The organism is Thermosipho japonicus, assembly GCF_014201655.1.
Classification (GTDB): Bacteria; Thermotogota; Thermotogae; order Thermotogales; family Fervidobacteriaceae; genus Thermosipho; species Thermosipho japonicus.
This window is the reverse complement of the sequence record NZ_JACHEX010000008.1, coordinates 1-45,512: the sequence shown is the minus strand read 5'-3', so window position 1 is coordinate 45,512 and position 45,512 is coordinate 1. Positions and strand designations below refer to the sequence as shown.

Sequence of the window (45,512 nt, the reverse complement as noted above, 5' to 3'; positions counted from 1 at the left end):
GTTAGGCTACACCTCCTTGTTGTTGATGTTTGGTACAAAAATAATTTTAGCAGGTGTAGCCCTTTTTTTATATCCTAATTTAACTTATTTTTTACTTTGGCCAGGGTCTTATCCTATTTGAAGTTGTCTGAAAAATAAAAAATTAACTAAAAGGAAATTTAAAATTAACAATAAAAAAGTGTTGATGTTATTCTAAGAAAGAAAATTTTTTTTAACACATTTTTAACAAAATTCAAAAAAGTGCATTTTTACTAAATCTATAATATGGTATATGTAACGTTTATGTTAATAGACTGAAAATAGACAAATTTTTAGGAGATGTTTTCGAAGATAAAGTTAAATAAGAGCTCATAAATTCTAGATTTAACTTATCGTTTACTTCCGCTCAAAGGTTTTGTTACTTTTTCTTGTTATATTTATTTATGAGGATATTTATAGGTTTAGAATCTACCTATGAGGAATGAAAACATAAAATAGGTCAAGTATGCTTGGTAAATCATATGGGTAGTTTAGAATCTACCTATGAGGAATGAAAACTTGTGCTACAACGCTTGAAGTTATAAAAAATGTTTTATCTTGTGTTTAGAATCTACCTATGAGGAATGAAAACTAGCCGTGCCGTGGGGTTACTTCTTTATAAAATGTGGGTTTAGAATCTACCTATGAGGAATGAAAACACTTAAATAACAATATTTTCCCCTCAAAAAGTATTTGCGTTTAGAATCTACCTATGAGGAATGAAAACAACACCTCAAAAAGAAAATCAATGATACAATTTTAAGTTTAGAATCTACCTATGAGGAATGAAAAAGGTATTATTTGTTGCAAAAAATAAAAATGTTTTATATATTTAAAAAGACTAATTAAAAAAATTATGAGAAATTTTGGATATATTGTATTTTTTTAATTGGAGCAATTAATTGCTCCAATTTTTTATGTCAGATTTTAATGATTTAAATCGTATTATAAGTGTAAAGCAAATTTTAAAGGAGGGATTTTTGTGAGGAAATTTTTCATAGTTCTTTTAATAAGCTTGTTTATTATAATCTCTTTTGGTGAGCAAAACTTTTTAAAAACACCCTCACAAGTTGAATCTTTAGCTAGAGTTCATGCAAATGAAGATGTTAATAAATTTTGGCCATTTTTAGGAGGTTTTGTATTTGGTATTATTGCTCCAATATACAATTACGTAGTTGAGCCTGAAGTACCTGCCGAAAGATTAGTGAAACTAAGAAGTATTATTAAAAACGTAGATGATTATTTGATAGATATTTATGTAAGGGCGTATAAAGATGAGATAAAAAAGATAAAAGTTGGTATATCTTTTGCCGGTTGGGGTTCTTTTATTGCACTTTTAGCAATTTCTATATCAAGTTAAAGCCTGGATCTTCCAGGCCTTTTTAAAGTTTTAAGAGGTGATATTTTTATGTATTTAATAATGATTTACGATGTAAATAAAAAGAGAGTTGGAAAAGTTTTAAAAGTAGCAAGAAAGTATTTAAAATGGGTTCAAAATTCAGTGTTAGAAGGTAAAATAACTGAGAGTAATTTTGAAAAGCTAAGGAATCAAATTTTAAGTATAATAGATGAAGATGAAGACACTATATATTGGTATATATTAGAACCAGAGTTTGTACCTTATAGAAAAATTTATGGAAATAAAAAAATTAATGTAACAAATATAATTTAATGGAGGTTTAAAATATGGAAACTTTATATATTTTTACTGATGGGGAACTAAAAAGAAAAAACCATGCTTTATACTTTGTTCCAAAAAGCAAAGATTCAAAGCCATTTTTTGTCCCTTTAAAAAATATTTCTTCTATTATGATTTTTTCAGAGGTAAGTTTTAATAAAAAATTTTTGGGATTGTTAGCGAAAGAAGGTATACCTACCTTTTTTTATGGTTATTATGGGGAATTTATTGGTTCTTTTTATCCACCAGAGAACAATAAAACTGGAGAGATGATAGTTTTGCAATTTCAATATTATTATGATTTAAGTAAAAGGCTTGAAATTGCAAAAGAAATATTAGAATCTGCAGTTTTGAATATGCTTTGGGTGCTGAATGGATATAAAGAAATTACTAGTGAAGAGTTAAATTATATAGTAAAGATTAAGGATAGTTTGAAAAAGCAAAATAATATACCGGCCTTAATGGCCATAGAAGGAAATATTAGAAAAGCTTATTATAAAGCTTTAGGAAAAATTGTAAAACGTAAAGGATTTGATTTTGACGAAAGACTAAAGAGACCTCCCAAAGATGAAATAAATGCACTTATAAGCTTTGGAAATATAATACTTTATAACACAGTTTTAGCTGAGATATATAAAACTTCTTTAGAACCGAGAATAAGTTTTTTGCATGAAACAAATAAGCGTAAATTTTCTTTACAGCTTGATATTGCAGAGATTTTTAAACCAATAATTGTGGATAAAGCAATTTTAAAATTGGTGAATAAAAAAGAAATTAAGAAAGAAGATTTTAATTTTAACAACAATGGGGTATTTTTATATGAAGACGCAAAGAAAAAATTTATAAATGAAATTGAAGAGAGATTAAATAAGAAAGTTACAATTTATGAAAATCAAAGTGTAACTTTTAAAACAGTAATAAGGCATGAATGTTATAAATTGATTAGACATTTAAAAGGAGTTGAAAAATTTAAGGGATTTGTGATGGGGGGATTTATTTGAAGTATCTTTTGGTTGTTTATGATGTAAATGAAAAAAGAGTGAACAAAATACATAAAATTTTAAAAAAATACCTTGTTTGGCAGCAAAATTCAACTTTTGAAGGATGTTTATCTCAATCAAATATTAAAAAGTTGTTCTATGAAGTTAAAAATAAAATTGATGAAGAGGAGGATAGTTTTGTAATCTATTTTTTTAATTCAAATAAGGTTTTTAGAAAAGTTATTGATGGAAAGGAAAAGTGTATATTTAACAATAAGTTCATCTAATAAAAAATATGTTATAATAAAAAGTGGAAGGGAAGAATTAATATATCCACTTAGATTAAATACTGATAGTATGTTTAGGTGGAAAACAGAAGAGAGGTTTTTTATCAGTAAAAAAATTTTTTACTAAAATATATTTTTTTAAACTAGTGAAAAGTTAAACATTATTATAATTGGGAGGGTTTAGATGAAGGAAAAGATAGTAGATTACAAGCATAATATTTCTAAATTAGTAGAAGATTTGAATTTATTTTTGGTAAATAATATTAAAAATTTCTCAGTTCACGGAATAATAGCAAATGAAGAATTTGAGAAAATTGTCGAGGAGGTAAAAAATAAAGTTTTAGAAGGTAATTTACGTATTGAAAAGGAGATTGAATTTTTAAAAAATGAATTGGAGTGGAATAATTTAAATATTTCCTTTTTTGGTGAAACGAATGCAGGGAAAAGTACAATTATTGAAGCTTTGACTAATGGTGATGGAAGTAGTATAGGAGAGGGATACAAAGATTTTACTAAATTTGTTAAAGAAAAATCATTTAGTGATATAAATTTAATTGATATGCCTGGAATTGAAGGTGATGAAGAAAAAGTAATAGATGAAATAAAAAAAGCCTTGAATAAATCACATATTGTTTTTTATGTCATTGGAACTAATAAAGAACCGGAGGAAAATATAGTTTCAAGAATAAAAAAATTTTTAAAAGACAACGCAAAAGTTTACTCTATTATTAATGTTAGGGGAAAGCCTTCAAGGTATAAGTATGAAAAAGAGTTAGTTAATAATGATGTGAAAACTATTGAAAAAAGAACTATATTAAAGTTGAAAAAAGTTTTAGGAAGAAGATACTTTGGTAATATTATAATTAATGCTCATCTTGCTTTATTAAAAAATGATTCATTAAATGATAGATTTGCCAAAGATAAAGAAAAAGCGTTGGAAATATTTGGTAGTAAATCAAATATTGAATATTTTTCAAATATTAAAGAGATAGAAAAAATAATTGCTGGTTTAAGAAAGGAAATTTTTAATGAGATAGTAATTTCAAATACTTATAAAATACTCTTTAATGTAAAAGAAATTTTATCAAGTGTTGTAAAACAGAAAAAATCATTTGATTTAAAATTGCGAGAATTTTCAAAATTAATAGAAGACTATATTAGTGAAGTAAATAAATTAGTTAAAAAGTATAAAGTTAGAACATCTAATGAACTGCAGGTTAAAATAGCATCTTTAAAAAATAAATTAGAAAAGTTTTTGATGGAAAGTATAGATGAATCTCATAGTCTAGAAATGATAAAAAAAGAAATTGAAAAAATATTAAAAGAAGAAGAGCAAGATATTAATCAAATGATCAAAGACAATTTAAATACAATGAAGGAAAAGGTAGAACAAAAATTTCAAGAACTGTTGGATAAATTTTTACTTGAATATGAGTTTGAGAATTTGTTTAAAGATTTTAACTTAAGACAGTATTTCGAAATTGATATTGAAGAAATATTTAATAAACCGTTTAGCTTTTTGAAATTTTTTTTAAATCTTGGAATTGGCTTAGTATTTTTTAATATTAACCCTTTATATGCTTTGGGTTTGGGGGCTTATGAATTATTTTATTTTAAAGTTATATCTTCGGAGAAAGATAGAATAGAATATAAAAATAATGCTGTTAAAGAAGTTGATTTAAAGATATCTAAAATAAAAAGTGAGATGGAAAAGAAAGTTAATGAAATATTTTCAAGAATAGAAAAGGACGTAGAAGAAAATATAAAAAATATAAGGCTCGCTGTAAATGGAATAAAAATTTTAGGTAAAAATATTGACAAGTTGATTTCTTACATTAAAAAGATTGAAGGTGAATTGAGTTTATTATTAGTCAAAAATATTCTGGGTGAAAAAGTTGAGTTTGCTTATATTGATTTGGAATTATCGAAAGCAATTTTTGTGGGGTTTAAAGTTAATTCTGATGTGAATAATTATATAGAAAATATGTTTAGGTTAGATAAGATTTACTTTTACACTTCAAAAGATGAATGGTTGAGTAGTGTAGTTAGTAAGAAAGTTGAAAAAGTTATATATGTAACAGATGAATTTGATTATAGAGCGTTGAACTTATTATTTTTAAATAATAAAGATGGAATAAGAATTAGAAAATTCAAAAAGCCAACAAATTAATTTTAGATATAGTTTTAAGAAAAGGGGGAATTATATGAATCTAAATATTTCTCATGAAAAGGAAAATATAATTTTAAAGTTAAAGAGTTTATTAAAAAAAGTAGATGTTTTAGAAGCTGAATTTTTTTCTAATGAGAAATATAAGAGTTTAAAAGAAAAAATAAAAAAAGCAATTAATAATATTGAAAATGATAAATTTTCGATTGCTTTTTTTGGAGCTTTTTCAGATGGAAAATCAACAATACTATCAGTGTTAATTGATGAATTGAGTATTGAAATATCACCAGCACCTACTACAGATAGAATTCAAACATATAAATATAAGGATTATTTTTTAATTGATACACCAGGCCTTTTTTCAGAAAATTTGTTTCATGATGAACTAACTAAAAAGTACATTTCTGAAGCAAATGTCATCATATATGTGGTTGATCCAGTTAACCCGTTGAAGAAATCACATTTTCCTACATTGAAATGGTTGCTTTCAGATTTGAATAAAATTGATTCGACTATATTTGTAATAAATAAAATGGATGAAGTAGCAGATTTAGAGGATGATGAGGATTTTGAAAAAGCAGCTAGAATAAAAAAGGAAGTAGTTTCTGATATTGTTCGTAAAATAACAGGATTTGAAGGAGAACTTAAAATAGTGTGTGTTTCTGCAGATCCATATGGTAAAGGTTTAAGTTATTGGAAAAACAATGAAAATTATAAAAAGCTATCTAGAATTGAAAATTTAGAGTTTTTGATTTCTGATTTTATTGAGAAGTATAAAAATGAGCTTATAGTGAAAGCTGGTATAAGTGTTATAAAAGATTCATATAATCAGATTATTTCTGATTTAAATAAATTAAAAGATAATTTAAAGAGATCAGTTGATGAAATTGATAATCAAATAAAGGAACAAGAATCTTATATTCAAAACTTGGAAGATGAAATAAACAAAAGTTATATTAATATTAAGAATGAAATTCATGAATTGAGAGAAGAGATATTATTAGGAATTTCAGCGGCAAAAAATAAAGAAGAAATAAACAATTTTATCCAGAGTAAGTTTGGAAAAGATGGAAAAATACTTGAGGATAGAATAAATCTAATAATAGAAAAACATACAAGTAGCTTAATTTCTGATGTAAAGAAAATAATAGATTTATCTGAAAAATCAATAAATTCTTTCCCTGAATTAAAATTAATCAATTCAATACCAAAAGAATATTTACCTATAGTGTTATCGATTATTAAAATCTCTAATAGAAATTTAGGAAATATTATTCTTAAAATAAGGAATTTTTTAAAAATTCCTTTTAAATTTAAACCATGGGGAGCTATTAAGCTTGCAAAATTTATGAAGGGAAGTATTTTTCTTTTAGGTTTTTTTGCTGACGCAGTAGAATATTTCAACTTAAAAAAATTAGAGAGCTATAAAGAAGAAATAAAAAATGAAATAGAAAAGATTTTTGAAAATTTAATGAAAGAATTGACAAGAGAAAATTATATTAAAAATTATTTTCCAATTGTTAATGATATAAGGAATATGGTTATTTTACTTGAAGATAAAAGAAATATTATAGTAAAAAAGATAAATAAAATAGTTGAAATTAGTTCTGACTTAATTATCTTTCAATAAAAATTAGTTTTAGGTATTAATTTGAATTGGAAATGAAATTAATTTTTAAGATTATGAAGATAAATCTGAAACTTTATACTTTATAGTTATTAAAAAGGAGAATTTTAATAATAAGTTTATTATCAAGCAAGTTTTCATGATGAATTGTGTCAAAAAATGTAAAATTATAATAATCAAATTTATAAAAAATAGGTTTGTTTTGAGTAATGCAAAAAATTTGATGTAATAAAAAATATGGAAATTTAACAATAAATTCAACTAATAAAAAATATGTTATAATAAATGTAAATGGAGGTGAAAGGAGGAGAATAATTGAAACAATTGATTGATGCAATTTTTCAGAAAGAACCGAGTGATTTTAAATCTTTAATAGGTTATATATATAGATTAAAGGAAATTTCAAAAATTTTGGGTTTTGATTCTTTGTATAAATCAAGGACTGTAGAAAGGGAAAGAAGACCGGCTATTGTTGAAGACAATGGAAAAAATAGTTTAAAACTTTTATTCTTATCAACTAAAAGTTATTCAAAAATAAAAGTAGATATAAATAAGTTTTGTGTAATTAGTGAAGATTTTGAATGTTCTAAGTTGGTATTAAAGTCATCATATGCATTCAATTACCATAAAAAATTAGTGTTTAAGCTTCCAAGAAAAGTTATTGAGGAAAATTTTGTAAAATGTGGTTTATGTAGAAAAAATATAAAAAATTTTATTGAGGTGATATAAAAGTGAAAGAGATTATATTAAAGTACTTGAATAATAAGGTTGAAGAAGAAGAGGAAAATAAATTATATCTTTTAATAAAAAAAATTGTAACTATAGTAATTGGTACTCATTCTAATTATAAAGATACATTGATTGATATATATGGAACTTATGATTCGGCTGTAAATGAAATTATAAACGAAATATTTATTAAAATAAAGAATAAAAAAAAGATTTTGATGTCAAAAATAAACAATATTGAAAACATTGAAAGTTACATTTCAAGGTTGATATTAAATCATATTATTGATATTGTGAAGAGCTATAAATCTAAACTTTCTTTGAACAAAGAAGATGATGAGGGGAACGAAAAGATAGATGTAATAAATGTTATCGAACTTGATGATGTAAAGTCTGAAGTTATTGCAGAATATTTTGTTGAAGAGTTAAAATCTTTAGATAATATGCAACTTTGTTATTATTTTTACAAGGTTCTATACAATGAAGAAATTTTCTATAGTGAAAAGTCAAAGGATGCAAAGTATAAAATGGTTCAAAGGTTAAAAGAAAAACTGAGGAATTTAGTAGAAGATTTTGGAATAGATCAAAAAGAATTTGCAATAGCTGTGAAAATCTATATGTCAGAAATTTGTGATAAGATTCGTCATAATAATAGAGAAGAAAAAAATAAAAAGTAGGAGGTTACTATGAGCTTTTTAAAGAAAGAATTTGAATTGTATAAAAACTTATTTGGAAAATATAAATTAAATATTGAATCACTAAAGAGAGTGCCTGATGGAAAAGCACTGGAAGCTGGAGATGTTTTTGTAATATATGGTGATACTTTAGTGTACGGAGTTGTTATTGAAAAGAATGGAGATTTAGCTGAATGCGTTTTGCTTTCACAAGATGTTTTTTTAAGTAGCTCAAAAGCTTTAAAAATAAAAGTAAATCATTTAGTTGATTATGTTTACGTAACACACGTAAATTTTTATATTGAAGATGATTTTGCAAAGAATTATTGTGAAGTTATTTTAAATGTAAAAGAAGATATAAACAAAATTGTTGAAAATGTTGAAGAATTAGAAGAACAGATTTATACAGGTCCAAGAAAAGAATATTTTGATCTACTGATTGACCAGATATCTTTATTGTACGATATTTTCTTTGAGAAGATTTTTGATGAGACCAAAGATGAAGGCAAAATAATAGAAATAAATATTCCATATATTAGCGAATTTGCATTAGTTGCAGGGACAAATAGTTTAAGAGGCGAAAATTTTGTTGGTATTGTTGAAGACAATACTCTAAAAGTTTATTTGCAAGATAACGCTATTGGTAAAAAAGGAAAGTTGATTTTTAAAAACCAGGTTATTTATGAAGGAGAACTGCCAAATGCCTTTGTGTCAAATAATATAAAAGTATCAGTTGAAGATTTAAAGAAATTTTTAGTTATTGAGGTGATTGATTGATGTTTTCAAGGCTATTGAGTTCAAATTCTTCTGATTTTTTAAAAATCTTGGAGCGTGACGACATAACAGTAAAGGAAGCAATTGAGTCTTTTATAAATGCGGAAGATTTTGATAATAAATTTCTTGTTTTTTATGAGATAGTAAAAAAAATTAAAGAAAAAAAGATTGTTGATTTAAACCAAGAATTATTGAAAAAATTCTTTAATGGAAATGAAGAAATAATATTTGATATTTACAAAAACGATTTTGTTGAAGTTTTTTTTCCTATAGTAAACAAACTTGGAAACGGAAAAATTGCCAGAGCAATTGTTTTTGAATCAAAAAAAAGTTTTACAAATAATTCAGACTTAAAAAGTTCAATTGAGAAAATTGAAAGTCTTCTTGGTAAAAAACTTATTGTAATATTTGACAGTGAGTTTAAGGGTAATTCTTTTGAGCTTGCTGTAGCTATTGGTTCATTATGTAAAAAAATTCCTAAAAATATAGCATTTACTGGAGAAATTGATGAAAAAGGGAATATCAAAAGAAATATTGAATATTTAGATTTAAAGTTGAAAATTTGTAGTGAAAATAATTTAAAACTAATAAGTGCTTTGGATGTGGATAATGTATTTGAGCTTAAAGAATTTTTTGAAGCTAAGAAAATACATATACCAATACTAATTTCTTTAATGGCTAAAGATAAAGAATATATTAGAACTTCATATGAAGAATTAAAAGAGGCAGTTAATGAAAAATTTGAAATAAAGTACGGTGATATTTTTGAAAAAATTTACGATGTAAATAAAGTTTTTGTAAAAGATAGCTTGAATGATGATTGGGGACAAGTTTTAAAAGAAGTAAATAGCTTGCTTTACAAAATTATATCAAATAGAGGTATTCCCCATATTGCAATAATGGGACCTGCATCATTTTCTATGGCTTTAGGTATAGCTTTAGGTGTTCAAAATCCATTAGTTGTTTATCACAAGGCAGGAATTGAATATAAACCTGTTATTGATCTGACTGACAATGTTAGAAAAGTAAAGAATATTGTAAGTGATTATAAATTTGTAAAGTATTCAGTGGAAAATGAAAATGGTAAAAATTGTGCATTTATATTGTATTTTGCTTCTCATAATCCATATGATGCAGTTAAAAACTTTTTAAGCAAAAATAATATTGATTCAAAGTTGGTATTAATTGAACCAATATTTGGAAAAGGGAATTTGCCGGCAGAAGATTGGAGTGAAATTGTTTCAGAAATAATGTCTGTTACTCAGAACATACAATTTAAACATTCTTGTGAAAACGTCTTTTTCTTTATGAGTTGTCCGGTTCCATTATCTTTTGGAGTAGGGCTTTCATTTGGAGATTTTGCAAAGGGTTCAATATTCCATTTTGATAAAAATACGGGTGATTATATTGAAGTATTCAAAATAGAAAAAATTAGGGGGGAAGTTTTATGAAATTATTTTTTTCAACCTTTGGGAAAATTAGTAATTATAAAGAAGTTGAATATTCTATTGATTATAACGAAAACACATTTGAAAGCTCATTTTTACCTTATTTAATGTACAAAGCTTTTGGGGTTGATACTACAGAACTTTTTTTACTAGATACTTTGGTAGAAAAAAATGATTTATTAATAGAAGATTTTAAGTACGAAGACATTATTACTAGTCTGGAAAATAAGTATTCTGATTATTTTAAAAGCAAAGATTATAAAGGAAATTTAAATTTACATATTATTCCTGGTGTTGGAAGTTATAAAGAATTTAGATTTGTTGGAAACATGAATGACACGTATTATATGACGTTAATTCAGCTTTTAAATATTTTTTCAAGACCAGAAATAATTAATTCTGAAGAAATTGAAGTAATATTGGATATTAGTTTTGGTATTAATTATCAATCTAATGTTTTATATAGAACGTTAATGGATGTTTTGCCAGTATTGGCGTATTTCAAAAAGGTACGATTTAAACTTACAAATGCAGAGCCGGTAATTAACACTTCAGCAGAAAGAAAAAATAAAATTAATGTTTATGTTGTTGAAGAAAAAGTATTTGAACAGTCTATATCTTATAAAAAAGATTTTGCTAAAAAAACTATTAGTGTTTTTAGAGTTTTGCCTGTTAATGAAAGAAAAGAAGTTGGGAAAAATTATATTGGAGAATTTGAAAAGAGATTAAGAAATGAAAAAAATATGGGGTTAAATGATGTTTTTTTAAATTTAGAATTATATTTAAAGTCTATTTATTACGGTCTTCCACTTTTATATTTATATGCAATGAATGGAGCTGATTTTAAATATGTAGTTGATAAATCATTAGAAATGTACAATTCAGCTATTGAAATTAGAGAGAGTGATGAAAAATTAAAAATGGTACTTAGGAAGCTAGAATTTTCAGAAGGCATAAAATATTTGGTGCTTGGCAGTATATTTAAGATTTACTTTGAAAATATTTATGGAACAAAATACTGTACAGAAATACCTTATGATGAACTAAAGAAATTGTCAAATTTTATATGGAAAATTGATGAGTTTAAAGATCAAATTTCATTGGTTCTTGAAAAAGAGATAAAAGAGATTGAAAGTTTGTTTGATTATATAGAAGAAGGAGAGGAAATACTTTTTGATTTAGAGGTACTCAAATCAAGGAAAAATGAAAGTATAGAAGGCGAAGAAAAGGTTGAAAATACAAAAAAAGAACTAGAACCTGAAAAAGATGAATTAAAAAAACAAAATAGTATAGAAAATTTTTCAAGAAAAGAAAGAAACTTTGTTGCTCATGGTAGTTTATCTAAAAAAACTTTTTATTTGAAGAAGCATAATTCAATGGTGTGCATAAGGTTAAATGAAGAGGAAATATGTGAATTAGGAAAAGCGATATAGGGGGAATTTAATGAGAATTTATTTAGATTTAGATTTTGAAAAGTTAGAGCTTCCAATTCATTACAATCATATATTACAGTCTATCATTATAAACATGATAGATTCTAGTGGATATAGAAAATTTATACACGATGAAGGATATGTTTTGGGAAAAAGAAAATTCAAATTATATACTTTTTCAAGATTGCTTGGAAATTTTCAAATATCTGGTAATAAAATAGCTTTTTTCAATGGTGCAAGACTTATTATATCGTCCTTAGATGATGCTATGATTGAATATATTATAAATTATATTTTGAAGAAAGGATATATAAATGTATTAGGTGAAAAAATATATGTTAAAGCTGCTGTTTTAAAGTCCCTCCCTTCTACAAATTATCTTAGAGTTTCAACAAAATCTCCCGTGGTAGTTTATTCAACTTTGTTTAATTATGAAAATAAAAAAGAAACAATTTTTTATGAACCAGATTCAAGTAAGTTTTTATCTCTTTTATATGAAAACATTTTAAAAAAATACACTGCTTTTTATGGAAACATATCTAAAAATAATATTGAAATAAAACATGTAGGTAAAAATCCAAAAAGAGTAAAGGTAATTTATAAGAATACGGTAATTTTTGGTTGGCTTACTGCATTTGATATATATGGAGATTTTGAGTTATTAAAGGTTGCTTATGACGCTGGAATAGGAATGAAAAATTCAATGGGATTTGGATGTGTGGAGTTAATTTAGGATTTTAAGAGGAGAGTGATTTTATGAAAAAATTGGAAACTTTGAAATTTAATATTGAATTTATTTCTCCCTTGATAAATCGTAGAGAAAAATGTAAAGATTCGGTTCTTTTGCCACAAACTGTACGTGGTGTAATGAGATATTACTTTAGAGCAACAGCTGCAAGAGTTTTTGGAAATAATTATAAAAAGATCAAAGGATTGGAGGATATTATATTTGGTTCTAATAATAACAAGTCTTTGTTTGATGTGACAATTAGTTTGCAAAGAGAAAATAAAATAAAATTATCTAAGTTAATGAATTTGAGATATTCATTATATGGTATTATTTTGAATAAAAAAAGTAATGACTGTAAGAATAAAGAGGAACAAAATAATGAAAATCCAAACGAAAAGATAAATTTATTGGATTCAGGTAGTGAATTTTCTATAAGGTTTATATTCTATAAATCATTTTTCAAAAGAAGAATAAAAGATTATAATAAAGTAGATGAACATTTTTATAAATTCAAGGAGTTTATTAAGGATTTATTTGTCTTAATTTCATTGGTTGGAGGATTTGGGGCAAAGGTAAAGAAGGGATTTGGACAATTTGTTATAAGAAATATAGAAAGAGATATTAAATTAGAAGACATAGGTACAATATTAAAGAGTTTAGAGGAAAAGATAAAATATTTGGATAAAATTTTTGTAAAAGAAAACGAGAAAAATAAGGAAAATAGTACAAATAATAGTAGCATAAGTGATGAGGCTTTTGATTTTCCAGCGTTTGTTGATGGATTTTTTCATGTATATAAATTAAAAAAAGAATTTTATTCAGACAAAGATGCTCTTAGGAATATATATTCTCCTGAAAAAAATAATTTTTCATATTTAGATTTGAAAAAGAAGTTAAGAGATTCTGCGTTTAAGGATGCTATACAAAATTTTAATGACGAAAAGAAAGTTGATTTTAATGATGCATTACTTGGATTGCCTGTTTTGTTCTATTATAGTAAAGCAAATTATAAATTAAATGCTTTAGATGATAAAGGAAATGAATATAGAAAATCATCATTATTAACAATAAAGTTGTGGAAAGAGAAGAATGGGAAATATAAGGTTTATTTAATTGTTTTATTAAGCAAAATACATTTAAAAAATTCAAAACTTGTATTAAAGAAAATAGTAAAAATAAAAAACAGGGAAGGTAAATCTAAGAAGAAAGAATTCAAATCCTCAATAAATATAGATTTTGATTACAATAAGTTAAAAAATACAATAGAAAAATATAAAGAATTAAACAAAATAATCTAATTTTTTGAGGTGATATATATGAATGAAATTAATTGGAAAAAAAAGGTTGAAGCTTTTTTACACGATCCAGTGAATAAAATGGCAAATATTAGAGGACATAAAAATTTAGCTAAAGCTTTATTAAATGTGGTTGGCTTGGAGCAGAATAATAATCCTAGGTATGATTATATTGCTTCTGCTGCAACTAGGATATTGTTTCCTCAAGAAGCAACAAAGATTAAAAGGAATTCTGAGCAAATAAGGATTGGATTTGATGAGTCGAAGTTTTTTCATCCGTTTTCTGGGAAGGGTTTGAGCGAATATGATAAGGTAAAGGAAAAAATTAAAAATATTGATGAAGAAAGTTTTATATCTAAATTAGCTAAAATAGAAGATTATAAAAAACTTGCATATAGACTTTGGTGGGAAATTCCTAAAATTTCAGATTATTCGTATCTAATATTGGAAGATACAAGACTTACAAATCAAAGTATTATAGATCACTTAGATATTTCTTCAGCTTTTGCAACAGCAGATGAAGAAAGCAATGGATATTTAATTTTGTCTGTAAGTATAGGTCCAGTACAGGAGTTTATTGCAGCTGGAAGAAAGATTAGAGATTTACGGTCAGGAAGTTATCTTCTTTCTTATCTTACATTTAAGGGAATTCAAGTAATAAGTGAAAAGTTTGGATTTGATTGTATTATATTTCCAGATTTAAGGAATAATTATTTAGTAAAAAAATATCTTGAAAATATTGATGACTTTTTTAAAAATAATTTGGAAAAATTTTTAATGCAACCAGAAGTTGCTTCTTTACCGAATGTTTTTACAGCTATTATTCCATATAAAGAAGAATACATAGATAAAAATAGTGAGGAAAATATAGAATTTTTAATTAAAAGTGCTATAAAAAAGGAAATAGATAATATTTCTAAGTTTATCTATGATTTAATAAAAAACAAAAAGTTAAAAGAATACACATTTGCAAAAGAGATTGAAAATGATCCAGAATTATACTGGAATAGACAAGTGAATATTTTTCCTGACATTATAGTTGAAAGTGTTATGTTTTATATATTTGGGAATGAGAAGCTTAATAAAGAAAATTGGATATTTAAAGAATGGGAAAAATTTATTGGTTCAAAGGAGTTAGAGAATTACTATGAACAGTTGTCAAAATTAGAAAATACATATAGTTTATCTGAAGCAAATATGTACAATTTTCATACAAAAATACTTCAAGCAAAAAGTTTTTTGAGAAAAAACACACGAAATTTTAAGTCGTTAATTGAAGATTTTGAAACTCCAGGAGATGATTTATCAGGAGGATTAAAATCTTTAGTTATTTATGAAAAGGGAGATAGAAAAGAAAATTTGTCGTCTTTAAGTGTAATAAAAAGGGAGTTTTATAGATATCTTAAAAATATAGGTTTAGATGAAGCAGGTGAAGGAATAAGAAATACAAGACCAATAAGCTATGAAGATTCTGAAGATGAGGAAGAAAACAACAAAGAAAGTATAGTAAAAGAATATAAGTTAGGTGTTTTATTAATGGATGGAGATCAAATGGGGAAATGGATAACTGGCGATAAAATAGAGGATAATTTAAAAAGTGTTCATCCAAAAGCAATAGAATTTCTTGAAAAACAATCAAGTGACTATTTAGATTTTTTAAAGAAATATAAGTTAATAAATCCAACTTATCAAAAATCTATAAGTAGGACTTTAAACAAATTTTCTTACTTTGTACCACATATTGTTAGAGAATTTGAAGGTGAACTAATTTATGCTGGTGGAGATGATGTGCTTGCGATATTTCCCGCTAATAGAGTTCTAGAAGCAGCAAACAAGATAAGAAAAGTTTATTCTGGAATAGGAAATGTAAGGGTGGAGGTTAATAAAAATGATGGAAAGAGTGAGGTATATGAGTTTAGGAATGGTTTTTGCTATAAAGATGATTTACCTTTATTTAATATGATGGGAGAAAAAGCTACAATGTCAGCTGGTATTGTTGTTTGTAATCCGAAGTTAAATTTGTCGCTTGTTCTTGACGAGGTAAGAAAAGCAGAAAAAGAAGCAAAAAATGAAGGAAGAAACAGATTTTCTCTAAGAACAATTAGAAGAAGTGGAAAAATAACTAATTTAGTGTTTGAGTGGGATTATTTAAACAAATCAAAAGAAGTTTTCGATATTTTAGATGAGGTAGAATTTGTATACTCATTGTTTGAAAAAAATGAAACAAAAAAAGATAAGTCATATAATTCATTCTTCCGTAGGTTAAAAGCTGAATATGAAAAGTTGGAAATTAGTAATAAAGAATTTATAGAACAATTAATCCCTTATGTGTTAAAACGAATAAAAAAGATAAAAGGAATAGAAAAAGTTATAGAAGTACTAGAAAAATATGTTCGGATCTTGGAAGAAAATAGTAAAAATTTTGAAAAGAACAACCTTGGTAAATTTATTGATCTATTATTAGAGTACGAATACATAAAAAGGAAGGTTGATAAATATGAGTAAAGTAAAGGTTCTTAAATTTATACCTATAGATTGGGTTTCTTTCAGAAAGTCAAAAAGTTTTTCAACTTTTGAAAATACAATTTTTCCAAATATTAAAACTTTTTACGGTGCAATATTTTCAGCTTACTTTAGAAAAAAGGGAACTAAAGATGCTATAAAAGAAATAGAAAAAATGATTGGAGAGAAATTAATAAATTTAATCGGACCATTTATTGTTTCGGAAAGAAATGAAATATATTTTAGAAAACCAGCTAATTTAAAACTCAGAAAAATTTGTAAAAATGAAAATTCATGTGAATATGAGTATTACAAAGGATTTCCAAGTCAAGACTCTTTTGTTGTTGATAATGTGAGTTTGAGATATATAAAATATAGTAATATAGATAATCTTTCAGAAGAAGGGATATCTTTTATTTCGCTAAACGATCTTGAAACTTTTAAAAAATCTTCAGACAAAAAATTATATTTAAATTTACACAAATATAACAAAAATTTACCTTTTAGTATAGAAAGAAAAGTTGGTATAGCACTAGATAATAAAAAAAGAATGGTGGATAAGGAGCATGGAGCATTTTATTTATTATCAACCTACCGTTTTAGAGATGGGGCAGGATTTGGGATTTTTATTGATGAAAAGACTGAGCAGTTTTTAAATCAAAATAAAATTAACACAGTAAATATTGGAAGTAAAGGTAGATTGGCGAAATTGGAAATTTTTGAAATTGAAACTGATTTGTTTTCTAAAGAAAGCAGAAGTAAGATTAAAGGATTGATGCTTTTAACCCCTGCCGTTTTTAGAAATGGATTTCTTCCAAGGAGCGAATATATCAGGCAGAAGATTGTTGCTGTTTGCAACTACAAACCTGAGATTTATTCTGGATGGGATTTAAAGAAGAACAAGCCAGGTAAAATGTTTAGAATTGTTCCTCCAGGCTCAGTTTTTTTTGCTGAAGAAAAGTATTTGGAAAATTTAGAATTAACTGAAGAATTTAATGAATATAATTATGGAAAGTTTATAGTATTAGAAAATTGTGAATAGGGGAGGTAATATTTATGAATAATGAAGTAGGAAGAATAGGATTTTTTTATGCTGTTACACAAATACATGCTGGGAAAGGTTTTGATGTTGGAATAGTTGATCAACCAATTCAAAGAGAGATTCATACAAGATTTCCTGTAATAAATGGTGTTAAAGGAGCAATTAGAAATGAGATAAGCAGGTTAATAAAAATAAATTATAATGACATTAAACAAATTTTTGGAACGGAATTTCAAGACAACGAAGCATCCGAAGCTGGTAAGGTAAGTTTTTCAGAAGCAAAAATAGCTTTTTATCCTGTTAGAAGTATAGATAGAGGAATTGTCTGGATAACTTGTCCATTAATTTTATCTAGGTTAAAAATAGCATTTGACGTTGTTGGGCTAGAAGAATTTAAAAAGCTAATTGAGAAAATGAATATAAGTTATAAAGAGGATTATAAAGCATTGTCAACAATCAAAGATTCTACTAAAATTTGCTTGGAAGAATTTGAGCAAGACATTGAGTATTCTGAAGATTTAATGGGTTTTGTAAATCATTTAAGAAATATCTTTCCTGATAAAAGACTTTTTGAGAGATTTTCTAGTAATTTAGTTATTTTAAGTGATGAAGATTTTTCATATTTTGTTACTAATAGTACAGAAGTTATTGCAAGAATAAGAATTAACCCTCAAAAACGAACAGTTGATAAAGGAGCATTATGGTATGAGGAATATATTCCACAAGATTCTGTGTTGTTTTTTATTTCAAAATTACTAGTTAATAACGCAGATTATTTATTAAAAAAAATTGATGAATTAAATTCAAAATTTTTGAATATAGGTGGTAATGCTTCGATAGGAAAGGGGATCGTTTATATTTCATTTTTACCTTTTAAGGGGGAAGATAAAAATGAGAAATAAAATTGAAATAAAGAATTTTTCTCAAAATAAAATAAAAGAAAATTTAAAGGAAATGGAAAGTAATAATGAATTAAAAAAAAGTTATAAAAGTTTAGTAAAAAGTTTAGGTGCGTTAGTTTTACAGAATGGGTTATACGCTTCAATAGTTTTTATTATTTCTAAAACAAAAGATAAAAATAATTACTATTATGTACTAAAAGATATTCAAAAATTTTTAAAAGAATATTTTAAGGATAGTTATTTAGAAAACGATAAAGGTATTAAACAAGAAGTATTAGAATTTTTAGAAAGTAAATCTTTCAAAAAAGCTTATAGACAATTTTCAGAACAATTTATAGAATTTATAAAATGGCATAGGAGATATGTTGATATCTATATTGATATTGATTAATTTGTGGGAGTGATAATATGAAGGTGGGTTATAAAGAAGATTTGGGTAATAAAAATATTAAATCATTAAGTTTGTTTTATGATAAGTATGTTTATTATAATTTACATAAAAATTCATCTAAAAAGAAAAATGAGGAGCAATCAAAAGATTTAAATAATCTATTTAAAGCATTTTTCGATAATGATAAGAGATATATTTATGAAAACTCAAAAATTTTAAATGATGTATTTTCAAAAGTTTTAAAGCAACTTGAAACTTCAGGATATCATATATATGAAAAAAGTTTTGAGTTGAGTTCTCCCTTGTTAATTGGTTCAGGTATTCCTTCAGCTTACGAAGTTGGGATTTATTTAAATAGAAATTATGGTTTGCCTGTTATTCCAGGACAATCTATTAAAGGTGCATTTAAAGCATTTTTAGATGAAATAGAAGAAAGTGACCTTATTTTTTTTGGAAATAATGAGAATTCTTCAGAAATTTTCTTTTTCGATGCTGTACCAGAAAAATACGAATTAGGTATTGATATTTTAAATCCACATTTTAAGGAGTACTATTTGAGCGAAAAGGTGCCAAACGATGTATATCAACCTGTGCCCATTAGTTTTATTAGTGTATTTGAAGGAAGATATGTATTTAGATATGTAATAATATCAGAAAAAATTGATGAGGATAAGAATAAAAGAATTTCAAAATATTTTGAAGATTTTCTATCTTTATACGGAATAGGTGCAAAAACTTCTATGGGGTATGGTAGATTTAAAAAGTGATTTATTGTTTTCAATATTGAAATCTTCGTTTTTCAATATGGTATAAAGTATAACATAGAATGTTGTAGGAAAGTAAAAAAAGGTTGTCAGATATAAGTAGTATAAGTAGAAAGTGAAAAAGCAAATTTCTAGGGCTATTTTTAAAAGAAAAAATATAACGAGGGAGTGGTAGTAAAAATAGGAAAATATTTTAAAAAATAATATTTAGTAAAGGCAGTATTAGCTTTTCTGCAGGAATCGATAAATTAAGAACTAAATTTAATTTATAACTTTAGGTAAAGCGAGTAGCTATAAAAAATTAAGTTATAAATAATAAGTAACAAAATAAAAGGAGGTTACCCCTCCTTTTTTTGTTTGTTAAATAATATTAAGCTATAAAATTTCATAAAGGGAAGAAAATAAATGTTTTATCTATAATAATCTCAACGGTAGAGTCTAAACGCTTATGTTGATGAAGATTATTATGGTAAACATCATTATGCATTTTCATTCCTCATAGGTAGATTCTAAACTTTAATTTGCCCGGGTGGCAGGTCCGGGCATATTTTTTTGTTTTCATTCCTCATAGGTAGATTCTAAACTAAATTTCCTGGTAAAAGCTTCGATGCAGTTTCTGTGTGTTTTCATTCCTCATAGGTAGATTCTAAACAAGAAGTAGAATTAATTAAAGACGCATGGGAAAGTGATTGTTTTCATTCCTCATAGGTAGATTCTAAACTTTTTGAAGAAAAGATAGTGTTGTTTAAATTTGAAAAAGGTTTTCATTCCTCATAGGTAGATTCTAAACTTACTAATAAGTTTTTTGGAGGTGATAAGAAGAAAGCATTAAGGTTTTCATTCCTCATAGGTAGATTCTAAACGTGTTAAGTATGGAAGAGGGGTTTGTAAAAGTAAAGAAGGTCGTTTTCATTCCTCATAGGTAGATTCTAAACATCAGTGGAACCAAAATAGCTTCTTATTCTGATGTAAAAGGTTTTCATTCCTCATAGGTAGATTCTAAACATTTTATAATGTGCAGAGGGAATATTATTTGAATGGTGGTTTTCATTCCTCATAGGTAGATTCTAAACTTCAAATAAACAGTGACGAAAAAAAAGAACTACAAAACGTTTTCATTCCTCATAGGTAGATTCTAAACTTTACTTAAAGCCTCTCTAAAGCGTGTAAGTTTTAAGTTTTCATTCCTCATAGGTAGATTCTAAACCTATAACTATCCTCATAAATAAATATAACAAGAAAAAGTAACAAAACCTTTGAGTGGAAGTAAACGAAAAGTTAAATATAGTATTTATGAGCTCTTATTTAACTTTATCTTCGGAAACATCTCCTAAAAATTTGTCCAATTTTAATCTGTTAACATAAAAGTTACAAATATAAAAACAGGAAACTAGTAAAAAAGAGTTTTTCCAAAATTGGTTACAAAGGTGTTAATAAGACGTTTTATCTTAAAATATTTTTTGTGATTTTTAATTGTTAATAATAAATTTTTATTTGGTTAATATAATTTTTCTAATATTATTTAGTGGTCCAGCCAAGATAGTTTGAGATCGGGTAAAAAATTGTTTTTATGATACAAGGATTGGCAGCGGGATAAATAAGATGATATATAGGTTTATGTAAATCAAAAGAAAACATGATAAAAGCAAGATTTATATATGATTTTTGTATATCAGTTAAAAATGGAAGGAATGCACTTTCGACATGTAAAAAATAATTAGTTGTTTTTCAAAAGTTTTAATATTTTTATGTATGCTTATACAATTCAATTGACATCTGCTGTAAATTTTTGTAAACTTGTATTGAGGTGATAATATGAAAGAAAGATTAAAAAAGATATTAAGTATTTTGGAAAATTCAAGTAAGCCAGTTAAAGGAAGAGATTTGGCCGAAATTTTAAAAGTAAGCAGACAAGTTATCGTTCAAGATATATCTGTGTTAAAGACGAAAGGATATAAGATCTATTCAACAAGAGAAGGATACATTTTAGAAAAAAAGAAAGATGTGGTAAGAAAGATGGTTGCGGTAAAGCATAGTGAAGATGAAATATATGATGAGCTGTTAAAAATTGTTAAAGCCGGCGGGAAGGTAATAGATGTTATTGTTGAGCATCCTCTATATGGTGAAATAAAAGGAAGGCTTGATATAGAAACTATGGATGATATTTCAAAATTTATGGCATTGATGGAGAGTTCTAATGCTACTCCTCTATTGAAATTGTCTGGAGGAGTTCATATACATACTATTGAAGCACCCAACAAAAAAATAATGAATGATGTTTTAGATGCAATAAGTAAATATTTATTGGGGGTGGAAAAATGAAGATAGATCAAGTTGTTGACTTAATTGTCTCAAAGAAAGAACAAAAAAATTTGTTGCTTTTAACTTCGATTCTTTGGATAATTGGTTCTGCAGGTGTAATGGTAATGCCATTTGTCGTTCCTGACCTTGTTTCTGAGTGGGATTTAACAACAGTACAAGCAAGTAGTTTAATTAGCTCAGTTTTTATTGGTATGTTATTAGGTGCATTATTTTCGGGGATTATACTTGACTATTTTGGAAGAAAAACTGGCGTAATATTTTATTTGCTTGTTACTGTAATATTTACTGTTTTATTTGGCTTTTCAAAATCTTTTGGTAGTGCATATGTTTTTAGACTTCTTTCTGGCTTTGGATATGGAGGTTTGCTACCTTCAGTTAATACTTATTTGTCAGAGTATACCTCTATTAGACTTAGGGGAAGATATTTAGTGATATTAGAGGCAAGTTGGGCTGTTGGTAGCATTTTAATAGCACTTTTTGCAGTCACATTGGGAGAAAAATTAGGTTGGAGATGGGATTTTTATATTTTTTCAATTGGAATTATTTCTTTAATCCCGTTTTTTAGAAAAAAAGATACACCAAAATATATATTTGAAAAAAGAGGAATTGAAGGTTTAAAAAAGATTTTTAACAAAGTACCTGAAAATATTGAAGAGATTGAAAAAGTAAAGGTAACTTTCAGTGGACTTTTTAGAAAAGAACATATAAAACAAACTATTTTAGTTATTGTATCTTGGTTTGTGGTTAGTTTCATATATTACGCATTATTTTCATGGGCACCAAAGATATTTATTGCAAGTTTAGGGATAACTATAACAAGGGCAAAATGGTATACATTCTTTGTCTATCTTGCACAGCTTCCAGGATATCTTTCAGTTGCTTATTTGATTGAAAAGTGGGGACGTAAAAAAACTCTTGCAACATATTTCATAGGTATGGGTCTATCTTCTTTCCTTTTATTACTTGCAACTGGCAATTTAAGCTTTCTATTTATAGTATTGGTTCTTTCATTTTTCACTTTGGGAGTTTGGGGACTTGTGTATGCATATACTCCTGAACTATTTCCAACTTCATTTAGAGGAACTGCAAATGGTGTTGCAGGTGCAACTGCAAGAATAGCAGGGATTATTGCTCCATACTTTACCGGTTATTTTGTTGACAAATCTATAGTTGCAGCCCTTTCATTTGTTTCTTTATTTGCAATATTTGCAGCGGTTATGACTCTTGTATTGGGAGTAGAAACAAAAGATAAAGCAGTAAATTAAATATGGGTAATATTTTTTTTGAAATTTGAGCTCCATATTTGGAGCCTTTATTTTATTTGACTGTAAAATCGTTTTATGATATACTATTATCAGACAAGAACATAGAGTGATAAGATGGCTGATAAGTGGGGTGAGAAAATGAAAGAATTGTCTACAAGACAAGAGCAGATTTTGTATTGTCTTGTAAGAGAATATGTAAAATCTGGAACCCCAGTAAGTTCTCAAAAGATATTAGAGTCTACAAATCTTGAGTGGAGTGGTGCAACTGTAAGAAATGACATGAGAAAGTTAGATTATCTTGGATACGTATTTCAGCCACACACTTCTGCTGGAAGAGTGCCGACAGATAAAGGTTTAAGATTTTACGTAAATGAAATATTGAAACTTAGAAAAGAAACAAAAAAATCAGGGAGTTCTATAGATGTTAGTATAGATTTTCCAATAGGTGACTTGGATAAGATTATTCAAGGTGCAGCAAAGCTACTTGCAACCACAGTTAAAGCTTTCGTTATAATTGAAAAACCTAATCCTATGTATTTAAGAATTCGAAGAGTTGTTTTAACACCGGTAACTAAAAACTTTTCCATTGTTAATATAATTACCGAGCTTGGACTTACATCAGTTCTTCCAATTCAGCATTCGGAAATTTACAATATCCAAGAAATTGAAGAATTTTTAAACAAAAGTCTTGATGGAATTTTGCTTAGTGAATTTAGGGCTAAACTGAAAGAGGTTGTTGAAAGATTTTCATGGGTTGGAGGAAGGTTGAAGGAATTTATTGAACTTTCAGAAAAGATAGCTTCTGAAAAGTATGAAGAATATATAACAGAGGGTGTTTTTAATCTTGTTAATGCAAAAAGATTCGATGAAGACAAATTAAAAGAGATTGTTAGATTTTCAACGAATGAAGAATATTATTCTAAGATTTTTGAACTTGGTGAAGGAATATTCATTGGAAAAGAGCATAATATTAAAAACTTTGAGCAGTATTCGATTTTAATAATGCCTTACTTTGTCTTTAACAGAGAAGTTGGAAAAATAGCTGTTATTTTTGATAAATTTAGTGATTACAACAGAGTGTTTGATAGCGTGGAATATGTTGTGAATAGATTAACTGAATACTTTACTGTTGTTGCAAGAAATGTTGAATAATGGAGGTGGAAAATATGGAAAAAAAGGAAATTAAAAAAGAAAAAATGATTGAAAATGTTAAAGAGGATGCTAATAAAGAAAAGAAAGAAAAGGAAAAACATTTAGAAAAAATAATTGATGAACAATCAAAAAAGATTGAAGAACTTGAAAATCAATTAAAGGAATTTGAAAATTATGCTAGAATTTTAAAATCTCAATTTGAAAATTATAAAAAAGATGTTGCAAGGGAAAAGGAACAAATTTCTATTTCAACAATTGGTAGAATTGTTGAAAAATTAGTTCCTATAATTGATGATTTTAAAAGGGCATTTAAAAATATTGATGATGAGACTAAAAAAACACAATTTTTCAAGGGAATGGAAATTATATACAAAAATTTATTTAAAATACTAGAAGGACTTGGCTTGCAGGAAATAAAAGTAGGGGATAAATTTGATCCGTTTGAACATGAAGCTGTAGAAAGAGTTGAGGATGAAGAAAAAGAAGAATATTCAATTGTTGAAATTGTAGAAGATGGCTACAAATTTAATGGACGAGTTCTAAAACCTGTGAAGGTGAAGGTCTCGATTAAGCCTAGGAGGTGAAATATATGGCCAAAAAAGACTATTATGAGATCCTTGGTGTTTCAAGAAATGCATCTCAAGAAGAAATAAGGCAGGCATATAAACAATTAATAAAAAAATGGCATCCAGATAGAAATCATCAAAATAGAAAAGAGGCGGAAGAAAAATTTAAAGAAATACAAGAAGCATACGAAGTTCTTTCTGATCCTGAAAAAAGAGCAATGTACGATAGGTTCGGATATGTAGGTGATGTCCCACCAAACGCTGGTAGTGGAGGCGGTTTTGGTGGCTTTGGAGGTTTCGGTGGTTTTGAAGATATATTCAAGGATTTTGGTGATTTTATTAATAACGATATATTTAACATATTCTTTGGTGATCAAAGAACTTCTTCAAGACAAAAACAAAGAAGAGCAAAACGTGGAGAAGATATAAATATAACTGTTGATGTGCCTTTTGAGCATGTATTTACAGGAACAACTATCCCAATTGAATACGATAGATATGAGGTATGTAGTCATTGTAATGGTGAAGGGGTAGAGCCAGGAAGTGGATGGGTAAGCTGTCCAAAATGTCATGGAACAGGGGTAGTTAGAGAGGAAAGGAGAACGTTTTTGGGGGTTATTGTAAACCAATACACATGTAATCAATGTGGTGGTACTGGAAAGATCCCAGGAGAGACATGTCATGTATGTGGTGGAAGTGGAAGAATAAGAAAAAGACATAGAGTGGAAGTAAAAATTCCAGCTGGAGTTGACAACGGAACCGTTATTAGAGTTCAAGGTGGAGGTAATGCAGGGTATAACGGTGGTGGATATGGCGATTTATATGTAAATGTAAGAATTACAGGATATATTGACTTTGAAAGGCATGGGAATGATTTAATTAAAGAGATAAAAATAGATTATGTCGAAGCTATACTTGGGACCAAAGTAAAAATTAAGATGCCTGACGGTAGAGTTAAAGAAGTTAAGATACCATCCGGTGTTCAAGATGGAGAAAACATTTATGTATACGGAGAAGGCGTACCAGATATGAGAACGGGAAGAAGAGGAGATTTGATTTTAAAGGTCAAAGTAGAAATTCCAAAAAGAGTATCTCGCTCTGAGAAAAAGTTATTAAAGGAAATTGCGAAATTGAGGGGAAAGGATGTTGATGAAGAAGAGTGAAAAGATTGTTAATTTTTTAAGAGAAACTGTTGCGCAATATCATTTTAGAGGAGTAGTTCTTGGAGTTAGTGGAGGACTTGATTCTGCTGTAGTTTTAGCACTTCTTGTAAAAGCATTTGATAGAAATAAGATAAAGTGTTTTATTTTACCTGAAAGAGATAGTCCTAAAGATTCAGTTAAAGATGCAGTTTTTGTTTGCAAACACTTTGGAGTTGAATATGAAATAAAGAATATTACAAATATTCTTCGAGCACTTGGGATTTACAAGTATTATCCACCAGCATTTTTTGTGCCATGGAAGGTAAAAGAAAATTTTGCAAAGAAAAGATGGCAAAAGTATAAAGAAAAAGGCAATCCTTTTGAATTTGATATAGAAGGAATTGAAGATGAAGAGTTTTTGAAAGGTATAAGCTACTATAGGGCAAAACATAGGGTGAGAATGGTTTATCTATACAAAGAGGCAGAAAGAAGAAATTACGCTGTTGTTGGAACTACTAATAAAACAGAATTTTTAACAGGGTTGTATGTAAAGTGGGGAGATGATTCAACAGATATTGAACCAATTTTGCATCTTTATAAAACTCAGGTATACGAGCTTGCAAAAGAATTGAATGTTCCTGAAAAAATAATTATAAAACCAGCTTCACCAGATTTAATTCCAGGACTTAGCGATGAGGAAATATTTGGGCTTGATTATTTTACTCTTGATAGGATATTAGATAAGCTAGTAAATAACAAAAGTTTGGATGATGAAGATCCTGAAAAGGTTAAACTAGTTAAGAAGCTCTATCAAATTGGAAAAAAGAGAAATTCATTAAGAAATATAAGTATGGTAGATGATTCATATGGAACTTAAAACTTTAGCCAAAAAGCTGATTTTCGATACTTTAGATGATATCCAACCTGAAAAACTAGTAAAAGAAAAGTTAAAAGAGCTAAGGGTTGATAAGAAAGTATATGTTCTTTCAATTGGAAAAGCAGCATGGAAGATGGCAAAGGCTGCAAATGATGTATTGGATATAGAGTATGGAATAGTTATAACAAAATATGGGTATAGTTTTGGAAATATTGAAAATTTTGATATATTTGAAGCAGGACACCCCCTACCGGATGAAAACTCACTTTCTGCTACAAAATTTGCCGTTGAAAAATTTTCAAAATTATCAAAAGATGATATCCTATTGGTTTTAATATCTGGCGGAGGTTCATCTACTTTTGAACTATTGCAAGATGGACTTTCATTGGATGATTTAAAAGATGTAACGACGCAGCTATTAAAAAGTGGTGCAGATATTAAGGAGATAAATACTATTCGCTCAAGACTTTCAAAAGTAAAAGGTGGAAGGTTTTTAAATTTTGTTAAATCAAAGGTAATTACATTGGTTTTATCAGATGTACTTGAAAATGATTTAAGTTACATTGCATCAGGTCCAACATATGAAACAAGTAGTACCTTTGAAGATGCTGACAAAATAATTAAAAAGTACAAATTAGATTTTAATGAAAATATAATTAATGCTTTAAAAAAAGATGTAAAAGTCAACAAGAAAGTTGATATAGAGCATTACATAATTGGAAGTATTGATATAGCATGTGATGTTCTAGAAAAAAAAGCAAGAAAGTATAATTTAAACACACTTGTTTTAACTACAAGACTTGATTGTGAGGCAAAAGAAGCTGGAAAGTTTATTGCAAGTATAGCAAAAAGTAGTAAATTAAAAACACCATATTGTATTATTTTTGGTGGTGAAACTGTTGTAAAGGTAAAAGGAAGCGGAAAAGGTGGAAGAAATCAAGAGCTGTGTTATTCAGCAGCACTTGAAATAGAAAATATGAAAGATGTAGTCATTGCAAGTGTTGGAACAGATGGAACAGATGGTCCCACGGATGCTGCAGGAGCAATTGTTGATGGGAAAACTATTTCAAAGGTCAGAAAATTTTCGAAGGATCCATATGAATTTCTTTTAAATAACGATACCTATAATGCCTTAAAACTTTCTGGAGATCTCTTAATAACAGGACCAACGGGAACTAATTTAAATGATATAGGTTTTATACTTAAGGGGTGATAATGTGAAAGCACTTGTTTTAACAAAAATAACTGATTATTTTAGAAAAAAGATTGAAGAATTTAATGAGATTGATTGGTATACTCCAAAAGATATAGATAATGTCCTAGAAGATGTAGAAATAATAATTACTGGACATTTAAGTGAAGAGCAAGTAGATAAAGCAAAAAATTTAAAAGCTATTTTTATTCCTTGGACCGGTGCAGATAAACTTCCGTGGAAAAAGATAAAAGAAAGAAATATAATTGTTTCAAATTCACACGGTAATGGAAAAATGGTAGCTGAACGTGCGCTATCTCTATCCCTTGCCCTTCTTGGAAGAATAGTAGAATTTCACAACGACCTTGAAAAGGGAATATGGCATGGCTTTGCTGTAGGCTTTAAAGAAGAGGATTATTGGTACTCACTTCAAGGAAAAAAAGTAGCGATACTTGGAACTGGAGTTATTGGAAGACATCTTTCAAAGCTTTTAAAAGGTTTTGATTGTTATATAACAGGTTTTAAGAGAAGCAAAGAACAAATAGCAGGATTTGATAGGATTGTAACTTCAATAGAAGAAGCAATATCAGATGCACAGGTAATATATCTTGCACTACCTTTGACTGAAAAGACTTACAAAATTATCGATGAAAAGATGCTTGAAAAAATGAGAGGAAAGTTTTTAATAAATGTTGGAAGAGGAGAATTGATAGATGAAAATGCACTTTTTAAAGCGCTTGAAAATGGTATATTAAAAGGTTTTGCATCTGATGTCTGGTATAAGTATCCTTCAAAAGATGAAAAAGTTATCTTACCTTTTAATTTTCCATTCCATAAGTTCAAAAATGTTGTTTTCTCTCCGCACGTAGGAGGATTCACAATAGAGGGTCAGCAAGGAAGAATAGATGATCTATTTGAAAATATAGAATCATTCTTGAAAAAAGGATTTCCAAAAACAGTTGTAGATCCTGAATTGATGTATTAATTGTTAAAGTGAATTTATATTTAGGGGGGATAAAAATGAACATCACAGTTATTGGAGCAGGAAACGGAGGACTTGCTCTAGCTGGGTTTTTAGCTATGAGGGGATTTGCTGTTACTTTATATAACAGAAGCTTAAAAAGAATTTCATCCTTTATCAAATCTAGAGTTATAAAATTGGAAGGTGAAATTACTGGTAGTGTAAAAATAAAGAATGTTACAAATAACTTGGAAGAAGCTTTAAAAGATGCTGAATTAGTAATGATCGTTGTTCCTGCTTTTGCACATGCAGATATTGCAGAAAAAGTTTCAAAATATGTTAAAGATGGTCAAATTTTTATCTTAAATCCAGGTAGAACGTTTGGTGCACTTGAGTTTTATAACATATTTAGAAAGAATCAGGTAGATAAAGATGTTATAATAGCAGAAACTCAGACCTTTCTTTTTGCCTCTAGAACTTCCAATCCTGGAGTTTCTCACATATTTAGGGTTAAAAATGCTGTTCCAATTTCTGCGATTCCATCGACAAAGAATGAAAAATTAAAGAAGGTTATTGAAGATATAGTCCCCGAGTTTCAAGTAGTGGATTCTATAATTTATACTAGTTTTAATAACATTGGTGCAGTTTTTCATCCAGCAACTCTTATTCTTAACTCCGGACGGGTTGAAAGCACGTTTGGAAAGTTTGAATTTTATCTTGAAGGAATTACTCCTTCGGTTGCAAGGGTTTTAGAAAAGATAGATGCAGAAAGATGTTCTGTTGCAAGAACGCTTGGAATTGAGCCAATGACGGCACAAGATTGGTTAAATTATGCATACGATGTTTTAGGTAATAACTTGTATGAAGCTATACATAACAACGCTGGCTATCAAGGAATTATAGCACCACCGAGTCTTCAAAATAGATATATATTTGAAGATGTTCCTATGAGCCTTGTTCCAATATCTGAAATGGCAAAAAAATTAGGTATAAATACTCCTGCGATAGATTCGATTATTTACCTATCTTCAATAATGATGGGGCGTGATTTTTATAGAGAAGGTAGAACCTTGGAACGTTTAGGAATAAGTAAATTAAGCCTTGATGAGATAAAGAATCTGATATACAAGGGGGTGTGAAATGGTGAAGAAAATTTTAGGTGGTTCAATAGGTAGCTGTGTACATGTTGCTGGGGTCTTGAATTTTTTAAAGCTTGCAGAAAAAGAAGGCTATAAATCAATTTACCTTGGTGGGGCAGTTCCTTTAGAAAAATTTGTTGGTGCAATTGTAGAAAGTGATCCTGATATAGTTGCTATTTCATATAGACTTGATCCCAAAGCACTTGAAAAGCTTTTAAATGAGTTTTATAAAATGATAAAAGAAAAGAATTTACTTGATAAGGCTTACATATTTGGTGGAACAGTTGAAACAGCAGCTGTTGCAAGAAAATTTGAGTTTATTTCCAAAGTTTTTGATGGCTCAGAAGATATAGACGAAGTTATTTTATGGCTCAGGAATGCAAAAAAGGCTAAAGACAAAAAAGAAATACCTCCACAATTTTTACCCGAGAGGATAATTTACAAAAGACCTTATCCTCTTATTAGGCATCATATAGGGCTTGCAAGCCTAGATGAAACGGAAAAGCATATAAGAATTCTTGCTGAATCTGGCCTGCTTGATATTATTTCGCTTGCACCTGACCAAAATTGTCAGCAGTATTTTTTTGAACCTGAAAAGATGGATAGAAAACAAGACGGTGCTGGTGGGGCACCAATTAGAACGAAAGAAGATTTCATTAGACTTTATAATGCCTCAAGAACAGGCAATTACCCACTAATGAGATGTTATTCTGGGACAAGAAATTTGGTTGAATTTTCTAAATTACTTAAAGAAACGATTAATAACGCGTGGGCAGCTATACCACTAACATGGTATTCCGATCTTGATAGGAGATCTGATAGACCTTTACTTGATGCCATAAGAGAAAATCAAGAAGCGATAAAATGGAATGCTAAAAATAATGTCTCAGTAGAAATAAATGAAGCTCACCAATGGTCATTGAGGTATGCACATGATGCAATGGAAGTTGCAACTTTTTATCTTGCAGCATACAATGCTAAAAAGTTAGGAGTAAGACATTATGTTGCACAATATATGTTGAGTACACCACCAGGTCTTTCACCAAAATTTGATCTTGCAAAGCAGATTGCAAAAAAGCAATTAATTGAAACTTTGGAGGATGAAACCTTTACTTCGTATACTATGATAAGAACTGGACTTTTATCATTTCCTGCTGATGAACATTCTGCAATGGGGCAGCTTGTAAGCACCATGTTTTATGGAATGTATTTAAAGCCTGACATAATTCATGTGGTTTCTTATTCAGAAGCAATAAGACGTGCTACCAGTAAAGAAATCATAGAAAGTGTAAAAATGGTAAAGCAGGCAATGAGAAATGCGATGAATGGCCTTCCCGATTTTCTGGAAGACAAATCGATTAGAAATAGAGTGGAAGTGTTAAAGAATGAAGCCATGATGATAATTGATGCAATTAAGCAAATTGGAAAAGGATTTGATGATCCTTTAATAGAACCTGAAGTAATATATAATGCAGTAAAACTTGGAATTTTGGATGCTCCAGGATTAAAAGGTATGTCTGTTGCAAGAGGAAGATTTGAAACACAAATTATAGATGGTGCATGTTATGCGGTGGATGAAAATGGTAAAATACTTACTGAAGAGAAGAGGTTGGATATTATAAGAAAGGAGGCGGGAATGTGAAGATAGCGATTGTTTGTGATAAGAATATCAACGATGAAGAAAGGAAAATGGTTGAGGCAGTAAAAAATGCAGTGTCTAAAAAATATGAATGTGAAGTAGTACAATTTGATGAGAATTTTATCAATAAAATAAAGAGTTTTGATTTTGTGTTTAATCTATCAAATAAGGGTGGAAAGGAAACAATACAAGTTCATGTTCCTGCTCTCCTAGATTTGTTAAATATACCATACACTTCTTCAAATGCATATTCACATTCATTATGTCTTGATAAGATAACTACTAAGATAATTATGCATCATTATAATATCCCAACACCAAGATTTTATGTATGTGATATAGGACAAATTCCAGAAAAAATAGATAATGGTACCTTTATAGTAAAGCCACCACGTGAAGGAAGCGCACGTGGTATTTCAAAAGATAGCGTGGTTAATAATTTAACAGATCTACAAAAAATGGTAAAGTATATACATGAAGAGTTTAAACAACCAGCACTTGTAGAAGAATTTATAGATGGCACAGAGTTAAGTGTTGGTATAATAGGAAATGGAGATAAATTGGAAGTTTTGCCAATTTTGGAGATAGATTTTTCGACTCTGCCAGAAGGACTTGAAAGATTTTATTCTTACAATGTAAAGCATAATTATGGTGAGATGACTAATTATATATGTCCTGCAAGAATTTCAAATGATGTAAAAGAAAAACTTGAATTTTATGCTAAAAAGCTATTTAGAGTATTAAATCTTAGGGATTATGCGAGAATGGATGTTAGAGTTAGGGGTGATGAGATATACTTCTTGGAAGTTAATTCAGCTCCTCAGCTTGTTCCAGTATATTCAGATATAACAAAAATGGCAAAAGCTGCAGGATATGAATATGATGATTTAATTTTGAAAATTTTAGAAATATCAATGGAAAGGTGGGGACTTAAATGAAGAGTTATACAGAATATCTCTGGTTTAATACTAAAAAAAGGAAAGAACTAATAAGGATTACAGATACTATTGAGGAGATTGTCGAAAAAAGCGGTATAAAAGAGGGCCTTTGTCTTGTATCGGCAATGCATATAACTGCTGGTATAATTGTAAATGATGATGAATCAGGTTTGCACAAAGATATATGGGAATGGCTTGAAAAACTTGCACCAGTTGGAGATTATAACCATCATTGGACTGGCGAGGATAATGGAGATGCGCATTTAAAAAGGATTTTGACACACCATCAGGTAGTATTACCTGTCACAAATGGGAAACTTGATCTTGGACCTTGGGAGCAGATCTTTTACGCCGAATATGATGGACAGAGAAGAAAAAGAGTAGTTGTGAAGGTTATTGGTGAATAATTATGGAACTAATGAAGTTTTATAGAACGGTTTTAGAGTCTATTATTGAAGGTGTAATAATAGTTGATAGTGACGCACGGATCTTGTATATAAACAAGATGGCCGTGCGTCTTTTAAATTTGAAAGATGGATTTTTAGGGAAACATGTGGTTGAAGTTATTCCAAATACAAGACTTCATATAGTGGTAAGAACCGGTATTCCAGAGGTTGATGAGGTACAAAATGTTGGAGATAACATAATTATTACTTCTAGAATGCCTTTAAAAGATGAAAATGATAATGTTGTTGGTGCGGTTGCTGTATTTAGAGATATAACTAGTATGAGAAAACTTGCAGAGGAAATTACTAACCTTCATCAAATTGAGGCAAGACTGAAGGCAATAATTGATTCTACATATGATGCAATATCAGTTGCTGATGAAAATGGGAATGTGGTTTTAGTAAATAAAGCTTATACCAAAATTACAGGATTAAAACCTGAAGATGTTATAGGAAAACCTGCAACAGTAGATATTGCTGAAGGGGAAAGTATTCATATGCTAATTTCTAAAACTAAAAAGCCAATTTATAACGCAAGATTAAAGGTTTACCCTTCCAAAAGAGAAGTTATAGTAAATGCTTTACCACTGTTTGTTAAAGGTGATTTTCGTGGAAGTGTTGCAGTTGTTCATGATGTTTCTGAGATTTTAAATTTGACCAAAGAGCTTGAAGCTGTAAAAAGGTATATAAGGCATATAAAAGCAAAATATACTTTTGATGATATTATTGGGCAAAGCGAAAAAATGTTAATAGCAAAGGAGCAAGCTAGAAAGGTTGCTAAGACCCCGGCAACGGTATTACTTAGGGGAGAAAGTGGTACGGGAAAAGAGTTATTTGCACATGCGATTCACAACGCAAGCAATAGATCTGATAAGCCATTTATTACAGTTAATTGTGCTGCAATTCCTGAAAATATGCTTGAAGTTGAATTATTTGGATATGTAGAAGGTACCTTTATAGGTACAAAAGGAGAAAAGGTTGGGCTTATTGAGGAAGCAGATGGTGGCACATTATTTTTAGATGAAATTGGTAAGATGCCACTTTCATTACAGGCAAAAATTGTTGGGTTTATTGAAAGTGGTGAATTTATTCCAGTTGGTTCAAATAGAATTAAAAAGGTAAATGTAAGAATAATTGCATCTACAAATATGGATTTAGAACAAATGCTTAAAAGGAGGGAATTTTTATCAGATCTTTACTATAGACTAAATGTCTTTCCAATATTTATTCCACCGCTTCGTGAGAGAAAAGAGGATATTGATGAACTTGCAAATCATTTTGTTAAGAAGATAAGCAATCAGTATAGAAGAAATATTACAAAAATTACTGATAATGCTATTTCGTATCTAAAATCATATGATTGGCCTGGGAATGTTAGAGAGCTAGAAAATGTTATTGGCAGAGCAATAATTAATATGTCAATTACTGAAAATGTTTTAGATAAAAGACATTTTCCGACGCTCTTTTTGGAAAATACTAATCAAACTAAGTATGAGGGATCTTTAAAATCACTTGTAGAAGATTTTGAAAGAAAGGTTATAGAAGCTGCATTAAGAGAAAATAAAGGTGATAGAAATTTGACAGCAAAAAAGTTAGGTATAAGCCTAAGGACTTTGTACTACAAGATGGAAAGATATGGTTTGATTTAGAAAAAGGAGGGGACATGCTATGAAAATGGATATGCTACTTGAGGGTGGAATAATTAGTGTTCCAAGCAGAGCAAAAGCAACATTTTCTACTATTGTATTGCTTGAAGATGGTGATAGAAAGATTCTTATAGAACCTGGAGATTATGTAACTCATTCAATTTTAGAGGAAGAATTGAAAAAAAGAAATTTAAAGACAGAAGATATTACAGATATTGTACTTACCCATTTTCACCTTGACCATGCTTATAACTCTATCTTTTTTAAAAATGCTACGGTTCATTTGCATGAAAACTTTTTAAAGAAGAATTATGAGAAATTTGGTATGATAGTTGGAAAGCAATACAAGATGATTATAGATTCTTGGAATGCGTTCCAAACATTTAAGGATGGTGATATATTATTTGATAAAATTAATGTGTATCATACGCCCTGGCATTCAAAGGAGCATTGTTCTTTTGTGGTAGATACAGAAAATATGGGAAAGGTTTTTTTTGCAGGAGATATTGTTATGACTAGAGTAGAGTTTTATGATATAATGAGAATGTTAAGAGATGATAATTGTGCGAGATTTGTTAGGGAAATGGTTAATAAATGTGATTATTTAGTTTTAACTCATGATAGTGGGGTGTTTTTGGAAAACTGGAGGTGAAAACCGTGAAGGTTGCACTTGTATCTTATGAAGTATATCCATTTGCTAAGGTAGGGGGACTTGCTGACGTTGTAGGGGCTTTACCAAAATACCTTAAAAAATTCTCAGTAGAACCAATTGTAATAATGCCAAAGCATAAGATCGTAGAAAAGAATGCGGAAAAGTTTTCATATAGTCTAAGAAAGATAAAAGAAGGTATTAGTCTTCCATATTTAAAAACGGATGAAAAATTTGATATTTATCAAACATTTATTCCTGGAACACAAATTCCTGTCTACCTTATTGGAAATGATTACTATTTTTCTGCAGAGCAAGTATATGAAGGACCAGATTTGGCAGAACAGGCAATATACTTTTCAGCAGCAGTTTTTGAAGCATTAAAAGTGCTTAGGGAAAAAGTTGATGTTTTACATATCAATGATTGGCAAACAGGATTGGTACCGGTGTATTTAAAGACATTGTATAAAGATGATGAGTTTTTCTCTAAGACTGTAGTACTATTAACAATACATAACCTTGGCTATCAAGGAATTTTTGATAGTTCATATATGAATTTTTCAGGTTTACCTGATTATCTATATAACATTGATGGTATTGAGTTTTATGGAAAAATTAATTTCTTAAAAGGTGGAATTTTGTTCTCAGATGTTATTAACACAGTAAGTCCAACTTACGCTCAAGAAATTCAAACCAAAGAGTATGGTGAAAAGTTAGATGGAGTATTAAGACTTAGAAGTTCTGATTTGTATGGAATATTAAATGGTATCGATTATGAGGAGTATAATCCTGAAACAGATAAAAGAATTTATGTAAATTATAGCTTACAAGAGATCGAGAAAAAATATGAAAATAAGAAAATGCTTCAAAAAGAGTTGAATCTTCCACAAACTAATGACGTTCCAGTTATTGGGATGATTACAAGACTTGTGGATCAAAAAGGGTTGGATATATTATCAGAGGTTTTAAGATACATTTTAAATATGGATGTTCAATTTGTACTTCTTGGGACAGGCGATAAAAAGTATGAGGAAATGTTCAAAGAGATTGAAAAGGAATTTCCAGATAAAATGTCTGCAAACATTACATTTGATATAGTACTTGCTCAAAAAATTTATGCTTCAAGCGATATGTTTTTAATGCCATCAAGGTATGAACCATGTGGTCTTGGCCAAATGTATAGTTTAAGGTATGGTACTATTCCAGTTGTCAGGTATACCGGAGGTCTTGCAGATACAGTTATGGAATATGATGAAGAAACTATGAAAGGAAATGGATTCGGTTTTAAGGAATATGATTCAGCGTACTTACTAAAGGCAGTTGCAAGGGCAGTTGACTTTTTCAAAAACAAAAAAGGTCACTGGAAAAAATTGATTGAAAATGCTTTGAAAACAGATTTATCGTGGGAAAGATCGGCAAATGAATACGTGAAGATATATAATAAAGCTTTGAATAAAAGGCGTTAAGGGAGGATTTAGATATGCCAGAATATAGAAAGGATCCAGTTGTAAGAAGATGGGTTATTATTGCAACTGAACGTGCGAAAAGACCTCATGATTTTACAGTTCCAAAGGAAGAAGCAAAAGGTGGCTTTTGTCCCTTTGATTATGGAAATGAGCACACCACACCACCAGAAATTTTTGCTTTTAGACCAGAAAATACAGAACCTAATTCTCCAGGTTGGTGGGTAAGAGTTGTTCCAAATAAGTTTCCAGCGGTTAATCCAGATATAGAAATCGAAAAATATGGACATGGTATGTATGATGCAATGGCTGGTTTTGGATATCATGAAGTAGTAGTTGAAACACCAGAGCATAACAGTACTTTTGCATTGTATGATGACAAACAAGCTGAAGAAGTTGTTTGGGCATATGTAAAAAGGTTTAGACAACTTAGAGAAGATAAAAGATTAAAGTATATATTGATATTTAAAAATCATGGCGCACTTGGTGGGGCCTCACTTCCACACCCACATAGTCAAATAATTGCAATTCCAAGTGTTCCAAAAAGGGTGTTAGAAGAATTAAATGGAGCAAAAGATTATTATGATTATAAGGAAAGATGTGTATTTTGTGATATGATCTCTCAAGAAAAAATAGAAAATCGTAGGATTGTTGAAGAAAATGAGGATTTTATTGCTTTTGCACCATATGCTTCAAGATTCCCATTTGAGGTATGGATTGCTCCAAAGGTTCACTCTCATGATTTTGGAAAGATTGAAGACAGCCAAGTAAAAACATTTGCAATTATTTTAAGAAATACTTTGAAAAGAATTTATAAAGTTCTTGATAACCCACCATATAACTTTGTAATTCATACGTCTCCAACTTACGAGGAAGGAAAAATCTATTATCATTGGCATGTTGAAATAATGCCAAGACTCACGAGAGTAGCAGGCTTTGAATGGGGTTCAGGATTCTATATCAATCCTGTTCCACCTGAAGATGCGGCAAAATACTTGAAAAATGTTGAATTATAAAAAACAACCGAAGGCATTTGCCTTCGGTTATTTTATATTTTTATCCTCTTTAGTATATTATACTCTTCCAATGCTTTGTCATACATTCCAGCTTCTTCATATAACTGTGCAAGCTTTAAATGTTTTTCTTCATTTAATGGATCCTTATCAACAATTTTCTTATATACTTTTGCTGCCATTTTTTTCAGCCCTAGTATGTAAAAAAGATAAAATCTTACTATTTTAAATGAAAAAACAATTATTGCAAGAATTACTAAGAGTAATATCATTATGTAATTTTTATTATTACTAGAATTTTGGGATGTACTTGTTTTTTGAGAAGAGTCTTTAACATTGGCTTTTTGTGTATTATTTAAAATGTTTTCTAGTTTTGATGATAGAATATATTTTTTAATTGAAAGATTTTCTATTGTTAATTTTGCTTTATTTATATCTATATTTTCAGATGTTTCATTTAAGATATTACTTAATTCTACATACTTTTTAAGATCACTTAAATATTTTGAAGTAAATGTTCCTCCAATTTTTTCTGCAAATTCTACTATTCTATTAAGAATTGGATATTGAGTTTCTTCAAAGTTTTCAATGTTATCTACGATATATTTTAGTATGTTGTACCCAAGGTCCTTTGAAAAGTCTTTTTGGGATAGAATATTTATAACGTCATATGTTAACATAGTAGGATATTTTAGAAAAAAATTTGTAAGGTTTTGAGCACTTATTTTTTCATCAATTTCTGGATTTGCTATTTTTAGAAAAATTATATTATCAAGAAAAGTGTCATACTCAGGTTTTTCAAGTGTATTTTTAGATATTTCATTTATTTGTGGAAAAAGTTGAAAAATTATTTCTACTTCTGTTGCGCTTGGTGTTGTATTCTTTAAAAAATTTTTAAGTTCTTTTATGTCCTGTTTGATTAAAAATGAAAGCCTAGGATCATTCATTAGGGAAATTTTAACTTTTAATTCTTTTCCCATTGTTTCAAGAGAAGTATCAGTTGGATTATTAAGAACATATTCGAGGTAAAGCTTCCAAGCTTCTTTTGGATTTTCTTTAGACATGTTTATTATTTTATCTTTTGTTGCTGAAAATCCGATGATACTTATAAATAATAAAATTAAGACTACAGCTTTACTTTTCATTTTCCCCCCCGATACCGTAAGGTTCATTTTCAACATTTTGATAAGGTTCAACATGAATGACAACATCAAATACTTTATCATTTAAAAGTTTTTTTATTCTATCTTTTATACATAGAGTAAGTTCATGAGATTCTTCAACATTCATTTTTGGATCAACCTCTATATCCATATCAATGTCGAAACATTCTCCAATTTTTCTAATTCTTATTTTATGCGGATTTTCAACTCCTTTGCATTCGTTACATATATTAATTATTTCATCATAAATCCATTCTTCATTTTTGTTAATCCCATCAAGAAGTGCAACAGCGTTTTCGTTGAAGATTTCAAATGCCACTTTAATAATTATAACAGACATTATCATTCCAACCAAAGGATCCATAAAAGAAAGACCAATTTTGTTTAAAAGTATTCCAAAAAGCACGATTGATGAAAGAAGTATATCATTTCTCATATTTAACGCTTCTGCTATTAATGAAGGTCTGTTGTATTTTTTGCCAATTCTATATTCTATTATAAACAAAAATGTTTTGAAAATAACAGATATAAGTGTTACAGTTATTGGAATTATTCCTTGTATTAAATTGTAATTATGTGTAACTAATCTTTTGACACTTTCTATTAAAAGTGAAATACCCGCATAAAAAACAATAAATGAAATTATTTTCGCACCAATATTTTCTATTTTTCTATGGCCGTATGGATGTAGTTTATCTGGTGGTTTTGAAGAAAGTCTTGTTGCAAAGTAAACAATTGATGCAGTTAAAATATCTGTAGCACTGTCAATTCCATCTGCTAAAACAGCCATACTGTTAAATAAGAAACCTATGATTACTTTTAAAGCAGCAAGAAATGTATTTACTACAACAGCAATGCTTGTTACAATTTTAATGTTTTTTTCCATTGAATCCTCCTAGTTTTATAAAATCTTTGCCTGTAAAACTTGAGACATTATTTTTAGTGCAGCGTTATGTAACTGCTTATCATATGAGTCAGTTCCATTCTTGTATAAGTTTACTTTTATATCCCTGTTTCTTAATTCTTCAACTGTGAATAGAACACAAATATTACTAACTAGGCCAACAACGTTAACTTCATCTATTGAAAGATTTTCTAATATATTTTCAAGATCTGTCTTATAAAAGGCAGAATATCTTGTTTTTTTAATATAGTAAACGTTGTTGTAGTCATTTAATAATTCTTGTATTTCGCTTACAATCATAGCACCAGCTGTATTTTTTATACAATGTTTTGGCCAAATTTCAAATTCTTTGTCATTTTCATCGTGCCAATCTTGTGTTAATATTATTGGCAAATTTCTGCTTTTTGCTTCTTTTATTAAATCAGTGATTTTTGGTATAACTTTTTCTGCTCCTTCAAAGTAAAGTGCTCCACCTTTTTTTGCAAAGTCGTTTTGCATATCAATTATCATCAAGGCTTTCATGCTCTCACCTCACAGATTTCTTTTGAAGCCTTCTCCTAGAACATATCTTGATTCGTTTACTATCATAAAAGCGTTAGGATCCACCTTTTTAACAAAATTTATTAATTCTCCAAGCTCTCTTCTTCTAATGGAGACAAAGATAATGTCTCTATCTTTTTTGGTATAACCACCTTTTCCTTTAAGATATGTAAATCCTCTACCCATGTTTCTTAATATAAATTCTTCTATTGGTTTATTATTATCTGATATTATTGTAACTGTTATTGCAAGTTCTAAACCTTTTAACACAAAGTCAATTGTAATACCGTTTATAATGATTGCAAGAATTGAGTACATACCAATTTTTGGATTGAAAGCAACACCTGCAAAGAAACCAATTGTAAAGTCTATTACAAGCAACGTTGTACCCATTGGTGTTGAAAAGAATTTATTAAAAATCTTTGCAAGTATGTCAGTACCACCTGTAGAAGCATTTTGTGAAAAGGTTATTGCCATACCAATTGCTGTTAAAATATCTCCAAAAAATACTGCAAGAATCAAGTCTCCTCCATTGTATGTAGGAATATGAATAATTCTATCAAAAAAGTCAATAAAAAAGTTTAATAAAAATGTACAGTATATTGTTTTATAACTAAAATCAAAACCAATAATTAAAAAGGCAATTAAAAATAGAATTCCATTTAAAATGTACATCCATACTCCAACGGATAATGGAATAATCGAATGTAAAATTATAGCAAGACCAGAGGCACCACCAGCTGCTATGTTGTTTGGGATTAAGAATATAACAAGTCCAAGAGCAGTTAGTATAACTCCTATTGTTGAAAGAATGTACTCTTTAATGGTTTCTTTTAATGGAATGTTTTTTGCCATTCTTCTACCCCCTTTATATAATTTTTATTATATCTCCATATAATGGACCCGCACTTGTTTTTTTAATTTTCACTAGAATTTTTTTACCAATTAGGCTTTCATCACCTTCAAAGGCGATAATCTTGTTTCTAATATCTCTTCCATAATATAACCCAGATTTTGCACGCTCTTCTACTATTACTTCTACTGTTTTATCTAAATAAGATTCGTTAAGCATTTTGTTTATTTCTTTTTGAAGATTCAGAAGATGTGCCATTCTTCTTGTTTTTATTGCACGTGGCACGTTATCTTCAAAATATTTCCATGCAATAGTACCTTCACGTGGAGAATATATCGCTAAGTTTAACCTTTCAAATTTTATATCTTCTACTAACTTTACCGTTTGTTGGAAGTCATCTTCAGTTTCATCAGGGAAGCCAACTATAATATCACTTGAGATGGAGGCATCAGGAACTATTCCTCTGATGTTTTTAATTAATTCATAGTACTCTTCTATTGTATAACGTCTATTCATTTTTTTCAAAATTTTATTACTCCCGTGTTGAACAGGAAGATGTATGCTTTTGGCAATTTTTTCACTATTTGCAATCTCTTTTGCAATATCCAAAGAAAAATCAGTTGGATATGATGTCAAAAACCATATTCTTTCTATATTTTCAACCTTTTTGGTTTCATTTAAAAGCCTTGCAAGGGATGTACCATCTTTTAAATCTTTTCCATATGCATCTACATTTTGGCCTAGATATGTAATTTCTCTGATTCCATTTTGAGAGAGGTTTTTAACTTCTTGAAGAATATCCTCCATTTTCCTTGATTTTTCACGCCCTCTTGTATATGGAACTATACAGTAAGTACAAAATCTATTACAACCATATATTATAGTTATCCAAGCATGATGTTTTGAATTTCTTTTTAAAATGTTTTTATAATCTATTTCATCTAATTTATCATCAAATATTGCAGTTTTTTCCCCTTTTAAAGCTAATTCCACTGCTTCAGGTATTTTTACTAGTGCGCGTGTTCCAACCACAAAATTTACTCCTCTTTTAAAAAGGTCTTCTTTTAGTTTTTCAGCACCACATCCCATAACTCCTATTTTTTTATTCTTTTTTCTTAATTCACCTATAATACTGAGAAATTTATCTTCTGCTTTTTTTCTAACAACACATGTATTTAATATTACAATATCTGCTTCATTTTCATTTTCAGCAGATTCATAACCTTCTTGTTCAAGATAATATCTTGCAACTTCACTATCATTTTCATTCATTTGACAGCCATATGTTTTAATAAAGAATTTCATTTTTCCCCTCCTAACAGTAATTATCGAGATAATTTTAACATTTTAAAAATAACTTTCTACAAATTAAATTTAACAGAAGTGTTAAATGTGTTAGAATTATCAAAGGGAGGGATTTAAAAAATGAGAATTAGAGAAATTGATGTTTCAAAAGGTATTTTAATATTAATGATTATTTTTGTTCATTCTTATATTCCTTATTCTCTGGCTGTATATTTTTCTTACATTTTAGCCAGTTTTATGTTTATTTCTGGATACTTATTCAAGGATGGAAAATTTAGTAAGAAGTTTGAAAAGATAGTATTAAACCTTTTGATACCGTTTGTTTTTTTAAGTTTAGTTGGATACATCATTTATTACATTTTGAATATGTTTATAGGATATAGCAATAGTGTTTTTTCAAATTTTTTAGATTTTGTTATTTTTGGATATTCAACATTTGATGTTCCGGTAAATGTCCTTCCTTTATGGTACTTGTATATGTTTGCAGTTGCTGAATTAATTTTTATTTTATTTATTAAGTTAAGAATAATCCGTTTTATACCTATATTATCCATTTTGTCAACCCTTTTAATTAATGAACAAACGAAGTTCTTTAAGATTGGTGTTGCACTTCATGGATTAATTTGGTTTTATTTAGGATATATTTTAAAAAACAAAGGTTTTAAGTTTAAATTTAAAAATCCATTTTTGCTTTTTATAATTTTTTCTGGTTTATTAGTTGCAGTTGCAACATTTAATGGATTTGATGATTGGAGAATAAATAGCTATGGAAATTATTCTTTACTTTCCTATTTTGGAGAATTTTCATCTGTTATAATAACTATTTCTCTTGCACAAATGATAAAAACCGATAAAATCAAAAGATTTTTTGAATTATTTGGTAAAAATACTATTTTTTTACTTGGTTATCATATTGTGTTGCCAGGTACTTTAGCAGTATTTGTAAAAGACCCTGTGCAATTTTTGGAAAAGTATTGGTTTATTTACTATATTTTAGCTGTTTTTATACTATACTTATTTTTAAAACTTGTTCCTGAGAATTTAATCTATTTACTTGAGGGAAGATTTTATTTGTTGAAAAAATCTTCAAATATTAATGGAGGATGGATGTTTAAAAAAAGAGCATAGTTAAAAATAAAGCTGCTATCTGTTTTTAAATGTTGTTTTTTGTCTATTGAACCAAGAAGGAAATATTAAAAAGATATGCAAAAACAAAGTTGATGATTGACTATTTACGATTAAAATTGTTTCGACAAAAAATTAAATAATAAAACCCCATTCTTGATTATACTAGAATGGGGTTTTTCAAATTTATCTCTACTTTAGAGCTTTAATTTGATATTATTAGTTATTATTTTTCTCAGGAATTATTAAATTTGCCAATATTCCTACCAAAGCAGCTAAGGCAAGACCTTTTAGTTCAACTGTTCCTATTTTTATGCTTGCCCCACCGATACCTATTGTCAGTATTAATGAAGCAACTATTAGATTTTTTGGTTTTGCAAAATCTACTTTTTCATTTACAATAGTTCTTATACCAACAGAGGCAATCATACCAAACAATATTAAACTTACTCCTCCAATAACTGGTTGTGGAATTGTTTGTAATATACTTCCAAATTTTGATAAAAATGACATAAATATTGCAAAAACTGCAGCGAGTCTTAGTATAGATGGATCGTATACCTTAGTTAGCGCAAGAACTCCTGTATTTTCACTGTATGTGGTATTTGCAGGTCCTCCTAAGAAACCTGCAACCATTGTTGCAACTCCATCTCCTATTAAAGTTCTATGCAGCCCCGGTTTTTCTAAAAAGTTTTTCCCAACAACTGCTCCATTTGTTGTTATATCTCCTATATGTTCCATGAAAGTTGCAAGTGCTACTGGAGCAATTAATAGAATTGATGATAAATCAAATTTTGGGAACATAAACTTTGGGATAGAAACCCAACCGCTATTTATGATAGGAGAAAAGTCAACATTTCCTGTAATTATAGCAACTAAATATCCAACACTAACGCCAATTAGTACTGGAATTAGGTTAAAGAATCCTTTGAAAACTGTTGAAGATAGAATTACAGAGACAATTACTGTTATTGAAATTCCCCAATTTTGAGAAGACCAATTTATTGCAACTGGACTTAAGCTTAAACCAATAACCATAATCATTGGACCAGTAACAACAGGTGGAAATAGTTTTTTAATTTTTTTAATCCCTATTACTTTGACCAGTGTTGCAAGTAATAGATATACAAATCCAGCAGCAACAATACCACCACTTGCATATCTTAAATCTCCAGTTTGTGATTTGACAATTAAAATAGGACCGATAAAAGCAAAACTTGAACCTAGGAATACCGGTACTTCTTTTTTAGTTAAAAAGTGGAAAATCAGGGTTCCAATTCCGGCGGTAAATAGAGCAACAAGGGGATCAAAACCTGTGAGGAGGGGAACTAAAACAGTGGCACCAAACATAGCAATGAAATGTTGTAGAGCTAAAACGAACTTTTGTGGACCTTCAATCTTAGAATAAAACTCAACAGTTTCCTGTAGATCAATCATACCCATATTCCTCCTTTCTGGCCTCACTGGGCCAAATTAAAGGCGCCTTCTGTGGTTTTATATCATAAAAAATCTATTTTGTCAATATGTATTTTAAGTCACCCTGGCCAATGTAAAAATTATTTTTCAATCAATCTAATCATTTTAGGATGAGCAGAGAGTGTGTCTATTAACATTGTTAACTGCTGTCCTAGTAACATATATGTAATCTGTGCCTTTAGCGTCCTTTCATTCATTCCTCTCATCTTTATCCTCTGCTTCAGTCTTTCTATATACCATTCTATTTCCCATCTTTTGCTATATATCAACCTATTTATTTCTCTTTCCATAAATT

Annotated in this window: 41 protein-coding genes, 1 pseudogene and 2 CRISPR repeat arrays; of the genes and pseudogenes, 35 read left to right on the top strand and 7 right to left on the bottom strand. The window is 28.6% G+C overall.

What is annotated here, in order from left to right; translation table 11 throughout:
• Positions 1-438: 438 nt before the first annotated feature.
• Positions 439-811: direct repeats of the CRISPR family, unit length 30 nt; unit sequence GTTTAGAATCTACCTATGAGGAATGAAAAC.
• A 189-nt stretch (positions 812-1,000) separates the two neighbouring features.
• The 34 genes from HNP65_RS09660 to galT all read left to right on the top strand — a co-directional run bounded on the left by HNP65_RS09660 (position 1,001) and on the right by galT (position 37,854).
• Positions 1,001-1,378 carry a hypothetical protein gene (locus HNP65_RS09660; protein WP_184620044.1) on the top strand — a complete coding sequence of 126 codons (378 nt, stop codon included), beginning with the start codon at positions 1,001-1,003 and terminating at the stop codon, positions 1,376-1,378.
• A 48-nt stretch (positions 1,379-1,426) separates the two neighbouring features.
• The gene (gene cas2 / locus HNP65_RS09655) at positions 1,427-1,690 is read left to right on the top strand and encodes a CRISPR-associated endonuclease Cas2 (RefSeq protein WP_184620043.1); all 264 of its coding nucleotides are present in this window, start codon (positions 1,427-1,429) and stop codon (positions 1,688-1,690) included.
• Between the two features lie 14 nt (positions 1,691-1,704).
• A complete protein-coding gene (gene cas1b / locus HNP65_RS09650; RefSeq protein ID WP_184620042.1) occupies positions 1,705-2,697 on the top strand; it encodes a type I-B CRISPR-associated endonuclease Cas1b in 993 nt (330 codons plus the stop codon).
• A complete protein-coding gene (cas2, locus tag HNP65_RS09645) occupies positions 2,694-2,963 on the top strand; it encodes a CRISPR-associated endonuclease Cas2 (RefSeq protein WP_184620041.1) in 270 nt (89 codons plus the stop codon). The genes cas1b and cas2 (HNP65_RS09645) overlap by 4 nt, the downstream gene beginning before the upstream one ends.
• A gap of 184 nt (positions 2,964-3,147) precedes the next feature.
• Positions 3,148-5,133 (top strand): GTPase domain-containing protein, encoded by a 1,986-nt coding sequence (locus HNP65_RS09640; RefSeq protein WP_184620040.1) that lies wholly within the window; start codon positions 3,148-3,150, stop codon positions 5,131-5,133.
• A gap of 34 nt (positions 5,134-5,167) precedes the next feature.
• Positions 5,168-6,760, top strand: a complete 1,593-nt coding sequence (locus HNP65_RS09635) for a LeoA/HP0731 family dynamin-like GTPase (RefSeq protein ID WP_184620039.1) — start codon at positions 5,168-5,170, stop codon at positions 6,758-6,760.
• Positions 6,761-7,072: 312 nt separating this feature from the next.
• The gene (locus HNP65_RS09630; protein WP_184620038.1) at positions 7,073-7,486 is read left to right on the top strand and encodes a hypothetical protein; all 414 of its coding nucleotides are present in this window, start codon (positions 7,073-7,075) and stop codon (positions 7,484-7,486) included.
• Between the two features lie 2 nt (positions 7,487-7,488).
• On the top strand, positions 7,489-8,163 hold the full coding sequence (locus HNP65_RS09625; RefSeq protein WP_184620037.1) for a hypothetical protein: 675 nt from the start codon (positions 7,489-7,491) through the stop codon (positions 8,161-8,163).
• 9 nt (positions 8,164-8,172) lie between these two features.
• Positions 8,173-8,937, top strand: coding sequence for a hypothetical protein (locus HNP65_RS09620; protein ID WP_184620036.1), 765 nt, complete (start codon positions 8,173-8,175; stop codon positions 8,935-8,937).
• Positions 8,937-10,385, top strand: a complete 1,449-nt coding sequence (locus HNP65_RS09615; protein WP_184620035.1) for an SAVED domain-containing protein — start codon at positions 8,937-8,939, stop codon at positions 10,383-10,385. The genes HNP65_RS09620 and HNP65_RS09615 overlap by 1 nt, the downstream gene beginning before the upstream one ends.
• Positions 10,382-11,815, top strand: a complete 1,434-nt coding sequence (csx1, locus tag HNP65_RS09610; RefSeq protein ID WP_184620034.1) for a CRISPR-associated CARF protein Csx1 — start codon at positions 10,382-10,384, stop codon at positions 11,813-11,815. Before HNP65_RS09615 ends, csx1 begins: the two co-directional genes overlap by 4 nt.
• Before the next feature lie 10 nt (positions 11,816-11,825).
• Entirely contained in the window at positions 11,826-12,548 is a 723-nt protein-coding gene (gene cas6, locus HNP65_RS09605; protein ID WP_184620033.1) for a CRISPR-associated endoribonuclease Cas6, read from the top strand.
• 23 nt (positions 12,549-12,571) lie between these two features.
• Positions 12,572-13,843, top strand: a complete 1,272-nt coding sequence (gene cmr1, locus HNP65_RS09600; RefSeq protein ID WP_184620032.1) for a type III-B CRISPR module RAMP protein Cmr1 — start codon at positions 12,572-12,574, stop codon at positions 13,841-13,843.
• Between the two features lie 18 nt (positions 13,844-13,861).
• Positions 13,862-16,345: a type III-B CRISPR-associated protein Cas10/Cmr2 gene (cas10, locus tag HNP65_RS09595; RefSeq protein ID WP_184620031.1), complete on the top strand. Its 2,484-nt coding sequence runs from the start codon at positions 13,862-13,864 to the stop codon at positions 16,343-16,345.
• Positions 16,338-17,384 carry a type III-B CRISPR module-associated protein Cmr3 gene (gene cmr3, locus HNP65_RS09590; protein ID WP_184620030.1) on the top strand — a complete coding sequence of 349 codons (1,047 nt, stop codon included), beginning with the start codon at positions 16,338-16,340 and terminating at the stop codon, positions 17,382-17,384. The genes cas10 and cmr3 overlap by 8 nt, the downstream gene beginning before the upstream one ends.
• A gap of 14 nt (positions 17,385-17,398) precedes the next feature.
• Entirely contained in the window at positions 17,399-18,286 is an 888-nt protein-coding gene (gene cmr4, locus HNP65_RS09585) for a type III-B CRISPR module RAMP protein Cmr4 (protein WP_184620029.1), read from the top strand.
• Positions 18,276-18,677 (top strand): type III-B CRISPR module-associated protein Cmr5, encoded by a 402-nt coding sequence (gene cmr5 / locus HNP65_RS09580; RefSeq protein ID WP_184620028.1) that lies wholly within the window; start codon positions 18,276-18,278, stop codon positions 18,675-18,677. The genes cmr4 and cmr5 overlap by 11 nt, the downstream gene beginning before the upstream one ends.
• Positions 18,678-18,694: 17 nt before the next feature.
• Positions 18,695-19,444 carry a type III-B CRISPR module RAMP protein Cmr6 gene (gene cmr6 / locus HNP65_RS09575; RefSeq protein ID WP_184620027.1) on the top strand — a complete coding sequence of 250 codons (750 nt, stop codon included), beginning with the start codon at positions 18,695-18,697 and terminating at the stop codon, positions 19,442-19,444.
• A gap of 482 nt (positions 19,445-19,926) precedes the next feature.
• A CRISPR array of direct repeats spans positions 19,927-20,648; the repeat unit is 30 nt; unit sequence GTTTTCATTCCTCATAGGTAGATTCTAAAC.
• Positions 20,649-21,256: 608 nt separating this feature from the next.
• Positions 21,257-21,763, top strand: coding sequence for a transcription repressor NadR (locus tag HNP65_RS09570; protein WP_184620026.1), 507 nt, complete (start codon positions 21,257-21,259; stop codon positions 21,761-21,763).
• Positions 21,760-23,028, top strand: a complete 1,269-nt coding sequence (locus HNP65_RS09565; protein ID WP_184620025.1) for an MFS transporter — start codon at positions 21,760-21,762, stop codon at positions 23,026-23,028. The genes HNP65_RS09570 and HNP65_RS09565 overlap by 4 nt, the downstream gene beginning before the upstream one ends.
• 138 nt (positions 23,029-23,166) lie before the next feature.
• Positions 23,167-24,180: a heat-inducible transcriptional repressor HrcA gene (gene hrcA / locus HNP65_RS09560; protein ID WP_246348262.1), complete on the top strand. Its 1,014-nt coding sequence runs from the start codon at positions 23,167-23,169 to the stop codon at positions 24,178-24,180.
• Between the two features lie 44 nt (positions 24,181-24,224).
• Positions 24,225-24,764, top strand: coding sequence for a nucleotide exchange factor GrpE (locus HNP65_RS09555; RefSeq protein ID WP_425506728.1), 540 nt, complete (start codon positions 24,225-24,227; stop codon positions 24,762-24,764).
• 5 nt (positions 24,765-24,769) lie between these two features.
• Positions 24,770-25,909: a molecular chaperone DnaJ gene (gene dnaJ, locus HNP65_RS09550; protein WP_184620022.1), complete on the top strand. Its 1,140-nt coding sequence runs from the start codon at positions 24,770-24,772 to the stop codon at positions 25,907-25,909.
• Positions 25,890-26,765 carry an NAD(+) synthase gene (gene nadE / locus HNP65_RS09545; RefSeq protein WP_184620021.1) on the top strand — a complete coding sequence of 292 codons (876 nt, stop codon included), beginning with the start codon at positions 25,890-25,892 and terminating at the stop codon, positions 26,763-26,765. The genes dnaJ and nadE overlap by 20 nt, the downstream gene beginning before the upstream one ends.
• Positions 26,746-27,978: a glycerate kinase type-2 family protein gene (locus tag HNP65_RS09540; RefSeq protein ID WP_184620020.1), complete on the top strand. Its 1,233-nt coding sequence runs from the start codon at positions 26,746-26,748 to the stop codon at positions 27,976-27,978. The genes nadE and HNP65_RS09540 overlap by 20 nt, the downstream gene beginning before the upstream one ends.
• A gap of 4 nt (positions 27,979-27,982) precedes the next feature.
• Positions 27,983-28,942 carry an NAD(P)-dependent oxidoreductase gene (locus tag HNP65_RS09535; protein WP_184620019.1) on the top strand — a complete coding sequence of 320 codons (960 nt, stop codon included), beginning with the start codon at positions 27,983-27,985 and terminating at the stop codon, positions 28,940-28,942.
• Positions 28,943-28,977: 35 nt separating this feature from the next.
• Entirely contained in the window at positions 28,978-30,057 is a 1,080-nt protein-coding gene (locus HNP65_RS09530) for an NAD/NADP octopine/nopaline dehydrogenase family protein (protein ID WP_184620018.1), read from the top strand.
• Between the two features lies 1 nt (position 30,058).
• Positions 30,059-31,699 carry a cobalamin-dependent protein gene (locus HNP65_RS09525; RefSeq protein WP_184620017.1) on the top strand — a complete coding sequence of 547 codons (1,641 nt, stop codon included), beginning with the start codon at positions 30,059-30,061 and terminating at the stop codon, positions 31,697-31,699.
• Positions 31,696-32,634 (top strand): ATP-grasp domain-containing protein, encoded by a 939-nt coding sequence (locus tag HNP65_RS09520; protein ID WP_184620016.1) that lies wholly within the window; start codon positions 31,696-31,698, stop codon positions 32,632-32,634. The genes HNP65_RS09525 and HNP65_RS09520 overlap by 4 nt, the downstream gene beginning before the upstream one ends.
• Positions 32,631-33,041 carry a secondary thiamine-phosphate synthase enzyme YjbQ gene (locus HNP65_RS09515; RefSeq protein WP_114702308.1) on the top strand — a complete coding sequence of 137 codons (411 nt, stop codon included), beginning with the start codon at positions 32,631-32,633 and terminating at the stop codon, positions 33,039-33,041. The genes HNP65_RS09520 and HNP65_RS09515 overlap by 4 nt, the downstream gene beginning before the upstream one ends.
• 2 nt (positions 33,042-33,043) lie before the next feature.
• On the top strand, positions 33,044-34,729 hold the full coding sequence (locus HNP65_RS09510; protein WP_184620015.1) for a sigma-54 interaction domain-containing protein: 1,686 nt from the start codon (positions 33,044-33,046) through the stop codon (positions 34,727-34,729).
• 19 nt (positions 34,730-34,748) lie between these two features.
• Positions 34,749-35,378: an MBL fold metallo-hydrolase gene (locus tag HNP65_RS09505; RefSeq protein WP_184620014.1), complete on the top strand. Its 630-nt coding sequence runs from the start codon at positions 34,749-34,751 to the stop codon at positions 35,376-35,378.
• Positions 35,379-35,383: 5 nt separating this feature from the next.
• On the top strand, positions 35,384-36,841 hold the full coding sequence (locus HNP65_RS09500) for a glycogen/starch synthase (RefSeq protein ID WP_184620013.1): 1,458 nt from the start codon (positions 35,384-35,386) through the stop codon (positions 36,839-36,841).
• Positions 36,842-36,855: 14 nt separating this feature from the next.
• Positions 36,856-37,854, top strand: a complete 999-nt coding sequence (galT, locus tag HNP65_RS09495; RefSeq protein WP_126992939.1) for a galactose-1-phosphate uridylyltransferase — start codon at positions 36,856-36,858, stop codon at positions 37,852-37,854.
• Positions 37,855-37,886: 32 nt separating this feature from the next.
• Here the strand turns inward: galT and HNP65_RS09490 are convergent, their stop codons facing one another.
• Genes HNP65_RS09490 through miaB form a run of 5 tightly spaced genes read right to left on the bottom strand, consistent with a single transcriptional unit; the run spans position 37,887 to position 42,616 of the window.
• A complete protein-coding gene (locus HNP65_RS09490) occupies positions 37,887-38,996 on the bottom strand; it encodes a tetratricopeptide repeat protein (RefSeq protein WP_184620012.1) in 1,110 nt (369 codons plus the stop codon).
• The gene (locus HNP65_RS09485; RefSeq protein WP_184620011.1) at positions 38,986-39,900 is read right to left on the bottom strand and encodes a cation diffusion facilitator family transporter; all 915 of its coding nucleotides are present in this window, start codon (positions 39,898-39,900) and stop codon (positions 38,986-38,988) included. Before HNP65_RS09485 ends, HNP65_RS09490 begins: the two co-directional genes overlap by 11 nt.
• A gap of 15 nt (positions 39,901-39,915) precedes the next feature.
• Positions 39,916-40,440 (bottom strand): cysteine hydrolase family protein, encoded by a 525-nt coding sequence (locus tag HNP65_RS09480; RefSeq protein ID WP_184620010.1) that lies wholly within the window; start codon positions 40,438-40,440, stop codon positions 39,916-39,918.
• 9 nt (positions 40,441-40,449) lie between these two features.
• Positions 40,450-41,313, bottom strand: coding sequence for a YitT family protein (locus HNP65_RS09475; protein ID WP_184620009.1), 864 nt, complete (start codon positions 41,311-41,313; stop codon positions 40,450-40,452).
• A gap of 13 nt (positions 41,314-41,326) precedes the next feature.
• Positions 41,327-42,616, bottom strand: coding sequence for a tRNA (N6-isopentenyl adenosine(37)-C2)-methylthiotransferase MiaB (gene miaB, locus HNP65_RS09470; RefSeq protein ID WP_184620008.1), 1,290 nt, complete (start codon positions 42,614-42,616; stop codon positions 41,327-41,329).
• Between the two features lie 120 nt (positions 42,617-42,736).
• Here miaB and HNP65_RS09465 point away from each other — a divergent pair, with 120 nt between their 5' ends.
• Complete coding sequence (locus HNP65_RS09465) at positions 42,737-43,744, top strand: acyltransferase family protein (RefSeq protein ID WP_184620007.1); 1,008 nt, start codon at positions 42,737-42,739, stop codon at positions 43,742-43,744.
• A 216-nt stretch (positions 43,745-43,960) separates the two neighbouring features.
• Here HNP65_RS09465 and HNP65_RS09460 read toward each other — a convergent pair whose 3' ends face one another.
• Together HNP65_RS09460 and HNP65_RS09455 are read right to left on the bottom strand one after the other, a co-directional pair.
• Positions 43,961-45,178, bottom strand: coding sequence for a uracil-xanthine permease family protein (locus tag HNP65_RS09460; protein ID WP_184620006.1), 1,218 nt, complete (start codon positions 45,176-45,178; stop codon positions 43,961-43,963).
• Between the two features lie 119 nt (positions 45,179-45,297).
• Positions 45,298-45,512: pseudogene (locus HNP65_RS09455) on the bottom strand (transposase); the annotation flags it as partial.

Excerpts from the sequence above, each read along its gene's own strand:
- cas2 (WP_184620043.1), top strand. The coding sequence starts at position 1,427 with ATGTATTTAATAATGATTTACGATGTAAATAAAAAGAGAGTTGGAAAA.
- cas1b (WP_184620042.1), top strand. The coding sequence starts at position 1,705 with ATGGAAACTTTATATATTTTTACTGATGGGGAACTAAAAAGAAAAAAC.
- HNP65_RS09640 (WP_184620040.1), top strand. The coding sequence starts at position 3,148 with ATGAAGGAAAAGATAGTAGATTACAAGCATAATATTTCTAAATTAGTA.
- HNP65_RS09635 (WP_184620039.1), top strand. The coding sequence starts at position 5,168 with ATGAATCTAAATATTTCTCATGAAAAGGAAAATATAATTTTAAAGTTA.
- HNP65_RS09620 (WP_184620036.1), top strand. The coding sequence starts at position 8,173 with ATGAGCTTTTTAAAGAAAGAATTTGAATTGTATAAAAACTTATTTGGA.
- HNP65_RS09615 (WP_184620035.1), top strand. The coding sequence starts at position 8,937 with ATGTTTTCAAGGCTATTGAGTTCAAATTCTTCTGATTTTTTAAAAATC.
- csx1 (WP_184620034.1), top strand. The coding sequence starts at position 10,382 with ATGAAATTATTTTTTTCAACCTTTGGGAAAATTAGTAATTATAAAGAA.
- cas6 (WP_184620033.1), top strand. The coding sequence starts at position 11,826 with ATGAGAATTTATTTAGATTTAGATTTTGAAAAGTTAGAGCTTCCAATT.
- cmr1 (WP_184620032.1), top strand. The coding sequence starts at position 12,572 with ATGAAAAAATTGGAAACTTTGAAATTTAATATTGAATTTATTTCTCCC.
- cas10 (WP_184620031.1), top strand. The coding sequence starts at position 13,862 with ATGAATGAAATTAATTGGAAAAAAAAGGTTGAAGCTTTTTTACACGAT.
- cmr3 (WP_184620030.1), top strand. The coding sequence starts at position 16,338 with ATGAGTAAAGTAAAGGTTCTTAAATTTATACCTATAGATTGGGTTTCT.
- cmr4 (WP_184620029.1), top strand. The coding sequence starts at position 17,399 with ATGAATAATGAAGTAGGAAGAATAGGATTTTTTTATGCTGTTACACAA.
- cmr5 (WP_184620028.1), top strand. The coding sequence starts at position 18,276 with ATGAGAAATAAAATTGAAATAAAGAATTTTTCTCAAAATAAAATAAAA.
- cmr6 (WP_184620027.1), top strand. The coding sequence starts at position 18,695 with ATGAAGGTGGGTTATAAAGAAGATTTGGGTAATAAAAATATTAAATCA.
- HNP65_RS09570 (WP_184620026.1), top strand. The coding sequence starts at position 21,257 with ATGAAAGAAAGATTAAAAAAGATATTAAGTATTTTGGAAAATTCAAGT.
- HNP65_RS09565 (WP_184620025.1), top strand. The coding sequence starts at position 21,760 with ATGAAGATAGATCAAGTTGTTGACTTAATTGTCTCAAAGAAAGAACAA.
- hrcA (WP_246348262.1), top strand. The coding sequence starts at position 23,167 with ATGAAAGAATTGTCTACAAGACAAGAGCAGATTTTGTATTGTCTTGTA.
- HNP65_RS09555 (WP_425506728.1), top strand. The coding sequence starts at position 24,225 with ATGATTGAAAATGTTAAAGAGGATGCTAATAAAGAAAAGAAAGAAAAG.
- dnaJ (WP_184620022.1), top strand. The coding sequence starts at position 24,770 with ATGGCCAAAAAAGACTATTATGAGATCCTTGGTGTTTCAAGAAATGCA.
- nadE (WP_184620021.1), top strand. The coding sequence starts at position 25,890 with ATGTTGATGAAGAAGAGTGAAAAGATTGTTAATTTTTTAAGAGAAACT.
- HNP65_RS09540 (WP_184620020.1), top strand. The coding sequence starts at position 26,746 with ATGATTCATATGGAACTTAAAACTTTAGCCAAAAAGCTGATTTTCGAT.
- HNP65_RS09530 (WP_184620018.1), top strand. The coding sequence starts at position 28,978 with ATGAACATCACAGTTATTGGAGCAGGAAACGGAGGACTTGCTCTAGCT.
- HNP65_RS09525 (WP_184620017.1), top strand. The coding sequence starts at position 30,059 with ATGGTGAAGAAAATTTTAGGTGGTTCAATAGGTAGCTGTGTACATGTT.
- HNP65_RS09515 (WP_114702308.1), top strand. The coding sequence starts at position 32,631 with ATGAAGAGTTATACAGAATATCTCTGGTTTAATACTAAAAAAAGGAAA.
- HNP65_RS09510 (WP_184620015.1), top strand. The coding sequence starts at position 33,044 with ATGGAACTAATGAAGTTTTATAGAACGGTTTTAGAGTCTATTATTGAA.
- HNP65_RS09505 (WP_184620014.1), top strand. The coding sequence starts at position 34,749 with ATGAAAATGGATATGCTACTTGAGGGTGGAATAATTAGTGTTCCAAGC.
- galT (WP_126992939.1), top strand. The coding sequence starts at position 36,856 with ATGCCAGAATATAGAAAGGATCCAGTTGTAAGAAGATGGGTTATTATT.
- HNP65_RS09490 (WP_184620012.1), bottom strand. The coding sequence starts at position 38,996 with ATGAAAAGTAAAGCTGTAGTCTTAATTTTATTATTTATAAGTATCATC.
- HNP65_RS09485 (WP_184620011.1), bottom strand. The coding sequence starts at position 39,900 with ATGGAAAAAAACATTAAAATTGTAACAAGCATTGCTGTTGTAGTAAAT.
- HNP65_RS09480 (WP_184620010.1), bottom strand. The coding sequence starts at position 40,440 with ATGAAAGCCTTGATGATAATTGATATGCAAAACGACTTTGCAAAAAAA.
- HNP65_RS09475 (WP_184620009.1), bottom strand. The coding sequence starts at position 41,313 with ATGGCAAAAAACATTCCATTAAAAGAAACCATTAAAGAGTACATTCTT.
- miaB (WP_184620008.1), bottom strand. The coding sequence starts at position 42,616 with ATGAAATTCTTTATTAAAACATATGGCTGTCAAATGAATGAAAATGAT.
- HNP65_RS09465 (WP_184620007.1), top strand. The coding sequence starts at position 42,737 with ATGAGAATTAGAGAAATTGATGTTTCAAAAGGTATTTTAATATTAATG.
- HNP65_RS09460 (WP_184620006.1), bottom strand. The coding sequence starts at position 45,178 with ATGATTGATCTACAGGAAACTGTTGAGTTTTATTCTAAGATTGAAGGT.